We start from the raw sequence: 56,047 nt of genomic DNA on the forward strand, positions 1-56,047 counted from the left end.
TTGATGAACGAGCCGCCAAAGGCCGCATGAAAGAAGTTATCTGAGATCACATATGAGGGCGCGCCGGCCTCATGCAGATATCTGTAGAGAGGCGATTGCCGCGTGTCGTAATAGCCCATGACGAGCCCGGCCGCGTCGCTTCCCATCACATAGCGATTCTGCCCGCCGTCGTTGATCTGAAATTGCTCATTGTAGAAGCTGTGCGTGAGGTCGCGCGTGCAGCCGCCGGGCGCGCCTTGGCCCTTGGCGTATCCATCGCGTTTGCCTTGCTTCGTGAAGGTTTCGCCATAAGGCTTCGGACAGGTCTCGTCCCGCGGCTTGATATAATCCTCGATGTCGAAAGGCGCGTTGGGGAAGGCGCAAGTCGCGTCGCCCGCTGGCTTCACATCCTTGAGATTGACGTCGTTTTGGAAGAGGCAGCCGAAGGGCTTGCCGTCGGCGCCAAGCTGCAAGCGGTGCGGGGCGTCCGCTTGCGCAATGCCGTTGACCGGCGCGCCGTCGACCTCGCCCCAAAATCCCCAGAGATTGTCGAAGCTATGATTTTCCTGGAGGATGACGACGATATGGTTGTAGTCGCGTAAGCTCCCAGCCTGCGCGTCGAGACTCGAGAGGCCCGCAAGCGCGAGCAAGGCGAAGCGGCTCAAATGAATTCTGAGGCTCATAGGAACAGGTCTCGCAAGAAATAAGAGTGCGGCAGTATAGCGGCCATGCCGCATTGATGGAAAGAGCGTGACGCAAGGGCGCGGCACGCGTCGATCCGAATGCGCGCTCACACGACATTCGCCGGGGCGAGGCGACATTCGCCTTCGCCCGTTTCGATTTGAATTGTCGCGTGTTGGATGCCGAAGCGGTGTTCCAGCTCTTGCGCAGCCATGGCCAGAAAGACGTCGTCGAGTTGCGAGCCAGGACGCACCAAATGCGCCGTCAAGGCGGTTTCCGTGGTGCTCATGCCCCAAATATGAAGATCATGGACCTCGGTGACGCCGTCGAGACTCGCAAGATAAGCCGCCACGGCGGCAGGATCGACGCCCGCCGGCACGGCGTCGAGCGCAAGATTGAGCCCATCGCGCAAAAGGCCCCAACTGCTCCAGAGAATGACGACGCCGATGGCGATGCTGGCCAGCGGATCGAGCCAGAACAAGCCGGTTTGACCGATCAAGAGCGCGACGACGACGACGCCCGCCGACACGGCGGCGTCTCCGGCCATATGGATGAAGGCGCCCCTGATGTTGAGATCCCGCTCGCGGCCGCGCAGGAAGAGCAGGGCGGTCGCCGTGTTGATGACGATGCCCGCGAGCGCCACCCAAAGCACCGTGCCGCTCGCAACCTCCGGGGGCGCATTGACGAGCCGCTGCGCCGCTTCGAGCAGAAGCCCGCCCGTCGCGACCAAGAGCAACGACGCATTGCCGAGCGCCGCCAAAATGGACGCTCTCCGGTAGCCGTAAGTGCGTGTGGCGGTCGGCCGCCGGGTCGCGAGCCACGAGCCGCCCCAAGCCAAAAGCAGGCCGAGCACATCCGAAAAATTATGCACGCCGTCCGAGATCAGCGCGAGCGAGTTTGAACGGAGCCCGTAGACCACTTGCGCGATCACGAGCCCGAGATTGAGCGATGCGCCAATGGCGAAGGCGGCGCTGAAGTCTTGCGGCGCGTGGCTGTGCTCGTGCGCGTGATGGCTGGGGTGGTGGGTGTGGGCCATTTTGGTGTCTTAGCGCGGTTCCCGCTCGAACGGAATCGTACGAGCGATAAGGAATCGCGCCAAATCAAAAGATTGGAGCATATCCTGACCGGAAAACCGCTTCGCACTTTTCTGGGACAAGCTCTAGAGCGAAACCCATGACGGTATACAGTTAAACACGATCAAAATTCGTTCCATTTTTGATTCATCGAGTCCGGAGGATTCCTCTGAGCCGCCTTGGGGGCCCTTCGCGCGAAGAGTCCGATTATCAGTTCAAAGCGAAAAGACCGATGTTTCCCGCGCTCGAGGGGGAAGCTCGGTCTTTTCGACCACTATCCGGGGAGACTACCTGTCGACGATGAGAACTTCATAATTCGACAAATGTGGTTCTCCGCCGCCCCACGGGATATTACATGCATGATCGACGATCTTTCCCGGGTGGACGCCATTATTATAGGGGCCGCGGCAAACATAAAGGGTCCGTTCTGGTTCGCGTCCCCCTTCAAAAGCGCCATTGGGGACTTCACCATTGCTTGCATGAACCCAATGCGCCGCCGCAACGTTAGTTAATACTCGGTACGAGCCATATTTTCTTTCTTTGCTATCGTAGCCGATATTACAGTATCCTTCAACGACCTTCCCTGGGTGAATGCCAATTGTATCTTCAATTTGGCAGATCCAAAGCTGACGCGTGCGATTTTCTCCGGTAACCTGTTCTGTGCCCCCAAGAAATGCTCCTGGGGGAGGGGTAGTTCCGTGCTCCAATCCCCAGGGAGTCCACTCCCAAGCTTCCGCTGCCGACCCCCCGGCCATGAAGAGCGAAACGGAAAGCGCGAATAAAGTCGAGTATTTCATTATTAGATCTCCCACTAAGCGATAGACTCTCAATCAACGCGCATCGCCCGCGCGCGTTCCCGCGCCGGCCTAACAAATGGCGTTCGCAAATCCGAGCCAGTGCTGGGCGGCGTGAGCTCGATACGCAGAGATGAAATTAGAGGTCAGTCTGGACGAGGGGACCGAGCTTGCATGGAAGGGGCGTACCCCCGCGCAGGCTTCGGCGCCGGTTCTTCGCCTCAGCGAGGACAGGGCGCTCGCCCGGGCATGTATCATATTCGCACGGCGCTATATCTTGCGTCCACCCGATCCCGGCCGTCGCTCGTTAAAGTATCATGCCTTCCGAGAATTCGTCATAGATGACCGCTTTGGATGACTGCTTTGCGTTCTCGTCAGTTTCGGGTCTCCGTCGCGGCGAAGTCTATTTCTATGCAAGCGCCGTTGGAATCCTGGAAGAAGAGCTGCCACACGCCTGCGGCGTGTCCGCCTTCCGGCAGCCTTCGAAGTTCATAGGCCAAGCCCCGCGCCTCCAGCTTTGCGAGCAGAGAAGGAGGTCTTCTCCCCAAAAGGCGACGTGATCGAGGACGCCGCAACCGTCAGGAATCGCGGAGCGTTCGATGACATGCAGGACGCAGGACCGCCTCGCCATTGTTATAGAGCCACGCGCCCGGGAATGCGAAAGCCTGCCGCGGGCCCGGCTCGAAGCCGAGCAGCTCCCGATAGAAGGCGACCGTTTGTCCCGTATCCGTGGCGAGCACGGTGAAGTGATCCATACGCAGTATGGGCATATTCGGCGCTCCCAGCGAAGCGGCGCCTCTAAGCTATGGCATTGTCCTGCGCTCGCTCCTGCATACGACCCGCTCCCGCTGCTAAATAGAAAAGCCAATCTGGCCGGCAGGGTGATCTTCTTCCTCCGCGCCGCTTGCATCCCGCGCCGCTCTCCCCTATACACCCGGCCCATCCCACAGGCGAAAGTCTACGCGTCCCCTGAATCAAGGCGGCGCTCCGGTGTCGGTTTTCCGGCTCAAAGACGCTTTCGCCGAGGCTCGAACCGGAGAAAGAATAACATGTCGCTGCCCGACTTCTCGATGCGTGGCCTCCTCGAGGCCGGCGCCCATTTCGGCCATCAGTCGCATCGCTGGAACCCGAAAATGGCGCCCTATATCTTCGGCGCCCGCAACAACATCCACATCATCGACCTTGCGCAGACGGTGCCGCTGATGCATCAGGCGCTGAAGGCCGTTTCCGATACGGTGGCCAAGGGCGGCCGCGTGCTGCTCGTCGGCACGAAGCGCCAGGCGCAGGATCAGATCGCCGACGCCGCGAAGCGCAGCGCGCAATATTACATTAATTCGCGCTGGCTCGGCGGCACGCTGACCAATTGGAAGACGATCTCGGGGTCGATCCAACGCCTGCGCAAGCTCGAGGAGCAGCTTTCGGTCGGCGCCGGCGGCGTGACGAAGAAGGAGCGCCTGCTGCTCACGCGCGAGCGCGACAAGCTCGAGAAGGCGCTGGGCGGCATCAAGGACATGGGCGGCACGCCCGACCTCATCTTCGTCATCGACACGAACAAAGAGGCGCTGGCGATCAAGGAGGCGAACCGCCTCAAGATCCCGGTCGTCGCCATCCTCGACACCAATTGCGATCCGGACGGCGTGACGTTTCCGGTTCCCGGCAATGACGACGCCGGCCGCGCCATCGCCCTTTACTGCGATCTGATCGCGCGCGCGGCGATCGACGGCATCGGGCGCAGCCAGGGCGCGATGGGCATGGACATCGGCGAGGCCGAGGCGCCGCCGGCCGAGCCGGCGCTGGAGACCGCGACGGCCGAGGTCGAAGGGCCGACGGAAGCCTTCGAGCTGCTCGCCGCGCCGCGCGGCGCGCCGGACGATCTCGCCAAGCTCCAGGGCGTCGGCCCGCAGATCGTCAAGAAGCTCAATGACGGCGGCGTCTTCCACTATTGGCAGATCGCCGCGCTCAACGCCGCAGAAGCCGAGAAGCTCGACAGCGATCTCAAGCTCGGCGGCCGCATCGTGCGCGACAATTGGATCGAAGCCGCCCGCGCGCTGACCGCCGGCTGACGCGCGCCCTTGTTCCTCGAACGTTTCCGTTCGAGGAACGCCGTTAGGCGTCCTGTCGCATAAACACCCTAGTCATCTCGCCGGCCCGCAAGGGCCGGCGTCCTTTTGGAAAGAGAGCGCCCGGTCGCAACGCGATGGGTCCGCGCACGCAATAGAGGATTTCGCTCATGGCCACGATCACCGCCGCCCTCGTCAAGGAGCTGCGTGAAAGCACCGGCGCCGGCATGATGGATTGCAAGACGGCGCTCACCGAGAACGACGGAAATTTTGAAGCTTCGGTCGATTGGCTGCGTAAGAAGGGCCTCTCCAAGGCGGCGAAGAAGGCCGGCCGCGTGGCCGCCGAAGGCCTCGTCGCGGCGCTGGTCGAGGGAACGAAGGGCGTCGTCGTCGAGGTGAACTCCGAGACCGATTTCGTCGCGCGCAACACCGATTTCCAGACGCTCGTGCGGAACATCTCCGAGACCGCGCTGAAGTCCGGCAAGACCGAGGTCGAGGAGTTGAACGCCCAAGCCTACCCGGGCGGCGCCACAGTCGCCGAGGCCATCACGACGGCCATCGCCAATATCGGCGAGAACCTCACGCTGCGCCGCGCCGCCGAGCTTTCGGTCACGGACGGCGTCGTCGGCCGCTACGTCCACACGCAGATTTCCGACGGTCTCGGCAAGATCGCGGTCATCGTCGCTCTCGAGTCGACGGGCGACAAGGAGGTCCTCGCGACGCTCGCGCGCCAGCTCGCGATGCATGTCGCCTCGGCTAATCCGGCCGCCATGACGGCTGATGAGATCGACGCGGCGACCATCGAGCGCGAGAAGAACCTGCTGCGCGAGAAGAACGCCGGCAAGCCCGACAAGGTGATGGAGAAGATCATCGAGTCGGGGCTCAAGACCTATTACAAGGAAGTGCTCTTGCCCGAGCAGGTCTCGAACCATCCCGACCACGGCGGCAAGACCGTCGCTCAGGCGGTCAAGGAGACCGAGGGCAAGGCCGGCGCCCCGATCGCGATCAAGGGCTTCAAGCGCTATGCGCTCGGCGAGGGCATCGAGAAGCAGACCGGCGACTTCGCCGCCGAGGTCGCGGCCGCCGCCAAGGGCTGAGGCGCGGGCTGCGAGCGACGTCGCGCGCAGACATATTCGCGCTTAAACTTTTAGAATCGATCACGTCTTTTCAGGCGATTCCGCCTGAACCCAGCGTGATCTAAGCAGCACATCGGAGACATGCGCAGTCCGACTCCCTCTCCCGCGATAGCGGGGAGGGCCGGGGAGAGGGCGCTTGAGCGGGCCGTCGAATGGCGTGATCGACAGCTGATCCGTTGAAAACGCCCATGCAGATCGCCCACAAGGGCGCGCCTATTTCGCGCGATCCGGGATGATCCACTGGAAGTCGGTCAGCGTCAGCGGCTTCAGACACTTGCTGTCGGGGTTGAGCGTTTCGAGCGGGTCCGGGCAGTCGGCGTTCTGATAGCTCGCGAAGGGGGGGAGCTTGTGGGCGGCTTGGCTATTGGGCCACCCGGCGCGGTTGTGGCAATTGTTGCAGTTCGTCGCCACCGGATGGATCGCCAGTTCGATGTAAGGGTTCATCGCCACCGGCTGCGCACCCCCTGGCCGCACGGGAACGCCATAGGAGTCAACCAGCAGATAATGGGCCCAGGGCCCCTGGGCGTCGGGCAGGGAAGGGCGGTTGGCGGCGTAAGGGCCTGCGTCGGCTCGATCCGACCACCAGACGCTCTGCAGGGCCCAGGTCGGCAGTTCCTTGGTGTTGACGTGCATGGCGACGGTCACGAGATAATCGCCGACCTCGAAGGGCTTATTGTAGGCCCAATAGCTCGCCGCGCTGAGGATCGCCTTGTCGGCTTCGTCGAAACTGTCCCACGCCGCTCGCGTGACCTTGTGGTGGTAGAACTGGTCGATCCCATAGAGGGTCGCCGTCGCCGTCACCGTTGGCCAGGGCGTCGTTTGATCCGGTTCAAACACGCCATAGAGGAAACTGACCTTGGCCTCGAGCTGCGCAGGCGATTTGCCGCTTGGATCGACTGCGACGAGATTTTTCCAAAGCTCATAGCCTGCGTATTTCGCGTAATTCGGGCCATAGTCGTCGCGCCACACGGGGATCGCCGACAGGCCGGCGGCCTTGACCGGCCAATACATATGCTTCGTCACGATGTGACGCGCCGGCGCCTCCAGGAGATGCACACCGTCCTTGTGCAACTTGTCGAGGCTCTCTACCTCATAGAGCTTCGGCGCGCTTGGTTTGGAGCCGCGGATCCAGTCGAAGGCCTCTTTGCTCAGCGACTCCGTCGGTATCATGATGTCGCCGTTGAATTGAAAATGCGCGCCGTCGCAGATGTTGTTGGCGCCGCATTTCGAGGTGGCGTTCGGATAGGCTTTGGCGACCGCCTCGGGAATTGGATAGTATGGCAATTCAGTGGATGGGATGTTCACATTGATCATATTGCGCTTGAGCAGTGATCTCCCAGAGCTCGCCGCCGCGAGCGCCCCAGGCGCCGGCTCGACGGCGAAAGCCGCGGTGGTGTTGGGCCAAGTGTACCAGACGGGCCAATCGAGCCCTTTCGCGGGCTGCATGATGCCCGCCCACATCCGCCAGCCATGGTCGCGCAGCACGGCGTGGTCGCCGTCTTTGACCGCGTTGACCAGCAGCGAGATTTCTGAGGGGTCCATATAGCCATAGCCGTCGGGGAACGGCTGGTACTCCGCCGCCCGGGCCGCTGTTGCCGATGGAAGCGCGAGGAGAAGCGAAGCGGCGAGCTGAAGGCAATGTTTCTTTAGCATCAGTCCCTCCCAATATTTTGTAAAGAACCCGTTTGCCTGGACGCGAAAACTGATCGGTCAGGCCCATCCTTATGTGCCGCGGAATTTTCGGGCGGCAACGTGGCAATGAAAAAAAATATGCGGTCGAGAGCTATCGTATGCTGATTGCGGCCTGCGACGTCGACGCGCCGTAAATACAGTCTGTTTAAAAGATTGGCCGACCATCCCGGGTTGGCGCCGTATTTAGAGACGTCTCGTCAGAGAGAACACAAGGATGGGGAAAAATATCGTCTATCCCCGAACCCGGAGGATCGCTATCTTCGTTTTTGATGGATTCGAGCCGATTTCCCGAAAGCAGTTTGGAGGAGCCGTTGATGTCCCAAGCGAAGACGATTGATGAAGTCATAGAGCGGCTGACGCTGATTGTAGAAGACGCGAAAGCAAAGCCATCAAGGCTTGGCTATTTCGCGGTCCTTTACCGTGAAGTCACGATCGCCGTTAAACAGCGCATCGACCAAGGCGACTACTTCGATGACAATGTGCGCATGGAAAAATTCGATGTGAATTTTGCGAACCGCTATCTCGCGGCCTACGATAAAATGCAAAGCGGATTCAAGCCGACACGCTGTTGGGACTACGCCTTTCAGGTTACGCCGCAATGGTGGCCGATCACGTTGCAGCACCTGCTGCTGGGCATCAATGCTCACATCAATCTCGACCTCGGAATCGCGGCTGTCGAGACCGTCGGCTCGCAGGGGTTGCAGGCGCTGCACCCGGATTTCAACCGCATCAACGATCTCTTGGCCGACCTGGTTGGCGACGTGAAGGAGAAGCTGGCCTCAGTTTGGCCTCCGCTGCGGTTCTTGAACCAATATCTGGGCGACGTCGAAACCGGGGTCATCAATTTCAGCATGGCCAAGGCTCGCGACGCCGCCTGGTCGCTCGCGCTAGAACTGGCGGCGCTCGATCAGAGCGGTCGTGAGCAAGCCATCGCCCGGCGCGACGACGAGACGCTCGCTCTTGGCCACGCCATCCGCAATCCGGGCTTTCTCCTCGGTCTCGTCACCAAGGCGGTGCGCCTCGGCGAACGCGGATCCGTCTCTCAAATTATCGCTGTCCTTGAAGGCGAAGCACGGCGTTGGAGTTTTGCGGTCTCACGCGGCAAGCCGCTTCGCACCCTGCAGCCTCAATCAGACCGTCAATTACAAGGTTGAGGCCTGGATCTGTTGTGGCGCGGGTTTCCTGGGGGCCCTTCACTCGCCCAGGCAACGGCGTCTCTGGACGTCCGATGTGATCTTCTCGCAGATGCTGGCGATGCTCTTGTGCTGCGCGGCGACAGCCTGCTCGAATTCTTTTTGGCTGTCCGCCTCCCGGTCTCGGGTCATCTGACAGGCGGAAAGCAGAAGGAAAACAGCGGCTGCGACGAAGACTCTCAGCACCTGCGGCTCCTTACCGGCCGACGAAAAGCTGGATCCCGCTGCGTTCGGGCGATGGCGCTCTAGCCGCCTGCGGCTCCGCTTCGAGCATGCCCGCAAACGCCGCCCGGAACAAGATCGCGCGGGCGAGGGCCGGCGCGGCCGGAGAGCGGCCCAAAACCCAACTTTTCCTTCGCTTTCCACCGCTGCGATAAGCGTATATCTTCGCGCCCGCGCGCGCTCAGTGTCGGGGAAGACCGCTGTCGCATGTGGCAGGAACGTTTAGACGCCTTCTGGGATGGAAAACGTGGTCTCGCGCTAGGCTTCTTCGACGAGGAGACGGTCGCGGCCGAAGGCGTGCGCCCTGAGATCGCCGTCTTCGCTTCCGCCACCGAAGCAATGGACGACGCCGAGCTCGTCGATCTCGTCGAACCGGCGCGCTGGCGCTGCGGCTGTCAAATGTTCGACGTGCCGCGCGGGCGCCGTTTCTTGGCTCTACACGCTGTGGGCGGCGCCGAGCTGCGGATCGAGCTCTGTGACGACAAGCTCGGGCTGACCGGCGGCGAATGGCGCGTTCTCTTCATCGAGCTTCCCGACGGCTCAGCGCTGGCGCAGCCGGCCTTTAACGCCGCGTCGCTCTCGGCGCATGGCGATCTCGCGCGTTACGCTCAGGAGCGTATCCTCCGCAGCGGCCCAAAGCTCGTCTGGGCGCTCGGACAAAAGCGGAGCGTTGAGCGGCCTGCCGACGCGATCGTCATCCAGCGCCTGGAGCCCACGCAAAGGCTGTTTCCGGCTCAGCAGAGCCATCTCGCCATAGAGGCGCGCGAATTGCGCGTAGAGCGCGAGGAAGCCCCGCCGCCAGCTCCCTTCGCGATTTTGGATCATTGGCTGCGCGAAGGCGGCGCGCCCTGCGCCACCTTGCGGCTCCGCTTCGCGAGCTTTGCGCAAGGCGACGCTTTTCTCAAACGCTCCTCGACGTTCCTCGTCATGCATCAGCGACGCGCCTTTCGCGATTGGGCGCGCGAGCAGAGGCGCATAGGCGGAGCGATCGCGGACCCGCTGACCTGCGACGACGTCCGCATCGCCACCGGGCGGGCGCAGGAGCGTTTCGATGCGGTAGAGCGGAGCGGCGCGATCGTCGTGCAGAATCTCGCCAAGCTCTTCGGCGCGAAGAACGCCTTGCCCGACGGCGTCTCGGCGCGGCGCACGACAGATGAGGCTGGCTCCGGCGCGGTCGTGGATTTGGCCTTCCATGGAGCCGCGCTCGGAGACGACCTCGGCCTCGTCAGCGCTTGCCCCGATGGAGGCGACTTCGAGGTGCTTCCCGTCGATCCGGGCGGCGTGCGCCACGCCCGCGTTTTTCGCCTTGGCTTCGACGGCTTGAGCGCACGCGCCCTTCAGGAGAACGACCCGCTGCTAGAGGAGATTCTGCGCCTCGCCGCGGACGCCGAACGCGGCGCGGAACTGGGGGCGCCGGAATCGAAGCGCGCCGCCCCCCTGCAGGAGCGCCGCGAGAGGCTCGTCTCCTCACTCAATAGGACGCTTGCCGCGGCGGGCTTTGGCGAGCGCTTCGATCCGACGCGGAAATGGGACGCGCTCGAACCTCTGCGGTTCTGGAGCTTTTGCGCGCTCGTCGTCGACTGCCCCGCCGCGGCGCGCGGCGATCTCGCGGCGCGCGGCGGGTTCGAGGCGTTTCGCGCCGATCCCGCGTTGATCGAGGCGCTCGCGGGGCAACCGGATCTGCGCCTGCTGGATGGGAGCCCGCGTCGGGCGAATGAAGAACAGCGATCCTTCGTCCACCGATACGCAGCGGCGCTCGGACTGGGGGGCTTGGTTGCGCCGCGGGCCGACGCGGCGACGCAGCTCGAGGCTTATCGCCTGTTGCGTCAGACTCCGCTGGCGCGTGAGCTCGCGGCGGCGCGTCTGGCGCTCGACGAGCCTTCGTTTGAAGCGGCGACGCTCGCGGATGCGGCTGCGAAGCTCTCGAACGAGGCCATGGTGGAGCGCGCCGTGATCTATTGCGACGACTGGGGTTTCCCGGAGAAAGGCGAGGCGTTGCGCGCTTATCTCCAACGTCGCCGACAAGGCGAATGGACCTCCGTAGAGGAGGGAACGCATCTCGCCGTCATCGTCGCCGAAGCTGACACCTATTGGCGCGAGCTTGGCGCCGCGCGCGCCAGCACCCCTGACGAAGCCGAGCCCGTGAAGCCCGCGGGCCTGCTCGCGACCGTTCGCGGCTTCTTTTTTCGCGGCGCGTCAAAGGCCGCGCAGTCGTGACAGATGTGGCTCAACCGGCGTCCGACGAGCGGGACGCTCACCGCGTTCTGCCGCAGCGCCTGACGATCACGCTCGTCGGTCCGCGCAGCGCGGGCAAGTCTACATTGATCGCGGCGCTTCCCGATTGTTTCGCGCAGGGCGCGCATGGCTATCCGTCGGCGCTGCGCCTGACCCTTCAGCCGATCGGACGCGGCGAGTTTGAAGGCGGCTATCCGGCGGCGTCGAAATATGAATTGCTGGAAAGCTTCGTTTCTCCTTACGAACGCCTGAGAGAAACGGTCGAAAGCGGCGGCGAGCCGACGCCGCCCGAGACATTGCAGGAGTATTTCTTCCGCCTGAACGCAGAGGCGTCGCAAGACCTGTCGGACGCGACCCGCCTGCTCGAAATCGTCGATGTCGGCGGCGGTCTCGCGGCGCCGGAGGAGGGCCAGCCACAATCGGCGTCGGTCGCGTCTCGCGTGCAGTTCGCGACCAAACTCCTTGCGAGCGACGCGATCGTATTCGTGCTGCCGCTCGTGCGATTAGAAGAATGCCGGTGGGTCGGTTCGATGTCGCGGCTTATCGAACGCCTGGCGCTCGCCCCAGATCGTAAGGCCAAGCGCTTCGTCGTCGCCTGGTCTTTCTACGAACGGCTCTTCGTGAATCTCGGCCCCGCAGCCTTCACCTACGCCTGCGACCCGCTCGTTGCGGCGCACGTGCTGCGTCGGGCGCTGGCGCAAGCGCCCTGGCTCGACGCGCTGCGCGAGCTCGAGCGCGAGGGCGCATCCCTACGTTTTTGCGTGTTCTCGTCCTACGGATTCGTCAAGACTTTCCAAAACCCCAATCTCGATCCACTTCAATCGGGCGAGCGACGCTTCAGCCGGGTGAATGGCCCGGGACGGCCCTCCCTCACGGAATTCTGGCGGCCGTTTCTCGCAGCCGATCCCATCGTGAACGCCGCGCTGGGCTTGGACAGCGCATTTTGCTTTTCCTATGAACGTCTTGCGGCGCCGCAGGGGCTGGTGGCGGAGTAGGGTGGCGCAGGGGAAACGAGCACAGCCTAGGATGGGCATTAAAATGAGCGGATCGAGGTTGACCAGATTTCACGCTGCGTTCAGGCAGAATCGCCTAAACGCAGAAAACGTGATCGATTCTTGAAGTTTAGAACGCGATGCGAAAAGCCGGCCTCTACTATTTCGCACCGGGCTCTAGCCATAAATGGCGTCGTTCAGCGCGTCGCGCCGCCGCGACTTGCATTGCATGTCTTACCGTTTCCGGCGCTTTTGCTTTCGCGCAAATCGCGAGTCGTGATGTGGACGATGTATCAATCGCGCCGGGGCCCAATTACGATAAAGCGAAGTTCAGCCTTTGGCATCCGGAGGACGCCGGACCATTACATGCCGTTGTCGTCCTCATGCCGGGTTCGAACCAGGACGGGCGGCCCGACGTGCGCGATCCCTTTTGGCAAGACTTCGCTCGCCGCAACAACGTCGCTCTGATGGGTTGTTATTTTACCGACGCGCCGCATGACCTGGCCTTCATCGAGAATTATGCGAACGCCGCGCAGGGGAGCGGCCAAGCCTTGCTCGACGCCCTTCAGGCTCTTTCGAACCGCGCCCAGCATCCAGAATTGGCAAATGCGCCGCTCTTGCTATGGGGCGTCTCGGCGGGAGGCGAATTCAACTACGAGTTCACGGCGTGGAAAGCGGAGCGCGTCATCGGCTTCATTGTGAACAAGGGCGGAATCTATTTCTCGGCGCTTTTGCCAAGCGCGGCGCGGCGCGTGCCAGGGCTGTTTTATTCCGGGGAACTGGACTTGGACTCGCGGAAGCGGGTCATATCCGGGCTCTTCGCGCTGAACCGCAGAGCCGGCGCGCTCTGGGCTTTTGCCGAGGAGCCAAATGTCTCGCACGATGACAAGCGGTCGAGGGAATTGGCCGCGATCTTTTTCGAGTCGGTTCTGCCTTTGCGTCTGGACGCTTCGTCGAGCGAGGGCGCCTTGCAGCCGCTCGACGAAGGATCCGGTTTTCTGGGTGATCCCGTTCGGATGACTTTTCGGCCTGCAACGGAAGAGGCGACCGAAACCGAATTGACAGCGTGGTTGCCCAGTGAACGCGTCGCGCGCGCGTGGCAGGCCGTCGTGCGTGGCGAGCCCATCGACCGCTGAAGCTGGGAGGCGCTTTTGCGCTCACTTTATATATAAAAGTATTTTTACGTAAGCACTTAGTCTATCATTTCTCAGATATTGGATAAGATGATGCGGCCGGCGACGGGCGCGTGGGGCGTGTTTCCTCCTCGCAAGAAGGAGGGGAAGTGTGGGCATGGCTGCCGACGAAGAGGGAGATTGAAATGAACAAATTCTTTGTGTCGCTGACGCTCTGCGGGCTTTTGGTTTCTCCGGCGTTCGCCGCGCCGGTGCGTCTGAAGGGCGCCAAGGCCGACGCTTTCATCGCCAAATATTTTCCCAATGCCGATATCCCCGGGCCCGTGGAGGGGAGCTTCACCTACAAGAAGGGGGCCCGCACGGCGGTCGGCCACGCGAGCTGCAACGTGCCCGCGATGGGCGCGAGGTCGGAGGGCGAGGTTTCGACTTGCACGGTCAAATACTGACGTCGGAACGGCGCGGCGTCGACAACCGTCCTCCCCGGGCGCTGAGGCCGCGAGCCTCCGGCGCGCAGGAAGCCGTCATCCGGACTAAAGACTGTTTTGCTTTTGGATGGCCCTCGTCCGAGCCAAGGGGAGATTTAGTCGTCGCTCTCCATCGCCGCGATGGCGGGGGCCGGCGGGGAGGGGAGGATATATCGCGCCAGCGCGCCGCGACCGCGCCGCCAGACTCCGTCGCCGTCCTCGGCAAATCCCGAGAGAGCCGAGAAGCGTCCAGGCGCGCCGACCGTGGCCGCAAGCAGCCGCTGACGTTTGAGCGCCGCTTCCAGCCGCGCCTCAGCTTCGATCAGCGTCCGGTCGTCGAGGATGTATTCGCCTTTGCGATCGACATAGGCGTGGCCCGCGCGCACGAGCCGGTTGAGCAATCCCGAGAGATTGTCGCGCACCTCATCGGGCAGCGCCTCGATCTCGGGCACATGAACGTCGAGCAGACTCATCGCCCCGTGATAGGGCCTCGCGCGCCGTAGCAGCGCCTTGAGCACGCGGGTGTCCCAATCCTCTCCGTCATTGTCGGTCAGGTCCATCGAGGATGGCAGCGGCGCGCGCTCGCGCGCCTTCGTCTCCCGCTTCAAGATCTCGGACAGAAGCTTCATGACGAACATGAAGGCGTCCTGAGCGATCGCGACGCCGAGCGCCATCGTGGCGTCGGGCGTCAGCTTGAGAAAGGCTTCGCGCGCAAGCTCGAAACGGTTGCGCTCCAAGCTGCGCGTCTGAAGGAAACGGTCGCTGCGCTTGAGCAACTCCTGCACTTGCGCTTCGGTGAGTCCGGCGGCCTTGCCCGAGACGACGCAGGCGTCGACGCGCTGCTTGGCTTCGTTGACGCCGGCCGACGCGCTCGCCGCGTCCCCGCCCGCGCGCATGCGCGTTACGATCGCTTGCATATCGTTGCGCAGCTCGCCGTCGAGCGCGCATTTTTGCGCGAAAGCCGCACGCGCGCCGATCACCTCGTCGCGCGCCGCGAGGAGATCCAATGTCTCGCGTCCCTGCGGCTCGCAGCTGAAATCCGAGGGGACTGCGGCGGGAAGCGAGCGGGTCTCGCGCGTTGCGCCGAGCAGCAGCAGACAGGCGGGCTTCGCCTCGCGTATGCGCTGCGTCGTCGGATTGACGCGAATATCGATGCTCGCCTGAGAGAGGGCCGCGATGGCCGCCGAGAGGTCGGGCGGCGGCTCGATCTTGGCGTCGATCGCGGCGGGGCGCTTGGCGCGCGCGCTTTCTTCCTGCTGGCGCAGCGTAACCAGAGCAGCCTCGAGAAGATCACGCTGCTTGATCGCATGGGCGCGCTCGCTCAAAGGCCCGCTGAGCGTCTGTCGTATCGTCGCGGCGCGCTTGCGCGCGGCTTCGGCCTTGCCCCGATGCGACAGGCAATTCGGCCCGCAGGCGGCGCCCATGTTGTCGAGGCCCTTCGAGGCGTCGAGCGCGAGTTGCTCCTCCTCGCGCTCTGTGGCCGAAAGCGCGGCGATCTGCTCCTCCTTGGCCTTGACGATGGGCTCCAACTCCGCGGTCGTGCGGTCGAGCGCGGCGATCTTCTCCTCGGACTCGGCAATCTGCCGGCGCGCCGCCTGCGCGTCGGCGAGGTCGGCCGCGGTCTTCTGGGCGGCGATCGCCGCGACGCGCTGCAACTCCTCTTGCGCCTTGCGGGCATTCTCGCGCAGCGCCGGCCCGGCGTTCGCCGCCGCGCGCGTCAGCGCGTCGATGCGCTCCAGATAGGCGCGCATCGCCGGCATCGAGACGATGCGCTGACTCTCGGCGTCGTAATTCTCCTCGATATATTTCTGCGCGGGCAGGAGCGATTCAGCGGCGATCTCCATCGGCTGCAGCTGCGCAGCGAGGCGCTTCGACGAGAGGCCGAAAATGTTGTTGTAATAATAGGTGAAGGAGAAGAACGCCGAGATCGAGAAGACGAAGACGTAAACGAGCCCCGTGATCGCCGTCTTGAGCGCGACCCTCTCGCCCAGAAACTGCTGACGCGCGATCAGGGCGCCGAGGTCTGCGCCGAGCGACCAGGAGGTGGCGGCGAGCATGGTCAGAAGGGCGGTCGTGCCGATCACCGTGCCGATGATGCCGACCCAGTCGCCCGGCTCGCGTCGCATCACGTCGATCATGCCGCTCGAGGTCGTGTAAAAGACCCAGCAGAGCACCGGGATCGTCACCAGAAACGCCAGTCGCGCGACATCGGCGCGCGAGAAGGCAAGACGCGCCTTGCCCTTGGACGCCTCGTCTTGCCTCCAAAACAGCGTGGTCAGGCGCGCCGCGAGAGAATTCGCCGCCGAGCGCCTCTCGTCGGTGGGCGGAGCGCTTTCCTGACCCGGGCGCGCCGACGTCGGGCTTGCGCCCTGCTGAGGGCCGCGGGTCGAGGGTAGGTCATGCATCGAGGCGCGCCCTCTTCAGTCGCCTGCGCTGTGGCGGAATCGCCTGAACGCAGGAAGCGTGATCTCAAAAATTCTGCTGCGCGCCCTACGGGAAAAGCTGACGCTCCGTTCGAGCGGGAGTCGCGTTAGCGCATTCGGTCCCCCGACCGCGCGATAGCCTGAAGGCGATTTGCACCCGTTTTTAAGCCATTTTGCAAGCAAGGCCGAACAAATGCTGTTGGGCTCAGCGCGCTTTTGCAAAAAGAGCAAGTTTTTCAATGATCTGGAGCATCATTCTTCCAGACCGCGCCGCGTTTCCATCTCGATGAGCTCGGCGATTTTTAGCGGGTCGTCGGGAAAACCCGCGCGAATCCAGTCATCCTGAAGCTGCTTCAACGCCGCTCCCAGCTTGCGGCCGGGCGGAAAGCCGCGATGCATGAGATCCGCGGCTTTCACGGGGAAGACCGGCGGCTCGGAAGCCTCGACGAAATCGAAAGCCGCGCGCCAGCTTGAGTCGTCTCCGCCTGCGCCGCTCTCGGCTTGCAGCAAAGCGAGACCATCCAGGGCGCCGCGCCGACCTTCATGGAACATGAGCTCCAGCAGCTCCTGGCGCGTGCGGGGGACTCCGAGTCCGTGGCGTTCCTCGCAGAGGCGCGCCATCCGCGTGAGCCGCGCATGCTCGGCGTTGGAGAGCCGCAGCGAGACGCGTACGCGTTCGGCGTCCTCACTGATCAAGACCGCCAGCGCGCCGAGACGCAGAACGGCGTCCGGCGCCTTTTCTCGCGCCGCTTCGATCGCGGCGACCCGCTCGAGCCGCCCCGGCAAGCCCAAGCCGAGCAGCGCTTCGAGAATGCCGGTCTCGCACATGATCCGCAGCGTCGCCGGCGCGCCGCGCGCCGCGAGAAGTTTCAGGAGTTCCGCGCCGACGCGCTCACGCGAGAGAATCGTGAGCTTTCCGCGCGCGAGGACCGCCGCGTGGAGGCCCTCGCGATCGATGGATCCCTGGCCGATCGCTGCGTGAAAGCGGAAGAAGCGCAGAATGCGCAGATAATCCTCGGCGATTCGCGTCGCCGGATCGCCAATGAAGCGAATGCGCCGCGCGGCAAGATCCTCGCGACCGCCCGCATAATCATGCAGCACGCCATCGGGCGTCAGCGACAGGGCGTTGACGGTGAAATCTCGGCGCAGAGCGTCCTGCTCGAAATCGGCGCCGAAGCGCACCTTGGCGGCGCGGCCATAGGTCTCGACGTCCTCGCGCAGCGTCGTGACCTCGTAGGGCTCGCCGTCGACGACGATCGTGACCGTGCCGTGGTGGACGCCGATCGGCGCGACCTTGAAACCGGCGCGGCGCGCAGCGCTCATGACCTCTTCCGGATGAGCGGGCGTCGCGAGATCCACCTCCTGTGGCGTCATGCCGAGCAAGGCGTCGCGCACGGCGCCGCCCACGATCCGCGTCTCGCAGCCCGTCACGGCGAGCGCCGAAAACAGGCGCGCCAGTCGCGGATCGCGCAGCAGCGCGTCGAGCTCCTTCACTCGAAACGCCCGGGCGCGAGCCGACCGTTCTCGATGTGCGCCGGGACATAGGCGCCCCGTTCGCGGGGGCCGAGAACACCGAGCGCCAGCATTCCGATGACCGCGAGCGCGAGGCCGGCGATGGCGAGGCTCGAAATCCGGCCCGGCGTCCAAAGCGACGCGACGAAGGGCCAGCGCAGGAACAAGAGATGGAATGCGGCGTAGAGAATGAAGGGAAGCGCGAAGAGAAACGCGGTTTCTAGGAAGGCGCGCCACATCGGCGAAAGGCCTCGGCTGGCGCCATAGCTCGGCGCAGGGCGATCATGTCGCGTGATATATACACTTTTTCGAAACGCGTAAGCGCGTGGAGCGCGCGTCCCGCCGGACGCCCTTGTCAAAACAGGCTCTGGTCTCGGAAGGAGCCCTGCTGTCGTCGCCTCGCAAAAGGTTCGATGTTCTCTAGACTTCGGACTCAATGGGATAGAAGGCGACGACGGCCGCGATGCAGATTGCCGAGAAGAAGGTGTGGGAGCAGCGGTCGTAGCGGGTGGCGATGCGCCGCCAGTCCTTGAGCTTGGCGAAGAGGTTCTCGATCTTGTGGCGGGTCTTGTAGATCGCCCTGTCGTAGTCGAGCGGGTTCTTGCGGTTTTTTGTCAGGGGGATGCGGAGTTCTGTCCGGCGCTCTCCCGCTGACAACGCGGCGGTCGCCCACCCGAGGCACGCCGTGCGACAACGGGAAATGAGAGGTGATCCGCGCCATTTGCGCTTCGCTGAGCAAAAGCGAATCACCTATCAAAGCCTCCGTATCCAGAGACTTTGAAATCACGCCTCAAGCAAAATTAATCGCTTCGTAGGCCTAACCCCGGCCAACAGAGGCGGACTGGGATCCGGAGCTGAACTCAGACCTTGGTTGCGATGATCATGGCGGTATCGAGCTTGAAGCTGCCGTCCGCCTCAATGGAGAAATGTTCAATCAACTCCTCCGCCGCCCGCTGCTGCAAGGAACGGATGGCGGCGACGTGAGCCGCCGGCGGGTTCATGCGGGAGATCCAAGAGGCGAACTCCAAGCGAATGCGAAATTGCGCCACCTCGTCCACGATAAAGCCCGCTCTCGCTAGCATACCCCGCCAGCCCTCCAGCGAGGGATTGCGCACATGCGAAGGGTCGCGGAGCAATTCCAGGCTTTGCAGCCAAGTATCGAACAGTGGGTCTGCGGGCGAGACCGTGTCCATGAAGATCGCCATGCCGCCGCTTTTTAGGACACGATGCATTTGCGCCAAGCCTGCTGGCAAATCGCGCCAATGGTGGGTGCTGAAGCGGGTCGCCACCACGTCGAAGGCTTCCGAAGGGCAGGGCAAGCCTTCCGCTGCGCCCTGTTTGGTCACCACATTCTGGAAGCCGCGCCGTAACGCTTCTTCCTTCACGGTCGCCAGCATGTCGGGTGAGAGATCGTACGCCACCACCTTTTTGGTTCGCGGGGCCAGCCGAAATGTTACATGCCCGCCGCCGCATCCCATATCGAGGGCGATTGCTTCCGGGCGATGCCCGACGCGTTCTTCCATCATATCGAGATCTTGGCCCAGAGCGTGAACAGCGCTGTTCAGGTACGCATGCGCACGCGGTCCGAACTGGCGAGCGACGACATTGGCGTGGGTCTGGGATGTCATGAGCGGCTCCGTTGGAAAGGGTGGGAGCCCCGATAATGACCTGTTTTTTTACCAGTAAAAGACGAGCAAATATCCTAGTATAAATCCTGCCATGAACGAGATAGATCGGTGGCGTTTGCTCGGCGCCTTCCTTCGAGTCCATCGCGAGCGCATGCCCCGCCCTGACGGAGCGGCGTCGCGCCGTCGTACCCCCGGCATGCGACGCGAAGAGTTGGCCGAAGCGGCGGGGATCAGCGTAACTTGGATCACGTGGCTCGAACAAGGACGGGAAGTGAGTGCGTCTGTCCCGGCCCTGTCGCGAATAGCCGAGGCGTTACGCCTCACTCCGGCGGAGCGAGCCTCACTTTTTGATCTGGCTGGCAAACGCGATCTACGTATCCCAGCAACCTTCGAGCCTGATCTTCCTGTTGAGTTGCTGGCCCTGTCCTCACAGTTCGCCGGCCCCTGCTATCTTCTCGATGCTACTTGGACTGCGCGTGCGTGGAACGCCGCTGCCGCCGATCTCTTCATCGGCTGGCTGGACGATACGTCGGCGGAGCGCAACCTTCTCGCCTTCGTGTTCCTTTCACTCGTCGCCCCGAGCTTAATAGGCGACTGGGCTGACCGAGCCCGGCGTCTCGTGGCGGAATTCCGCGCCGACTTCAACCGCCACCCGAGCGACCCGGCGATGGGCGCGCTGGTTGATCGTCTCGTTGAGGAAAGCTCCCTCTTCGCCTCCCATTGGCGCGATCAGGATGTCCTCGGTCGCGAAGGAGGCGAACGGCGCTTCACCCACCCTCAGCGCGGTGAACTGCATTTCCACCAAGCCACCCTCCTGGCGGCGTCGCGGCCAGAGATCAAGCTTGTCTGCCTCACGGCGTTGTAACATGAGGATATCTGAGAATCTGCTCTGATCACGCACCGGGCTGTCGACGCCGACAATTTAGCTGGCCAGATCACCCGATTTTAATAGGTCCTAGAGTGCGATGCGACAAAGTGGAAACCGGTTTTTCGCATAAGTCGCGCTCTTAGCTTTTAGACTCGATCACGCTCCGTTCAGGCGGTTCCGCCCGAATGCAGCGTGATCTATCGCGCACAGGTCACGTCCATGAGTTCGGAGCACGGCAGTTTTGTTTGGTATGAGCTTGCGACGAGGGACATGGCCGAGGCCAAGGCGTTTTACGCTGAAGTCCTCGGCTGGACCGCGCGGGAGGTCTCCCAGGCCGGCAGGCCCTATAGCCTGTTTGCCGCCGCCGACGCGCCGGTCGCGGGCTGTCTGCCGCTGCCCGAATTGGCCGGCGCCTCGCCGCATTGGTTGGGATATGTCGGCGTCGACGACGTCGGCGCCGCCGTCGCAACGACGAGGGAGCTCGGCGGCGCCGTTTATGTTCCGCCGACGGAAGTCCCAGGGTCCAGCCGCTTTTCAATCATCGCGGACCCGCAGGGGACGACGCTGGGGTTGATCGAGAGACTTCAACAGTCGCCGCAAGAGCTGGGCAAAGACCTGAGCCTACAGGGACGCGTGGGCTGGCACGAGCTGCTCGCCGCGGATTATGCGTCCGCCTTCGACTTCTACTCTGCGCTGCTCGGCTGGCGTAAGCGAGACAGGCTGGATGGCTACATGGGCGCTTATCAGAACTTCGCCGTGCGCGCGCAGACGATCGGCGGCATGTTCTCCAAGCCGCCGACCCTGGCGCACCCGTTTTGGCTCTATTATTTCAACGTCGCCGACATCGACGCCGCGGCGCGGCGCGTCGAAGCCGCTAGGGGCGCGATCTATTACGGCCCGATAGAGGCGCCGGGCGGCGCTTGCGTCCTGCATTGCGCGGACTCGCAGGGCGCAACTTTTGCGCTGCTCGAGCGGCGCGCGCTCAAGCCGGTTGGCTATTTCACGCCGCGGCCGAGCGCGAACTGACCGACCGCGCCCTCGACGTGAAGGGCCAATCCCGTCAGGCGCGCGAAAAGGTCGATGTTCGATATGCCAATGGCGCAGCCGCCGAGCTGCATGTCCGTCGCCGTCAGGTAAAAATTCTGCGACAAGGCGCCGACGTCTTTCAAGATCAACGAATAGGCGATCGCACTATATTTCCAGGAGATTCGTCCGAACCGGGAGGCGACGACGATGAGGATCTGGGGAGCGACGGCGACGCCCATGGCCTGCGCCGCTTGCGCGAGCGAGGCTTCGAAATCGCTCTCTTGGGCAGGTAGGGCCGCCAGCGCGTGGGCGCCCGCGTCATAATGGTAAAAGCCGCGCTCGAGGCCCTCGCATCGGGCGACGCCGAGATAGAGCTCCAGCTCATAGGCGGCGCCCGCGGTCGGATAGGGCCTCGACGTATGGCCACCGTCGTCGGTGGAGGGATCGCTCCAGCGCGAGAGCACGCGCGCGCTGCGGTCGAGAAAGGTCGAAAGCTCCTGGAGCGTGATCGGATGGTCGTCGTCGAAGCTGCGCGCCGAGCGGCGCCGGCGCAGTAGCTCCGCGAAGCTCGATAGCGCCTGCGGCTCCGGCAGCTCGACTGTCTTGCCGCTCCAGCCCGGCCTCACGGCCGGCAAGGGCGCAATCGCGCCGGCATGCGGATAGGCGCCGCCGAGCGGATTGGCGTGGCGGCCCTCGGTGCTGCGGGCGTGAAATAACAGATCGTGAAAGTCCCAAAGCACCAATTGCTCGTCGCCTTCGCGCCGACGCAGCGCCGCGCCGTCCGCAACCTCGGCCTTCATGAGCAGCTGGCTGTGCAGCAGCAGGCCGAGCAGCGTCGCGTCGAAAAAATGCTTGCTGCGGCGCAGCTCCTTGAGCGAATGCGGCGTGGCGAGCAGCGCCAATATGGCGGCAATGTTCGGATCGCGGAGCCGGAACAAGGCGTCGGCGCGCGGCGATTCCAAGACGAAGTCGGTTCCGCGCCGGCGCAGATAGGCGAATCGCGACAGAACGAGCCGATCCGAATCGTGAAGCGTCGCCGTTTGCGGCCAGTAATCCGCGACCTGCGGCTCGATCACGGCGAGCTCCTCCCCTGAGGACGCGGTGAGCCCGAATTCCAGCAGGCCGCGGGCCGCGAGGCGCGCCACCAGCAATTTCGAGACCTTTTCGCCGGCGGCGACCGTCGTGGCGGGGAGGCCTGCGCCGAGCTTCTTCATCCAGCTCGCGGCGTCTTCGCCGAAGACGCCGAGGCTCGCGGCATAGCCCTGCGCGTGGGCGACGATCTCGCCCGTGGCGTGCGCTTCGAGAGTGGCGCGGCCGTTCAGCCTCACGACCAGCGCGCTGGCGCTCCGCCGCGCTTTCTTGGGGTCGGACGCGCGCAAAGCCATTCCGCGCTCAGCTATGCGGATGGATGGGATTGAGCTCGGCTTCCTCGCGCGGCGACTGGAGCCATCCGGACCTCACCGGAACGTCATAAAGACGTCCAGGGCCGAAACGGCGGTAGAAATGCCGCAAGCCCGGCGCGACGACTCGCACGACGGGAACGCCGATATCCGGTCGGGTCTGGTCGAGCACGAGGAAATCATGGCCAGCCTGCTTGGAGAGCGCGACACAGGCCGCGACTTGCTCATGCGTGTGTAGCGCGCCGAACTTCACGTCGAGATCCGGCTGCGCGGGCCGGTCTCCGCTCGGCGTCAGATAGGGGTAGTCCTGCATTCGCAACGGCGTCACGCCATCTAGGCTCGACTTGTCGCCGGTTCCGCCGCCCATGAGCCCGAGCGAGAGGAATTGGTTGAGCTCGGTCAGCGCCCGCAGCAGCGCGATGCGCGCGTCGAAATGCGCGCCGGAGCCAAACTCGACGTTCTCCCGCCCGTCCTTCATCCAGTGCGTGATCGCGACATAGGTCGGGATGCCGAGGTCGCTCGTGATGTCGAGCACCCACAGCTTTCGTCCCCTATCGGCGAGCTCCTTGCTGAACTCCCGAACATAGGTATCCTCGAACCGGCTCAAGTCGAGCTCGGGTCGCTGCAGACGATTATACCACCAGATCGCATAAGCGTCGCGCTCGACGAGCTCCAAGAACCCTTGCACGATCGCCTCCGCGACCGTGTTGCCGGCCGCGCAGCCGTTGGAATCTGCGCCGAAGGCGGCAGGGCCGCGATAGAAAAAATAGAGAAGGCTCGTCGGCAGGTGCTTGAAGCGCTCGTCGCGCAAGGACCAGACCGGAGACCAGTCGATCTTCGCCGTCTCGTCGAAGAATTCGGGGTTCGCATCGACGTCGTCCTGCGCGCCCGGCTCGGCGGCGCGCCGCAATTGAGCCTGGGAATACAGCAGCACGTCGTTCGGCGCGATGGCGTCGCCAGGCGCGAAATCCACAAAGCGGCGCTTCGCCCTGATCTCGTCGCCCTGAAAAATGCCGGAATAGCGCTCGATCGCCTCCATGAGCGCGCTGGCTTCGCCCTGTTCTGCCGTGCTGCCCTTGCCGAAGCTGCCGCTCTGCATGCCGTTGCGCAGCTCGCCGACCGTCTCGGCCAACCCGCTGAAATTGTGCTGGGCGTAAAAATTGGTGTTGAGAGGCAGGTCGGCCTCGATGCGTTCCAGCTTCGAAACCACGCCGGTCAACGGACTCACATGCTTGCGAAAGCGCGCGACGGTCGCCGAGGGCGAGACGCTGCGGTAGCCGCCGCTCGTCATCACCAAAGGGTCGTTCCCGCCGAATTCGATCGGCGCTGGCGATCGTCGCGGATCGCGAAGCTTCTTCGCGCCACAGGCCGGGCATTGCGGACGGCGGCCGACATAGTGCTTCACGATGTCCGAGCCGAGCAGGTCGAGACTCACGATGTGATCGCTCAACGTCGTCTTGAAATCGGTGGCGATCGCTTTCGCGAGCTCGATGGCGGCGAGGTCGACGCCGCTGCGGCCGAGCGGGTTTCGCGCCAGCGGCGACAAGACCAGGCGACGGGCCCCCTTGCGATCGAGCAGATCGCGTACCTCGCGGTTTCGCCGCATGCGATCGGCGAGGCACATCCAGCATGCGCCCTCTCCGGGCCGAAACACCGGCCCGACGAGCGGAAAGACGCCCGAGGGCTGAAGCAGCGTCCAGGTCGTCTTCTCGGCTAGAAATTCCTCGTTCAGCGCCTCCAGGCGCGGGTCCAGATAGTCGTTGACCAGCACGAGCGTGAGAGCGGGCTTGCGCTTGGCGATGCGAACGCCAAGTTCTTCAAGGGAGTCCTCGAGCTCCGCAGCGCCTTTCACGTCGAGCGAGCGGAGGCGCACGCCGCAGCTTTTGAGGTTATTTGCCGCGGTCTCCGGCGAAAAGCCGAGGCTCGTCCAATAGGCGGCGGTGAGCCCGTCCGACCCGCCGGAGGGCAGGATGTAGCGCCGCTCCAGCATCCGTTTGAAGGCGGCGGAAACTCTCTCAGGGGGATAAGATTTCTCCAGCTCGCGTGCGAGCTTCTGAAAGCTTTTCCCGCCCTTGGCGATCGCAGTAGCGATCACGCCGTAGATTTCTCCGTGGAGTAGAAACTTCCGATCTTCGGAATAGAGGCAAACGAGATCGGGCTGCAAAAGATAGACGCTGAAATTGGGCGCAAACTGCGGGACCTCGCGGCCAAGGCGCGAGAGCAAGTCTTCATTATCACTCATGGAGTCGATTCCGGATGCGCAAAAATCAAGCCGCGCCTGTCTTCCAAGGCGCGGCTTCGAGCCCTTCATTTAAGCTATATTGGCCTGCCGTTCAGCAAAGGGCGCATCCGCCCCACGACAGGCAGCAGCCGCCGGCGCAACCGGACCAGCAGCCGCCCCATCCGCAGCCGCGGCATCCGCCACCACAGCCTCGGCAACCGCGGCAGCCTCGTCCGCCACAGCCTCGGCAACCGCCACAGCCGTGTCCGCAGCCGCAACCGCGGGCGAGCTGCACGTTATTGGAGCCCAGCGACTTCACCGAGTCTTGGTCGAAAAGATGAAAAGTCGCCAGCGTGACGCCGGAGATTTCCTCATCCCCGAGCATCAGGCTCATGTCGTCGCCCTGCGACGAGAAGTCCAGCATGGGCATGCCCGCCGCTGCGCCGCCAGCGGCGCCGGCCAAAGACACGCCCGCAATACCTAGCACAGAGGCAGCCTTATTCAGACGCCCCCCCTTTGTACTCCGTTTCGCCCGCGCCATTGAAAGTCTCCCTCTCCGACCCGTCCCCGATCTCCCAGATTGGGATTATCTCGCGCGATCGCTTCGTACGTCAACCTTCGACGCGACTCAATGAGCGCTGAGGAAGGGGGCGACTAGGTCGCCGCCTTCTTTTAGAAATTTAGCGACGCCGATATGACGGTGCTTTGGAGAGAGGGGCTCTATAGGGCGTGCAGCGCATAGCGAAGCCAGATTTCCCAAAGCGCAAGTGAACTTAAGGCGAAGCTCGCGAAGCGCGCCAAGAGATGATTGGAGCCGATATAGATCGCCGCATGAACCGCGCGCAGCGCGACGAAGATCCAGGCTAGCGTTACTTGCACGCTGTCGGCCCAGGCGGTGACGATCATCAGAATCGAGATCACGTAGAGAAGAATCGGCGCCTGCATCAGATTGTCATAGGTCCGCGCCGGCCGCTCGATCCACTCGGGCGGCGGCTCGCTTCGAAAGTCCTGATAATAGCGGGCCGAGGCGCGGCGCGTCAGAACGGCCCAATTGCGCATCATCGGCAGCACAAGCCAAACCACCACCGTCAGCGCGAACATTGCGAGCATCGGCTTCAGCAGCGCGCGCGGATCGACGGCGGCCGTCGGCCCGAAGGCGAGCGCTGTGAGCGCGAGGCCTCCCGCTGCGAGGAAACCATAGGTCAGCCCCAGGGAGATTCCCCGTGGGCTCGTCGCGGGCGATCTCGTCGTGGCGGTCATCTCGTTTCCTCCCAGCTCTTTCGCTTGCAATTTGCAATTGATAGGAGAACTCGCTGGCCTATTGCAAGCGAAATTCTTATTCTCTCGAGATGAGCAAGGTTTTTGAGGGTGCGAGCGCGCCTCCTTGTCCCCTGCGGCGATTCGTGGAGCTCTTCGGCGACCGTTGGACGCTGCTGATCCTGCGCGACCTGATGTTCGGCGAGAAAAGCGAGTTCGGGGAATTTCTCTCGGCGCGCGAGGGCATCGCGACCAATATGCTGGCGGATCGCCTGCGCCGGCTCGAGCGGCGCGGGATCGTCACGCGCAGCCCACATCCGACCGACGCGCGAAAACGAGTCTATCGTCTCTCCAGAAAGGGCGTCGAGCTCGCGCCGGTCCTCATCGAGGCGGCGCTATGGGTCGAAAAGCACGAGGGCGTGGAGATCCCGGCGGCGCTGCGTCTCGACCTGAAACAAGACCGAGCCACGCTGATGGCCGAGTTGCGCTCGCGCGCCTTAGGGGCCGAACCCAAAACGGCTCCGGCGGGTTGCGTGGGCGCCCGAGACCCGTCTAATGAGACGGGAAAGAATTGACTGCGCTTTCGACAGAACGGGAGATCATTGATGCCTGAGGCGACGACGCCGAAAAGATTCAAGCGCGTCGTCGTCAAGCTTTCGGGGGAGGCGTTGACGGGGCCTGGGACACACGGGCTCGACGGCGCGACGCTCGCGCGCATAGCCAAGGATCTAGCGGCTTCGGCGGGCGAGGGGACCGAGATCGCGGTGGTCGTCGGCGGCGGCAATTTCTTCCGAGGCGTGCAGGGGGCCGGCAAGGGGCTTGAACGCGCGCGGGCCGATGCGATCGGCATGCTCGCGACTGTGATGAACGGTCTCGCGCTCGAGCAAGCCATTGAGGCCGAGGGACGTCCGGCGCGTGCGCTCTCGGCGATCGCCATGCCAACGCTCTGCGAGACTTATATGCGCGCTTCTGCGCTGCGGCATCTTTCCGAAGGTCGTGTGGTCATTTGCTCGGGCGGCACGGGCAACCCCTTCTTCACCACCGACACCGGGGCTGCGTTGCGCGCCGCCGAGCTCGAAGCCGACGCGATCCTCAAGGCCACGCAGGTCGACGGCGTTTACACGGCCGATCCCAAGCGCGACCCCGACGCCAAGCGCTACGACCGGCTGACGCATGACGAGGCGATCGTCAAGAATCTCGGCGTGATGGACACAGCCGCTTTCGCGCTGGCGAGAGAGAATCGAATACCGATCTTCGTATTCTCGATCGCGGAGGAGGGGGCCATTGCCGCCGCGTTGCGTGGCGAAGGGCGCGGGACCCTCGTTGTCCCCTAAAGGCCTGCTCCCTCTTGCGGCGCCTTCAACCTATGGACCTCCGAGGCTCTTTCACCTGATTTCCTCTGGCGGCTGCCAGACGAGGTCAGAGGAAGCCTTCTTCGCGTTCGCGTTCCTCGCGCCCAATCCGTTCCTATGGTCGGCGACCGCTTTCTCAGCAATTCGCCAATCTTCGGAGTTCCAACGCATCGACTCATTTTGCGTCGAATTCGACGCCAGGGAAGGCAGCATCGCCTTGATCTGATTCTTTAATCGTTGGCTGGTCGATTCTTCCGCCGCCCGCGTCGGTTCGACGTTCGGAGACTGAGCCGGCGCCTGTTGCGCGATTGGGGGATTTTCGTGCGAAAGGCTTGCAACACGGCGAACCGTAGCTGTGTTCGCGGTGTAGGCGAGCACAAACAGAACCGCCGACAGCGCGGCGAGCCCAATGATATGCGGCTTCATTGCTGACAGGTTCATCATCCTCGCTCCTTTATGGAAAGCGCGCGGAAGAGGCGCTCAGCCCCCTGCGTGCGCCCTTAGCTAGGGGCGCAGGGCGGATTTCCAGCGTCGCCGTTTGCGAGCGAAGGGGCGCGGCCCTGATGAACAGTGCGAAGGCCGCAGCTTAAGGCGGGACCGACCGGCTCCTGACGAAAATCTTGGCGAGACGGACACCGCTTTAAAGGCGGCCGTCTCCGATCAGCGCGCCGCGTTTGCGCAGCCGCGTCACGACCAGAAACCCGAGGCTCAGCAGGCCGGATCCGGCGGCGGGAGAGGGCGCCGCGAAGACCCCGTTCAGATTGACCGCAAGATTTTGCGCGCCGATGAAGGCTCCGACATTGCCTCCAGGACCAGTCATGGCCGCGTCGGTCAGAGCCTGGCCCTCAGCGCTATATCCGCCTGTGTAGCTGTAGAACTCGTATCGACGCAGCACGGATTCCTTGCCGGCGCCGGCCTGCTGATCGAGGCTCTCGAGCAGGCCCGAGCCGGGGACCCCCAACTCCGTTTGCAGGAGTTGCCACTCGATTTCGGTCTCCGAGGGATTGTTCGGGGCGAGGCCCTTTCCGCCGGCGACGAGGTCTTCCAGGGCGACCGGGTGGTCATATTGCGTGGTGTAAACTTTGACCCATTCGGCCACCCCGAACTGATTGCCGGCGTCCGGCGCGGGCGCTTGCACCTCGCCCTGAACCTTGGGTTGCGCGGGAGGCTGTCCCGGCGCCGGCGGAGCCGGCGGCGTAACCACCTGCACCGCCGCCGGCAGCTGCGCTGCGACGGTGTTCAACACCGGTGAAGTTGGGGTGGTCTGGGTCAGCCAATGATAGCTGGTGAGGGTTGGCGTCTTCGACGTTCCTACGCCGAAGTGGTCGCACGGCGTGCTGGGCCCGTAACCGATACCCCCGCCCGTCCAGCAGCTTTCTCCGGGCGTTGAGTAGACGCCGCTTGGCGTGCCGACGTTCCAGGATTGGGTCGCTGAGTCGAACGCGCCCTGATAGACGATCGCGACGCCCGACGCGCCGTCCGCGAAAGTCGTGGAGGTGATGGTCGGCCCGCCGTAGCGCTCGACCGAAGGCGGAAAGGACCGACCGACGCCGCCGAAGACGTCGGTCACGTCGCTCTTACTAATTCCCTCCAAATCGATCTCGAAGCCATGGGCGGTCGAGCCCGTGTCGTTGACCGCGTCGAAATTCCCGAGACTGCCGTAGGTCTGCGTCGCTGCCGCGGGGGAGGTGAGGCCAATCACGAGCGCCGTGGCGCCGACGACCCACCCGAGAGAGGACGATTTCCGCGCGCTCCGATGAATAAGGAGCCGACTGCCCGCGCTTAGATTTTCCGCAGCTTGGGGTTTAACTTCGGGCTGAACTTGTCGACCGACAATATGAAATGAATGCAGAATAGACATTCTATGGCCTCCAGGCGGCTCAAAGCGCCGGATTTCGAACGGGTCCGCCTGCCGCTTCGATACGCTTCAGTCACCGAGCTTATGCGCAAGGCCGTGGGACGAAATTGATCACCATCAATTTGAGAGACAATTGGGACAAATAATTTCTAACTGTTGCGCGCAGGCAACACCTGCCTCCATGCCTTTCGACCGAGGCCTATGAATCCTCCGCCCGGCGCACTATTGTTGCCTCAATGGGCGTGGCGGGGCGTCGCGCGCGGGAAAAATCTCAGCAGAACGGCCTGAAGCTGTTATGCTTGCCCGGAATTCGATTCTGGGAAGAAAGACGGATAATACCCAATATGAGTCAAGCATTTGATCTCGCGGATGTGAAGCGTCGCATGCAGGGCGCGATGGCGACGCTGAAACATGAATTCGGTGGGCTGCGCACAGGCCGCGCTTCGGCTTCTCTGGTCGAGCCCGTCCATGTCGACGCCTATGGCCAGTCGACGCCGCTCAATCAAGTCGCGACGATCAGCATTCCGGAATCGCGCATGATCTCGGTGCAAGTATGGGATAAGGCGCTCGTCGGCGCGGTTGACCGCGCGATCCGCGACGCCAATCTGGGCCTCAGCCCGGTTATTGAAGGGCAGACGCTGCGTATCCGCACGCCGGAGCTCAACGAGCAAAGGCGGAAAGAACTCGTGAAAGTCGCTCACAAATATGCGGAGGAGGCGCGCGTCGCCGTCCGTCACGTGCGTCGCGACGGACTCGACGTCTTGAAGAGACTTCTGAAGGATCATGCCATCCCGGAAGACGACGAGAAGCGTCACGAGCAAGAGGTACAGAAGGCGACTGACGACACGATTCGCGAGATCGACGCCTTGCTGGGGGGCAAGGAAAAGGAGATCATGCAGGTTTAAGAACGAGTGGCCGGGGAAAAGCGGAAGCGTCGAGGTGGAAAAGAGATCCATGTCGGATAGAGACTTCGCCGGATTGAAAGATGCTGCGCGTGAGGGGAGCGCGGCGGCGTTTCAGCCCATGCCGCGTCACGTCGCGGTTATCATGGATGGCAACGGACGCTGGGCGGCGCGGCGCGGCTTGCCGCGCATCGAGGGCCATCGGCGCGGCGTCGACGCGCTGCGGCGCGCCGTGCGAGCCGCGATCGAGCTCGGCATCGGCTATCTCACCGTTTATTCATTTTCCGTCGAGAACTGGTCGCGGCCAAAGGAAGAAGTGCAGGGTCTCATGGGGCTGCTGCACCGATTTATTCACAATGATCTCGCCGAGTTGAACGCCAACAATGTGCGCGTGCGCGTGATCGGCGCGCGTGCGGGCCTTAGCGGGGACGTCCTCGCCCTCTTGCGCCAGGCGGAGGAGATCACGCGCAGCAATACCGGGCTCACCTTGGTCGTCGCCTTCAATTACGGCGCGCGACAGGAGATCGTCTCCGCGGCGCGCGCCCTGGCGGAGGCCGTGGCGGCGGGCGAGCTCTCTCCCGCCGAAGTCGACGCCGACGCCATCGCGGCGCGGCTGTACACGTCCGACATTCCGGATCCGGACCTGATCATTCGCACTTCGGGCGAGCAGCGGCTCTCGAATTTCCTGCTGTGGCAGTCGGCTTATGCTGAGTTTGTCTTCCTGCCGATCCACTGGCCGGAATTCGACAAGGCTGCGCTAGAGGCGGCTATCGCCGAGTTCGCTCATCGCGACCGTCGCTTCGGCGGGCTTGAGTCCGGGATGTGCAACGCAAAGACCGCTTCATGAGCGCCACAGCGCAGGAGGGAGCGGCGCCTCCCAAATCCGGCGGTTTTGGCGATCTCGGTCCACGCGTCGCCTCTGCTGTGGTTCTGGTGACGATGGCGGCGGGGACCGCCTTTTGCGGCGGGTCGGTTTTCGCGCTCTTCTGGCTCGTTGTCGCTTGCGCGGTCGTATGGGAGTGGCAGGGCCTGATCGGCGGAGAACGCCAACTGGCCCGCGTCGGTCTAGGGTGGCTCGCGCTTGCCGCCGCCGCCCTTCTCATCCAGGGCGAAACGCCCTTCGTCTGTTCGGTCGCCATCGGCTTCCTTTGCGCGGCGGTGGGCCTTCTTACATGCCGCGGTCGAAGGATCTGGGCCTCGTCGGGGGTGCTCTACGCAGCGGCGCTCGTGCTCTCGGTCGATCTGCTTCGGCAGTCGGGCGACAAGGGCGCGATAGCGATCGCCTGGCTCTTCGCCATCGTCTGGGGAGCGGACGTCTTCGCCTATTTCGGTGGGAGACTGATCGGCGGGCCAAAGCTTTGGCCGCGGGTTTCCGCGGGCAAGACCTGGTCGGGCGCCGTGGTCGGCGCCTTGAGCGGAGCGGCGCTGGGCGCCTTTGTCGCTCGCGTTTTCGCTGGCGCGTCGGTCGCGCCGATGTTCCTCGTCAGCCTCGCCGCGGTGATCTTGTCGCAACTCGGCGATCTCTTCGAATCCGCGGTGAAGCGGCGTTTCGACGTGAAGGATTCCAGCCGGCTCATTCCCGGCCACGGCGGCGTGATGGACAGAGTGGACGGCTTCATCTTCGCTGCAATCTTTGCGGCTGCGCTCGGAGTGTTGCGCGACCCTTCGTCGGCCGCCTCCGGCCTCTTCTCCTGGTGAGCAAACCGATGGCTTCCAATGGCGAGACAACCGCAGGCAAGCGGGCCCCGCAGCGCGTCGCGCTGATCGGCGCGACAGGCTCGATCGGCAAATCGACGGTCGATCTCTTGGTGCGTAACCCCGATCGCTTCAGCGTCGTGTCGCTCGCCGCAGGGCGCGACCACGCGGAGCTCGCGCGTCTCGCCATCCTGCTGCGCCCCGAATTCGTGGCGATCCGAGACGAATCGGGCTTCGAACCGCTCAAAGAGGCGCTCGTCGGAACCAATATTCAGATCGGAGCAGGGCGCGAGGCCGTCATAGAGGCCGCGACATGGGACGCCGATCTCCTCGTAAGCGCCATCGTTGGAGCGGCCGGGGTCGAGCCGACGCATGCAGCGCTGCAGCTTGGCCGCGACGTGGCGCTTGCAAACAAGGAGTGCCTCGTCTGCGCCGGTGCGCCGTTCATGCGGGCCGCCCGCGAGGCCGGAGCGCGATTGCTCCCTATGGACAGCGAGCATAATGCGATCGCCCAGGCGCTCGGCGGCGCCGATCCCGCCACGATCGAGCGAATGATCATCACCGCCTCGGGGGGGCCCTTTCGAACTTGGAGCCGCGAGGCGATCGAAAAGGCGACGGTCGCCGAGGCGCTCAACCACCCGAACTGGTCGATGGGACCCAAGATCACGGTCGATTCCGCCACGATGATGAACAAGGGGCTCGAGCTCATCGAGGCCCATCATCTCTTCGGCGTCCCGGCCGAGAAGCTCGACGTCGTGGTTCATCCGCAATCCATTGTCCACGGGCTCGTGGCCTTCGCCGACGGCGCCGTCACCGCGGGAATGGCGGTCCCCGACATGCGCGTCCCGATCGCACACTGTCTCGGATTTCCGGAGCGCCTCGACGCGCCGACGCCGCGGCTCGATCTCGCGCAGATCGCCACGCTCACTTTCGAACGGCCGGATCATGAGCGATTTCCCGCGCTGGCGCTCGCGCTGGGGGCGCTTGCTGCGGGGGGAGGGTTGCCGACGGTGCTGAACGCCGCAAATGAGATTGCGGTGGAGGCGTTCTTGGCCGGGCGCATCGCTTTTGGCGATATCGCGCGGCATGCAGCAGAAGCAATTGATATTGCTGAGAAAAATGGTGAGGCGAAAGAGCCGGCGAGCGTCGCTGAAGCCCTAGCCATTGACCACAATGTAAGAGATCGATCGCGTCGAGTCTTGGCGACGAGCCGGCTTTAGGGCATTTAGGAAGTTTGTAATCACCCGCCAGCGGCGTGGCCGGCGTTCAAGGGAGCTCGAGGCGATGGACTATATTTGGACGACGGCCAGCTACATTGTGCCTTTCGTCGTCGTGCTCGGCGTCGTTGTCTTCGTCCACGAATACGGACACTTCATTGTCGGGCGGCTTTGCGGAGTCAAGGTGGACGCCTTTTCCCTAGGCTTCGGCCCGGAACTCTTCGCCTTCGAGGATCGGCACGCGACCCGCTGGAGGATTTCGGCGATTCCGCTTGGCGGCTATGTGAAGTTTCATGGCGACGCCAATGCTGTGACCGCGGGGGTGTCCGACGAGTTCCAACAGATGTCGTCCGAGGAGCGGGCCGTGACTTTCGCGGGTCAGCCGGTCTGGAAGCGGGCGGCAGTGGTCTTCGCCGGACCCTTTTTCAACTTCCTGCTGGCGATCGCGCTATACTGGGGGATGTTCGCGCTGGTGGGTCGGCCGGTCGTGGTCGACGGCCAGCTTGTGATCGCTCCGCGCATCTCGGCGGTCCAAGCGGACGGCGCCGGCGCGAAGGCCGGCTTTCGCCCGGGCGACCTCGTTAAGTCCGTGGACGGAGCGCCGATCGAAAGCTTCGCGCTGTTCCAGAAGCGAATCGCGGCCTCGCCAGGGAGAGCGCTGCACATCGTCGTAGAGCGCGGCTCGGCCTCCGCCGAGCTCGAAGCGACACCGGCGGCTGTGAGCGGGAAGGACGGGCAGACGATCGGACGACTGGGGCTTAACTCCAGTGAGGACATCCGCGACATGCGGATGCGAAAATGCGGGCCGATCGAGTCTCTCGGGCTCGCCTTCGAGGAAACCGGAAGCATCGTCGAGCAGACAGGCAAGTTTATCGAGGGGATATTCGCCGGACGCGAGAGCGCGAGTCAGCTTTCGGGACCGATTGGGATTGCGGAAGCCTCGGGCAAAATGGCTCAGAAGATCAGCTCACTGGGAATCTGGCCGTTAATAAACCTGATTGCGCTGCTCTCGGTGTCGGTCGGCCTCCTCAATCTCATGCCCGTGCCGCTTCTGGACGGCGGGCATCTGATGTTTTTCGTGATAGAGGCGGTTCGCGGCCGTGCGCTGAACGAGCGACTGCAGGAATACGCCTTCAAGATCGGCTTTGTGATGGTGTCGTCGCTCATGCTTCTCGCGACCTACAACGACCTTGCCCGACACTTGAAGCTCTAGATGTGACCGCGATGCGAAAAAGTGGAAAACCGGTTTTTCGTACAAATCGCAGTCTAAGCTTCAAGAATCGATCACGTTTTCTGCGTTCAGGCGGCTCCGCCTGAACGCATCGTGATCTGGGGGCGCTGATCTCCGCCGCGATTCTTCCACTCGCCGCTCCGTTCGACTTGCGCGCGTGGCCGCGTTGGAATTCGTCGCGGGCCGACACAGGCGGCGGAAAAACGCCGCACCATATGCCACGTAGAGCAGAAAACCAATCTTAACCAATCCTTTATCATGATATGTGGCTTTTGCGCCACGCCTTGGACAAATTGATCTTCGAAGGTGCTCGCGGCATTTCCAGCCACACCCAAAGCGAGTAGAACGTTAAGGGTTCCGAGCGGACGGTAATCCGTCCAATCGAGGCAAGAAGCTCCGCTCCGGGCTTCGCGACGAGGACGAGGACCAAGACTGCATGCGATCGACCCGACTCTTTTGCAGGAACGCCGCTCTGGCTGTCGCGGCCTTCCTCGCGTTGGCGGGCTTCGTCTGCCCTGCGGCGGCGGATATCGTCGTTGAGGGCGTGCCGCCCGCCCAAGCACAGGCCGTCCGCGACTACTTCCCGGGCGCGAGCGAGGAGGAGGTCCAGGCTGGCCTCGAGGCGCTGCGCGCCAGCGGGCGTTTCGGGGACGCCTATGTGACGAGGAGCGGCGGCAATGTGATCGTGCATGTCGCAGCCGGCACGGTCATCAATCGCATCGCCTTCGAAGGCAACAGCAAGATCAAGACCGAAAATCTCGAGAAAATCGTGCGCCTCGCCGCGCACAAGTCCTTCAATGCGCGTGTCGCGGACGAGGACTCGGCGCATATCACCGAGGCCTATCGAGTGAACGGTCGCGCCGCCGCCAGGGTCAGCTACCGCGTAGTGCCTCTGCCGAACGGCACGATCGACGTGGTCTTCAAGATCGACGAAGGCGATAAGACGGGCATCAAGGAAATCCGCTTCGTCGGCAATACTGTATTCTCCTCCAGTCGTCTCAAGAGCATGATGGAGACGACGGAGATGAATTTCTACTCCTTCCTCAAGACGAGCGACGTCTACGATCCCGAGCGCGTCGCCGGCGACCTCGAGCTCATCCGCCGGTTCTACCTCAAGAACGGCTATGCCGACTTCCACATCGTGAGCTCGGACGCGCGCTATGAGCCAGAGCTAGGCGGCTATGTCCTGGAGGTCGTCATCGAAGAAGGCCCGCAATATCGCGTCTCTTCGGTCGACATCGAATCGCATTTGCCCGACATCGACGCGGGCGCCTTGCGACCGCTGCTGCGGCTCGCGCCGGGCGACGTTTACAATGGCGTCGCGGTCGAGCAGACTGTCGACGCTCTGACCCGGGAGATCGCGCATAAGGGCTATGCTTTCACGCAGGCCCGGCCGCGCGGCCAACGCAATCCCGCCGACCGCACCGTCGCCGTCAATTTCGTCCTCGACGAAGGGCCTCGCGTCTTCATCGAGCGCATCAACATTCGCGGCAACGCGAAGACCCGCGAATATGTCATTCGCCGCGAATTCGAGGTCGGCGAAGGCGACCCCTACAACCGCGTGCTGATCGATCGCGCGGAGCGCCACCTCAACGGGCTCGGCTACTTCAAGAAGGTGAAGATAACCAATGAGCCGGGGTCCGCGCCGGATCGCGTGGTCATCAATGTCGATGTCGAGGAGCAGTCGACGGGCAGCTTCAACGTCTCGGGGGGCTATTCGACGACCCAAGGCTTCATTGGCGAGGTGTCGGTCTCGGACAGCAATTTCATGGGCCGAGGCGAGGCCGTTCGTCTCTCGCTCGAGGAAGGGCAACGCGCACGCGGCGTGACTTTCAGCTTTACCGAGCCCTATTTCCTCGATCAGCGCATGTCGGGCGGCTTCGACGTGTATGCCCGCAAGAGCGACGCCTGGACCTACTCGTACTACAGCCAGACGTCCTATGGAGCCACGCTGCGGCTCGGACTGCCGATCACCGAGGAAATCACCTTCCAGCCGCATTACTCGATCTACGAGACTCAGATCTCTATCCCGAACGACTCGCAAAAGCCCTACAACGACTGTCAGCAGCCGATCCCCGGCTACACACCCGGATTCGGTTATTGGCTTGCGCCAAACACCAGCAATCTCAGTGTGTTTTATAACTGTATGACCAACGGCGAAGCCTCGCTCGCGATCAAGGACTCAGTGGGCGCGCGTCTGACCTCGGCTCTCGGTTACACGTTGGGCTTCAGCAATCTCGACAATCCGCGTAATCCGAGGAACGGCTCGACGGTCACTTTCACGCAGGACGTGGCTGGGCTCGGCGGCTTCTCGCGCTTTGTGCGGACGAGCGGCGAGGCGCGCTACTATCACGATCTGGACTTCCTCAACTATGGGGGCTGGAACTTCCTCTCCGACATGGTCGGCATTGGCCGCGTCCAGGCCGGCAATCTGACGCCGCTCTTTGGCTATCAACCCCGCGTCTTCGACAACTTCAATCTGGGTTCCAATCTGGTGCGCGGCTTCGCGCCCGGCGGCATCGGCCCGCGCGACCTGTCAAACTGGACCAGCTACCAGGGCAACGCGCTCGGGGGCACCAATTACTTCGGTGTGACTACCGAGGTGCAGTTCCCGATCTGGGGCCTGCCGAAGGACATCGGTCTGCGCGGCGCGGTCTTCAATGACGTGGGCTCGCTGTGGGACTTCCGCGGTAAGACCTACTATCCGAAGGCCTATGCTGCCGGCTTGGCATTCGGCCAGACAAACTGCCTACCTTACACGGCGCCGACCTACGGCCAGGGCGCCTGCTTGCTGACGCACCCGCTGGGAGGCGGAGCCGACACCTCGGCCTTCCAGATCCGCGACTCCGTCGGCGTCTCGCTCTTGTGGCAGTCGCCGCTCGGTCCGATCCGCTTCGACTACTCTTTCCCGATCGTCAAAGGGCCCTATGACGTGACGAAGCGGTTCAACTTCTCCGGTGGCACGACCTTCTGATCCTTGCTGGGCGGGGGAGGGGATCTTCGCGAAAGTTGACAGGCTTTTGCGATCTGAATCCCTCTCCCGTTTCGTATCGGCTCTCCGCCGCTGTTCTTTTGAAAAAGTTTCCGCTGGATTTGAAATCCGCTGGTCGCCGCAGCCTCTTTTATGAAAAATCCGCTTCACGCTTCTTGAGAAGATGCTCTAGAGATTCTTTGCAAAATCCGGCTCCCCGAGCTGGCGGGACAGAATCTCCATGCGTTGGGACGGACGGGTGAGCGACTACCGCTTTTTTGCAAAGCCTCAGCCTATGCCGCTCGCCGAGATCGCCGCGAGGACCAATGCGCGCCTCGCCGGTCGGGAGGGCGCTGGCGATATAGCGATCTCCGGCGTGGCGACACTGGAGGACGCGCGACCCGGCGAGATCGTCTTTTATGATTCCACGCGTTACGCGCCGGCTCTCGCGCTTTGCCGCGCTTCCGCCTGTTTCCTGCGGGAAGGCGCTTCCGCGCAGCCCCCGGAGGGAGTCGCGCGGCTGTTCGTCGCCGATCCGCATCGAGCGATGGCGCTCGCCGGGGCGCTGCTCTTTCCCGAGGCCTTGGCGCCGGGATCGCTCTTTCTCGCTGCCGGGGCGTCGCCCGGCGCCATCGTGCATCCGACAGCACGACTGGAGTCTGGCGTCACCCTCGATCCGGGCGTCGTGGTTGGCCCCTTTGCAGAGATCGGCGCCGGAAGCGTGCTCGGCGCGCAGGCTTCGATCGGCCCTGGGGTAAAGATCGGGCGGAACTGCCGGATCGGACCGCATGCGTCGCTCATGCACGCCTTCATCGGCGATCGGGTGATCATACATGCGGGCGTGCGGCTCGGTCAGGACGGATTCGGTTTCGCGCTCGGCGCGCAAGGGCATTTAAAAGCGCCGCAGCTCAAGCGCGTCGTCGTTCAGGATGACGTCGAAATCGGCGCCAATACGACGATCGATCGCGGCGCGCTGAGGGATACGATCGTCGGCGAAGGCGCGAAGATCGACAATCTCGTGCAGATCGGTCACAACGTGGTCATCGGCAGGGGGTGCGTGATCTGCGCGCAGACCGGCGTGGCGGGATCGACCGAGATCGGCGATTTCGTGGTCATCGGCGGGCAGGCGGCGATCGGCGGCCATCTCATGATCGGCGCCGGCGCCCAGATCGCCGCGCGCGCCGGCGTCGTGAGAGACGTCGCGCCCGGCGCGCGGATGGGCGGCGCTCCGGCCCGGCCGATACGCGAGTTTCTGCGCGCAGAGGCGCTGCTTTCGCGCATGAGCCGGCGTTCGGCCGCGCCGTCTCGTGAGGGATAATGCGGGAACGCATCGATCTCTTCGGCTTCCGAGCGGGAAATGCGCTAGAGAAGCGACCCGCGCCATGGGGAGGAACAACATGAATCAGGCCGCCACGGGCGCGAAGCTCGATTCCGTCGATATTTTGGGGATTCTCGAGCTGTTGCCGCATCGCTATCCCTTTCTCTTGATTGATCGCGTTGTCGATATCCGCGGCGACGAATACGGCGTCGGGATCAAGAACGTCACGATGAACGAGCCGCAGTTCCAGGGCCATTTCCCTGAACGGCCGGTCATGCCGGGCGTTCTGATGATCGAGGCGATGGCGCAGACAGCGGGCGTCATCGCGATCCATGCCCATAAGGGCAATGGGTCGCGTCCGAAGAGTGTCTATTTCGTGACGATCGACAAGGCGAAGTTCAGAAAGCCCGTTGGGCCCGGCGATCGGCTCGAGCTGCGCATGACCAAGACCGCGCACAAGCGAAACATCTTCTGGTATCGCGGCGAGGGCGTCGTCGACGGCGCGCTCGTCTGCGAGGCCGAGATCAGCGCCATGCTCGGGACCTGAGGAGCTTTTTCGGCAAGGGGACATAGAAGGTGGCGGAGACGCGGGCGCACCCTTCAGCGATCATCGAAGCGGGCGCACGCCTCGGAGAGGGCCTCTCGATCGGGCCTTATTGTCACATTGGGCCGGAGGTCGAGATTGGCGACGGCTCCGTGCTCCATTCCCATGTCGTTGTCATGGGCGCGACGCGCCTGGGGCCGCGCGCGAAAGTCTTTCCCTTCGCCGCCATCGGCGCACGCTCTCAAGATCTGATTTCGGGCGATGGGGAAGGGCGGCTCGTCATCGGCGCCGACTGCATTATTCGCGAGGGCGTCACGATCAACGCCGGCACGCGCGAGGGCGGCGTCGAAACCCGCATCGGCGACGGCTGCGCGCTGCTCGCCAATTCGCATTTGGCGCATGACTGCCGGCTCGGCGACCGGGTCGTTCTCTCGAACGGCGTGCTGATCGGGGGGCATGTGCAGATCGGCGACGACGTCATGATCGGCGGTGGCGCGGCGGTGCATCAGCACGCCCGGATCGGCGCGCAGGTCTTTGTCGCGGGACTGGCGGGGATTGAGGGCGACATCATCCCTTTCGCGCGCGCGGGCGGACATCGCGCGCATCTCTTCGGCCTCAATCTCGTGGGGTTGCGCCGGCGCGGCTATTCCAGCGCGCGCATCGCGCGATTGCGCGAAGCCTACCGACGGCTTTTTCCCGGCAAGCCGGCTCCCCGCGAGGAGCGGATCGCGGCTTTGCGCGCCTTTGCGGGCGACGACCCCGACATCAATCTCCTGATCGAGTTCCTTTCCGAGCCGTCGTCGCGTCAGCTCGCGACGCCGCGCCCCGGCGGCTTCGCGCGCGACGCCGAGAACGCTTCGTGACGAAGATTTTTCTCGTCGCTGGCGAAGCCTCCGGCGACATGCTGGGCGCAGCCCTCATGCGCGCGCTGCGACGCGCGAGTTCTGACGTCGACTTCGCCGGCGTGGGAGGAGGGGAAATGACGGCGGAAGGCTTGAGGAGCCTGTTTCCGCTCGGTGACGTCGCCGTGATGGGATTGACGCCGGTATTGGCGCGGCTGCCTTTGCTCGCGCGTCGTCTCCAGGAGACCGTTCGAGCGATTCTCGACGAGCCCCCGAACTGTCTCGTGCTCATCGACGCGCCCGACTTCACGCATCGCGTCGCGCGTCGCGTGCGAGCGGCAAATCCGGACATTCGGATCGTCGATTACGTCTGTCCGAGCGTCTGGGCCTGGCGGCAGGGGCGGGCGCGCAAGATGCGCAGCTATGTCGATCACGTGCTGGCGATCCTGCCTTTCGAGCCAGCCGCGCTCGTAAGGCTTGGCGGTCCACCCTGCGATTATGTCGGCCATCCGCTCATCGAGCGCATCGATGAATTCGCGCGCGGTGACGAGGACACGCCGCGCGACCGCCTCCTTGTCGTGCTCCCGGGATCGCGCGAGGCCGAGGTCCGCCGCATGACGCCTCTTTACGGAGTCGTCGCGGCTTTGCTGCAACGCGAGTTTCCCTTGCTTGAGGTCGCCGTGCCGCCGACGGAGGCGCTCGAAGCCTTGGTGAAGACTGAGATCGCGCGTTGGGCGAAGCCTCCGCGTCTCTTGCGCCAATCGGAGAAATTCGCCGCCTTTCGTCACGCGGGCGCGGCGCTGGCGACTTCAGGAGTGGTGACGCTGGAGCTCGCGCTCGCGATGACCCCGATGGCGGTCGCCTACAAAGTCTCGACGCCGGAGAGTTTCCTGCGGCCGCTCGTCAAATTGGAGAATTTCGCTCTGCCCAATCTGATTCTCGCCCGCTCGGCCGCGGACCGCGCGGTTCCAGAGTTTTTCCAGGGAGAAGCCAGTCCCGAGGCGCTGGCGGCGACGCTGGCGGCTCTCTTGCGCGGGGGCGCGGAACGCGAGGCGCAGCTTTCGGCCTTCTCGACGCTGCGCGCCAAAATGCTCGGCTCGGGCTCGAGCCCGAGCGCCGCCGAGATCGTGCTGTCTTACGCACGCGGCGGCGAAAAGTCGCGCTGATAAACGAGGGCGGGGGCTTGTGTCGGCCGTTTTTTGAATTATTCTAAGTTGTGCGCCCAAACAGCGGCGCGAGCGGCGCGCCCTGGGCGGCGCTTGGATTTCCTCGAGGGAGCAAGACACGATGGCTACGCTGAAAGGCAGCAAGACTGAATCCAATCTGAAGGCCGCATTTGCGGGCGAGTCGCAGGCGAATCGCCGTTATCTCTATTTCGCTCAAAAGGCGGACGTGGAAGGCTATAACGACGTGGCGGCCGTGTTCCGCTCCACCGCTGAGGGCGAGACGGGCCATGCGCATGGCCATCTCGAGTTCCTCGAGGCTGTGGGCGACCCGGCCACCGGCCTGCCGATCGGTGCCACGGGAGACAATCTCAAGGCCGCCGTCGCGGGCGAGACCCACGAGTACACGGACATGTATCCGGGGATGGCGCGTTCGGCTCGCGAAGAGGGCTTCGAGGAGATCGCCGAGTGGTTCGAGACGCTGGCCAAGGCCGAGCGTTCGCACGCGGGTCGCTTCCAGCGCGCTCTCGACGACCTGAAGTAAGCGCAGGTAGTCGGCAATCGTCAGTCGGCAGTCGGCGCCAACCGACTGCCGAATGCCTACCTACGACTGCCGCTAGAAAGAGAAGGACGAAGATGCGGGAAGGCAGCCTCGAGGCTCCGACACGGCACGCGCTGGATTGGCGCAGTGAGGATTTTTACGACGAGGCGAAGCTCGACGCCGAGATTCGGCGCGTCTTCGACATTTGTCACACGTGCCGGCGATGCTTCAACCTGTGCGACAGCTTCCCAAGACTCTTCGACCTTGTCGACGAGTCTAAGAGCGGCGAGCTCGACACCGTCGCGAGCGCGGACTTCAAGCCCGTCGTCGACGCCTGCACGCTCTGCGACATGTGCTTCATGACGAAGTGCCCCTATGTGCCGCCCCACGAGTTCAACATCGACTTCCCGCATCTGATGCTGCGCTATCGCGCGGTCGAGGCGAAGAAGAACGGCGTCTCCATCGCCGATCGCACGCTCGCCGAAACCGACCGCAACGGCCGGATCGGGACGAAGCTCTCGGGGATCGCCAACTGGGCGACGGCGCTCGGCAACAAGCTGACGCGCAGCCTCGCCTCGCGGCTTTTTGACCTCAATCCGCAAGCCGCGCTGCCGCCTTTCGCGAGTGAAACGCTCGAAGCCTTCGCGGAGAAAGCTCCGCCACCGGCCTCGCTGACCCAGGCCAAAGGCCGCAAGGCCGTGCTCTACGCGACCTGTTACGGCGATTACAACGAGACCTCGATCGGCAAGGCGGCGCTCGCCGTGCTCGCCAAGAACGGCGTCGAAATCAAGGTCTTGCATCCCGGCTGCTGCGGCATGCCCAAGCTCGAACAGGGGCTCATCGGCGAAGTCGCCGAGAGCGCGAAGACGGTCGCCAAGGCCTTCGCGCCGCTGATCGCGGAAGGTTATTCGATCGTGGCGCCGGTTCCCTCCTGCGCGCTGATGCTAAAGTTCGAATGGCCGCTTATCCTGCCCGATGACGAGGATGTGAAGCGGCTCGCCGCGGCGACACGCGATCTCTCCGAATACATCGTGGACATTGCGCAGAATGAGGGGCTCGCCGAAGGCCTGAAGCCGCTCGAGGGCGGCGTCGCCTTCCATGTCTCCTGCCATTCGCGCGCGCAAAACATCGGTCAAAAGGGCGCTGAGCTTCTGCGGCTCGTGCCGGCGATGGATCTCACCGTCATCGAGCGCTGCTCGGGTCACGGCGGCGCCTGGGGGTGCAAGGGCGAGCACTTTGACATCGCGCTCAAGGTGGGCAAGCCCGTCGCGCGGCAGGTCGCGGGCTCCGGCAAGAAATATATGGTTTCGGAATGCCCGCTTGCTGGGACGCATATCGAGCAGGGCGTCGAGCGCGTGGCGGGCGAGGGCGAGCCGAGACCCGAACGTCTCGCGCATCCGATCGAGCTCTTGGCGCGCGCTTATGGCGTAGCGGGGTAGGGGCCAAAACCCAGGCGCCTGCGCGCCCAATCGTCCGGCCAAAGTCAGCTTTCTAAGGGACTGCGGTCGATGTCCTGAGCCCGGGCATCGGCAACCCGCCACTCGGAGCCCCCCCGGTCCAACGACCGGCGCGGGTCTTGCCAGCCCCGCCTTCCTCGTCTTCGCGGGCCTGTGGATAAAGGCGCGCGGCTTTCTGGCACGCAACAAATCGACGCGATCGTGAAAGCGGTCACGGGGCCCGGACAAGGGAATTCTGCCCCTGATAGCGGGCGCGCCTGCCCGCATTTCATCGACGCAAACGCGTTCATCCTTCCAACCCCTCTCCCAACCATCTGATATGTTTATGCCCCTTTCGATCCGCACAAGCGTGGCCCCGCTGGCCTCGATCTTGCGGTTTCTTAGTGTCCGTCAATCTCTGCTTCGGCTTTCAGACGAAAGCTTGACCTCTTCACTGGGGGACGCGCTCGCGCCGAAACGGGGACTCGACGGGGGCTCGCCGGTGACTGATCGCGTCGTGAGTCAGTTGTTGACCGAGCTCGATGGCGTCGAAGCGCTTAGGGACGTCTGGGTGATTGCCGCCACAAATCGACTGGACATGATCGACGAGGCGCTTCCGCGCGCAGGTCCACTCGATTTTCACCTCGAGGTGACGCGACCCGATCGGGTCGCGCGCGTGGCGATTCTGGCGGCCCATCTATGCAAGAAGCCCGTTGATGAAGCCGTCGATCTCACAGCCTTGGCGGAATTGACGGAGGGATTGTCTGCGGCTCGGGACCGACGCAGCAACTGTGGGCGAGTCTTCGGAAACGCGTGCGACTTTGGCGGCTCAACCAAAGTCTTAACGAGGGGAGAGTGTCATGGCGTCATACGGCATCCATTGGCGAGAGCGACAAACGAATGCCATTCACCGGAGCCTCGATCACCTGTTGGCCATGGCGCATCGGTACCGCAAGGAAAGCAATCTGCGGCAGGCGATGGAGATGTACTGGATGTTGTTGGAAGACCACTCCGGGACAGAGCAATCGCTGGAAGCGCAAGAGAGTCTGCTGGAACTGGCCGAGAGCTACGAACGTGACGAGTGGCGACATACGGCGCGCGCCGTCTACGAGCGTATAGTAAGCACGGCGCTACAATCCGATGTCCTGTCACAAGAGATCGGTGCGGCCGCATGACAACGCAATGATTGCGCTCGGTTTTCGCGCGCAAGGGCTTTCCGCGTCCGATTGAGCGCGGGTTCTGCGCCGGGTAGAGGCGTTCTGGCCTTAGCTGTGCTGCTCCTCGCGGGCGCGATGAGGCGCTTGCGCGGCTTGTTGGGGAGAGGATCGCGCGGCGCCGGACCTAAGGGGCTTCAGAAAAGGCGCCCGCCCCGGGCCTCCGAAGGGCGTCGCTTCTGGCGCGCCTCATTCGCCGGCCCTCACGCCGCGTCGCCCGCTTCTCGAACGCGACATGCGGGCGCATCCACGTCCCTCGCCACGGCGACGGCGTTTCGGTTAGCGCGCCAAGCCCGATGCCCGATGCCCGATGCTCCCGCCAGTCCGGCCGCACGTCAACGGGGCGCGCGCCGCAGGAGGCGCAGCGCAAGCGCCGCGCCAGGATGGGAGCGGAGCCTTCGACGTTGCGCAAGCTCACGCTCGGCTGCCTCGGGCTCGCCGCGAGCTATCTGATTCTGGCCTTCGCCGCCGCGATCGTCGAAGCCGCGCAGGCGCCGTTGCGGAGGATGCTCTCCGTCTGAGGCTCGGCGAGCTTCGCGACGACGGCGTTCGCTGGGGGCAACACGTCGCCCTTGCAGGAATCGAAGGAATCGAAGATGAGCGAGCTAAAAAAGCTAGCGCCATTCCCGCGAGCAGCTCTGGAGGTTGAGCACGCAAGCCAGGAGTGACGCAAGGAGGGCGTGCTCCCTTGCAAGACTTGGTCGGCCATCCGATCGCGTCTGCTCTCCTCTCCGGAACGCGGAAAGGCTGAGCCGGGCGAAAGAGGCGTCAAGACGGACCGCTGTCGCAGGAGCCGGCGCACCGCGAGAAGGCGGCTCGCGCGGCAGAATGCGCGTCCCCGTCAATTCGGCGCATCCTTCAACTCTAAGCTGGAGCAGACAGGCTTCGTTCGGCGCAGCGAGCCCAGGAGCTCCTGCAGGACTTTGAACTCCACGGGCTTCCTCAGATGCTCGTCGAAGCCCGCCTCCAGCGTGCTGAGGCGGTGTTTCGCCTGACCAAAGCCCGTCAGAGCGATCAGCAGGAGGTCTCGCCCGCCGGGGAGCTGACGCAGCCGGCTGGCGGTCTCGTAGCCGTCCATATCGGGCATCATGAGGTCGAGAAACACCACCTCGGGCTTGAACGCCGCCGCTATCTGCAGCGCCGATTGCCCGCCATAGGCTGCGCGAGCGTTAGCGTCCAAGGTTTCCAGCAGTAGGGTGAGGCTGTCGGCGACGTCCCGATTGTCGTCCACCACCAGGACGCGCGGCGCGGCAAATAAATTCGCCGTCGGTTTTGCGGTTTCGGCGTCCGGCAAGGGAAGGCGGACGATGAACTCGCTGCCCAGCCCGGAACCTTCGCTGCGGGCCTCCACTTGGCCGCCATGCAATTCGACGAGCTTGCGCACCAGCGCCAAGCCAACGCCCAGTCCACGCTTGGAATGCCCAAAGCTGTTGTCGATTTGACTGAAGAGGTCGAACACGCGGGTCAATTGGCTTTTGGGGACGCCGATGCCGTTGTCGCGAACGCGAATGACGGCGTAGCCATCCTCAACGCGAGCCGAGATCTCGATGCGCCCGCCGGGCTCGGTGAATTTGCAGGCGTTGCTGAGCAGATTGGTCACCACCTGGACGAGGCGCGTAGGATCTGCGTCAAGCAACAAGGACTCGGATGGAAGCGAAATCGTTAAGCGATGTCCGAACTCGGCGAAGAACGACTGACTCGCCGCCACTCCGTCGTTGACGGCCTGGGCCAGGTCGATGCGCTCCGTGCGCAGCTCGATCAACCCCTGGTTCACGCGGGAGACTTCCAGCAGATCATCCACCAGCCGCACCAGATGACTGGCTTGACGCGCCATCATCTCATACACCCGCAGCGTTTTAGAGGCGTCCGCGCCGCCCGCTTGCAATATCTGCAATCCGTTCACGATAGGCGCCAAGGGATTGCGCAGCTCGTGGGCGAGCATCGCCAGGAATTCGTCCTTGCGGCGGTCCACCAGCCGGAGAGCGTCCTCGACGGCTTTGCGGTCCGTGATGTCGGTGACGCACGCTACCCAGCCGACGACCCGGCCTTCGGCGTCGCAGTCCGGCGTGTAGCTGATGCGCAGGTATCGCTGACCTGTGTCGCTAAATGGAACTTCGGCTTCGTAGACGACATTCTCGCCGCGTAGCGCGCGCTCGACATACGGCCGAATCCTCTCGCAGGTTTCGGCGCCCACGACCTCGACGAGAGGCCGACCAATGATTTGAGCGAGCGGTTTGCCGGTGATCTTGGCGTAGGCCGGGTTGGCGGACAGATAGACCCAGTCGCGGCTACATCGGATGAGGCCGACATCGGCGTTGTTCGAGACGCGCCGCAAGCGCTCCTCGCTCTCGCGCAGCGCGTTCTCGGTCCGCTTGCGGTCGGTGATATCGAGGCCTTCGCAGAGAAAGAACTCGACCTGCCCCTCATCGTCCCGAAGCGCCGTCACGGCGTTGAGGGCGTAGCGTACCGCGCCATCGCTTGTTTGATATTCGACTTCGTCGCGGGACGCGCCGGGACGCTCCAGCGCCTCCTCGAACTGTCGCCGCCAGCGTGCGCGCACTTCCGGCAGATCCCGCAACCAGGGGCTGTCGAGGAAGAACTCGCCGATGACATCCTCGGCCGCCACCCCGGTCCCGCGAAGAACGGAATCGCTAATTTCAACGATGCGTCCCTCCGGGCTCAACAACGTTGTATACAGGAACTGATAATCGAAGATTGCGCGGCGGCGCCGTTCGCTCGCACGCAAGGCCCTCATCGCTTGCTTGGATTCGGTGATGTCGATGCAGATGCCGAACCACTCGACGATCTCGCCCTCGGCATCGCGAATCGGCGCGGCCCGCACGCTCATCCAACGCCACTCGCCGTCGTGACGACGGATGCGCTGCTCGTTTTGATATGACTCGCCCTGCGCCACCGCCGCCCGCCACGCCGAGGCCGTAGCGACGCGGTCCTCTGGATGAACGGCGTGCAACCAGCCGTCTCCCATCATTTCCTCGCCCGTCTGTCCCGTGAAGGCCATCCAATCCGCTTGCGGCTCGTCGACGCGGCCGGAGGGCGGGCAGGTCCAGCTCACCGCGCCAACTGCGTTGACCAGGGCGCGCAGGCGCAGCTCGCTACTTCGCGCCTCGGTCTCGGCCTGATTCTGCATCAAAGACCCATTCCCCATACCCATTCTGCCAATTTCTTGATCGCTAAATTTCGCCTGATAATCCGCTTTGATTGAAGCGTCTTGGCGATTTACTCGGCAATTGTAAACCGATCCTGCGTCGATCGCACGCGGAGATTGAGGCTGACGCGTCGCTTGCGGCGCAGACGCCCATCGCGACACCTTTTCAGCGATCGTTCACCCTTCATTCAGCAATGTCGGCGAGAATGGTGGCGTGTAGGCGCAAAGCGCGTTGTCGTCAAAGGAAAAGCCGATGAAAATAGCCGTGGTCGCCACCTCTCTGGCGCTCGCTCTTTGCTACGCTTCCCCAATGGGCGTGACGCCGGCTCGGGCCGATTCCGCGGGCGCGGCTGTGGCGGCCGGAATCGGCGGCTTCGCGCTCGGAGCCATCGCTGGCGGCGCGCTCGCGCGCCCAGCGCCTCCCGCTTATTATCCCGCGCCCACGCCGGTCTATGTCGCTCCGCCGCCGCCGCGCTGCTGGACTGAAAGTCGTCCGCTTTTCGACGAATACGGCTATGTGGTCGGCTATCGCCCGCGTCGCGTTTGCGAGTAGCGGCGCGATCGGGAACGCTCGTCAGGGTATTGCGGGCGAGGGGACTTGCAATACGTGACCCGGTTGAAGCCGTCGGAAGTCAAATCCCGGATTGGCGGCGACGATCTCTCGCCAGCGGGTTCCGTCGCGATAAAGCTTGAAGGCGATTCTCCAGGGCGAGTCGCCGCTGACGACTATGTAGCGCGCAAGCGACCTTGCCTTGCCTGAGGAGGCTTCCCTCGGCGGCGCGCCGGAGGCTTGCTGCTCCGCCGCATCGGCTCTGGGAGGCGAGGGCGCAGCAACTGCCTGCGGAGGCGCCTCTTCCACGACGTCAAAGTCGCCGTGCAGCATCCCCATCCAGCAGCTCCAGGGAATATGGCCCAGCTTGTCGGGCGTGAATTCAATGGTTTGGAGCCCTGGCTTCACGTCGAATTCGAGATCGTAGCTCGGGACGACGATGCGACGATTGCAGGCGGTGACCTGCTTTCCGCGGATGATCCATTTGACCCGCGCGCCCCGGACGAGCACGAAGTGGCTCGGCGCATAGCCGGACTCGTTCACCTCCATCTCTATGATCTGGTCGGCCGGCGGAGGCCGAGCGACGGCGGACTCTGACGGACCAGCCGCCATGCTCTTCGACGACTCGTGCACGAGCGCCGCGTGCGGCTCGGTGGGATGAAAGGCGCCGGCGTTTTTTAACGCCGTGATCATGGAGCGCAGATCGGCGCCCGAACCGGTCAAAATCAAGCCGCGGTTGATCATCACCGCGCCGAGCACGATGACGATGGCGCCGGACAGCCGCAACAGCCGGTGCGTCACGCTGCTCGAGATCAGCGTCGCCAGAACGCCGAAGCTCATCAGCACGGGCAAAGTCCCGACGCCGAAGGCGAACAGCATCTTCGCGCCTTCGACGGCGCTCCCTGTTCCCGCCGCCATCACATACATTGCTTGCAGCGGCCCGCAGGCGATCATCAGCCCGTTCAACATGCCGATGACGAAAGGCCGATGTCGGGAGCGTGCCTCCTCCGCATAGATGAAATTCTGCAACGGGCGGGGAAGCCCAAGACGCAACCGACGCAGCGGGGCGAATAGCCCCAGCATGTTCAAACCGAAGACGATCAGGAACGCGCCAGCGAGCGCCCCGGCAACGCCCCGCACCATGGGGGTGAAGGCGATGAAGCCGCCGAGCAGGCCGAAGCTCGCGCCGATCAGCGTGTAGGAGACTGTTTTACCGGCGCCGTAAAGCGCATGCGAGAGATAGGAGCTGCGTCCTGCGCTCGCGTCATCGGCCGTATAGCTCAAGACGAAGCCGCCGCACATGCCGACGCAGTGGAATCCCGTCAGAAGCCCGAGCATGAAAATCAAGTCGAGGCTCAGGTGCTGGGTGATGTCGGGCTCGCCGCCTTTGCTGATCCATTCCGTATCGAAGAAAATAATCAGCAGGACGCCCATCAGGCCGATCAGCAAACCGGCAAATCTCTCCAGGGGACCGCGCCGCCGCTTAGGATTGTGCTGCTCATAGGTGCGATAGCCGGCGCGTTCGATCCTCTCGCGTATCGCGCCGAGATCCGTCAGAGTCGAATCGAAGGCGACGCTCACCGTTTCCGTCGGATAATCGGCTTTGACGCTTCGCACCCCCTCGAGCTTGCCGAGCCCGACCTCGATGACGCGCTCGCAACCGTGGCAATGCATGCCATGCGCATGCAAGACGACGTCGGTGTCGCTCATTGCGGCGGTCTCAGGTCGAGTTCAGACGCCAAATCGGTTTCTCGCTCGGTCACAGAGTGGGCGCTTTTCGCGGATCTCGACGCAACGCGTCAGCCCGGCCGAACCGCTGCTCAAATATTCGCCGAGCTCGGGGCGCGGAGCAATCCCCGCCGCGCGCGCCTCCTTGGTCCGTATTTGTACGAGAACGCAGAGAGCGCAAAGACGCTATCTGGCAAAGGAGGTTGAAACACCGGAACGCGAAGTCACGCAGGCAGCGGTTGAGCAAGTGGGCGACGGGAAAACGCGATGACTTCGAACCATGTGCAATATCTGCCGGTCAACCCCATTCTCTTCACGATTCTGCTCAGCGTCGCCGCGGCCCTTTTTCTGTTGGTGCAATTCGGCATTCTCAATTACGCCTACCGGCGCCTCGGGCTTTCGCCGAACTCCGCCTTCATGCTGCTCTTGGCGTCATTGGTGGGAAGCTATGTCAATATTCCTCTGGCGCAGCTGCCCAGCGAGCATCTCGAAGCGCAACATGCTGTGGACCTCTTCGGCATGCGCTATTCTTTGCCGATCGAGGTTGACTGGCCTGGCACCGTCGTCGCTGTGAACGTTGGGGGAGCGGTTGTTCCCCTTTTTCTGTCGCTCTACCTGCTTGTGCACAACCGCATCTGGATCAAAGGGCTTATCGGCGCCGCGATCGTCACGGCGGCCGTGCATGCGATGGCGCGGCCGGTATCGGGCGTTGGCGTGACCGTGCCGATGTTCGTGCCGCCCATCGTCACAGCGATCGTCGCCGTGGTGCTCTCGCGAGACCATGCGGCGCCCGTCGCCTATGTTTCTGGCAGCCTCGGCACGCTGATCGGCGCCGACATCATGAACCTGGGCGCCATTAACGGTCTCGGGGCGCCGATCGCCTCGATTGGCGGCGCCGGGACATTCGATGGGGTTTTTGTCGTCGGCGTCGTCGCCGTCTTGCTCGCAGGACTGCGGCGAAGCCGGCCGCGGACGACCGCTTCGTCGCCCTGGACCTAACTTGAAGACAGCGAGAGCGAGTCCAGTTCGATCGTGTGATTCGCGATCGAGACGCCCTTTACATGTAAGAGGGGTCGATCCGTTTCGCCGCCTCGATGAGCCCGCGGACGGAAGCGACCGATTTCTCAAACATGGCGCGTTCCTCTGCGTCGAGCTCGATCTCGAGCACGCGCTCCACGCCTTTCTCGCCGATCACAACGGGCACGCCGGCATAGACTCCGTCCACGCCATATTGGTTCGAGAGATAGGCGGCGCAAGGAAGAACGCGACGCTTGTCCTTCAAATGGCTCTCCGCCATCTCTATCGCCGCCGTCGCGGGCGCATAGAAGGCCGAGCCCGTCTTCAGCAGGGAGACGATCTCGCCGCCGCCCTTCCGCGTGCGGTCGACGATCGCGTCGATCCGCTCCTTCGTCGTCCAGCCGAGCCTGATCGCCTCGGGCAGGGGGACGCCGGCGACGCTGGAATAGCGGATGGAGGGGACCATGTCGTCGCCGTGGCCGCCGAGAACGAAGGCGGCGACGTCCTGGACCGAAACCTTGAACTCCTCGGCGAGAAAGAGCCGAAAGCGCGCGGTGTCGAGCACGCCGGCCATGCCGACCACACGGTGCGTCGGCAGGCCGGATCGCTTCTGCAGCGCCCAAACCATCGCGTCGAGGGGATTGGTGATGCAGATCACGAAGGCGTTTGGCGCATATTGGCCGATGCCGTCGGCGACCTTCGAGGTGATGCCGAGATTGACCGAGAGGAGATCGTCGCGGCTCATGCCCGGCTGACGGGGCACGCCGGCCGTGACAATCACAACGTCGGCGCCCTCGATCGCGGAATATTCCTGCGTGCCGCAAAGCCGCGAATCGGAGCCCGAGATCGGTCCCGCTTGGGCGAGGTCGAGAGCTTTGCCCTGAGGAACGCCGGCGACGATGTCGAAAAGGACGACGTCGCCCAATTCCTTCAAGCTTGCGAGATGCGCGAGCGCGCCGCCGATATTACCCGCTCCGATGAGTGCAATCTTCTTGCGCGACATTTCCCTTCCCCTCAATTTTTTATCTAAAACTGCTAGCCTGCTTTGAGTGCTGAGGGAAGCAGCAATCCGCGCTTGCCCCCGCGGCGCGGCGACTGGGCCGGCGGATGTGAGCGCGTTGCGAAACGCTATGGACAGGGCCATTCGCATTTGTTATCTCGCCCCTCTGTTCCGAGAGGGCGCGCCTAGCGTCTGCGCGGACGGGCGCATAGCTCAGTTGGTAGAGCAGCTGACTCTTAATCAGCGGGTCCAAGGTTCGAGCCCTTGTGCGCCCACCATCGCGCGGCGGCTCGCGAATAGCGGAACGCCAAGGCGCCGCCATAGCTCAGTTGGTTAGAGCACCAGATTGTGGATCTGGGGGTCCCCCGTTCGAGCCGGGGTGGCGGTACCACCGAAATCCAAAAGACAAAATCTCTCAGGGATTTCCCCATGATCGGCTTCGAGAGGCCTAGCCGCGCCGGCCACAGAGAAAGCTCACGGCTCATTGTCTTCATCTTGGCTGTCGTGTGCGCGCCAATGACTGCGTTCTCCGCGTCGGCGTCGGACGATCCCGCTTCCTCCTGCGCATCCGTTGGAACCGACGATCGCGTGAGGCCGATTACGGCCGGCCTCGTCGCCCCGGCGATTCGACTGTTCGGAATGCAAGGGCAGAGCGACGAAGCGCGCTCGATGCAGGAGAGCACGGTCTATCGCTGCATGCGCAGCGCGGTCTGGCTCTGCAATCACGGCGCAAACTTGACCTGCGCCAAGGCGGACACGCGTCTTTCGATCCCGAGCGTCACAGCCTTCTGCCAGCAAAATCCGAACGAAGCCTTCGTGCCCATGGTTGTCACGGGTCACGACGTCAACCATTCTTGGGGTTGCGTACGCGGGCAGGCGCGGGTCAAAGAGACAGAAGAACTCGATGAGCGCGGCTTTATCGCCGATCAATGGAAGCGCCTTGCTCCTTGAGCAGAACAAGGCGCTTTTCGCCTGTGGGTTTAAGCGACGCCTTGGGCGTTGAGGAAGGGGCCGTAGCGCTTGTCGATGTTGGGAATGTGGCTCGTCAGCCAGTCGACGACGAAAGCCGCTGTCTCGCCGGTGACCTCAGCCTGGCCGGCATGGAATTTCTTTTGCAGATCGAGGCAGGTTGCGACGAGCTTGTCGTGCTCCTGCTTGTGGGACGCCGTGTCCGGGTAGCCGAATTTGGAAAAATTCGCTTCCTCGGAAGCGAAATGCTCGGCGACTGTCGCGATCAACGCGTCCAGCGCCTTTCCGACCGCGGCGCGGTCCCCCGAACCCACCGCGTCGCCGAGCGCATTGACTTCGCGAAAGATTTCCTGATGTTCGGCGTCATGCGCCGAAACATTCGTCGCAAACTTTTCCTTGCTCCATTCGATCAAAGACATGTACGCCCTCCCTCGAGCACGGTTGTGACCGCCAACGAGTCGCGCAATTAAGTATAATCTGCCACGCGCAGCGGCAAATTACTATGCTCCCGATTTTTCTATCGGCGTTGATTTCGATCAACTTCGAGGGGAGACCAATTGACGCAGCCATTTATTTCTGCGTCTGGAGCGCGACCCGAGCCTCAGCGCCCGCAGCGCGGCGAGTTAGGGCAGGGGCTTCGGCAGAGGAAAGCCGACGCTTGGGCTGGCACCCATGACTGGCGCGTCTCCTGCTCGAAAGGAACCGCTCGAGCGATGAGCCATCGCGCCGAACCAAAAGGTCGAGGCGAATTTCGCAAAAGCCTGTCAACTTTTGCAAAATTCCGTCTACGCCGGCAGGATGAGCACCTTCGACTTGATCGGCGTCCGCGCATAGAGGTGGATCATGTCCTGGCTGAGGAGGCCGGTGCAGCCGCTCGTCACGCCGGTCCCGATCGTATCGGGGTCGCTGGTGCTGTAGATCGTGCAGACCGTGTAGCGCCCGTTCTGATAGAGATAGAGCACGCGGGCGCCGAGCGGATTCTCCAGGCCTCCAGGCATTCCGCGGGCATATTTGCGCGCCTCCGGCTGGCGCGCGATCATCTCCTTGGGCGGCGTCCAGGTAGGCCACTCGGCCTTGCGCCCCACATAAGCTTCACCGCTCCACAGGAACCCGGGACGACTGACATTGGCCCCGTAGCGTGTGGCGTTTCCGTCGCCGTCGATGCGGTAAACATAGTAATTGGCGGGATCGATGATGATCGTGCCAGGCGCTTCCTTGCTCTCGTAGCGCACCGTCCGGCGAAAATATCTGGGATCGACCTTCTTGAGATCGACCGCCGGGATCGGGAATTTTTCGTTGGGCACCGGCCCGTAAAGCGCCGCGATCTCGGGCGGGATCATGGCGTCAGTCGTCGCGCAGCCGGTAAGCCCCAGCGCGCCGAGACCAGCGGCGGAGCCGAGCAGAAAGGACCGGCGGTCTATATGCCCTGAGCAGAGCCCAAGCCGCGCCTGTTCGTTTTGTTCGTCGGCGTCGGCAATCCTAGCGTCCATGATCATGATTTTGAAGCTTCCCATGTCCTGTGGCCCGGCCAGAGAATATTCCGGCAAAAACCCTAACGCTTTTGTTGAGCTGCTATCGCTGTCACGCGGCTCGCTTTGCGCGCTCGGGTCGCGCGGCGCGGAACTCATTAAAGTCCAGGCGGCCTCGCATGCTCGCTTCAAGAATAATATGTAGATCGCGGCATTTTTCGGGTCATCGGCGGGGCTTTCTGTGGCTGCGATTGAACCCGTGCGCGTTCGGGAATGAGCGTCGGCTTTGACGCCGATCGTTCCGAGCGATTGATCACCAACGGCGAGCTATCCTGCGATTTTGCCTGCATCCAGGAAATCACAATAGTCGCCGGCGCAAAGCTTGACCTTGCGAGGGGCGCACCCATTTGAGCGGGCAGCGTCGCTTTCGCGCGCCCGGGAGATTTCCGGTGAAGGGGGGTTGCCAATGACTGCATTGCAATGGCTCGCCGCGACGGCGCTTCTGACAGCGCTGCTCACTCTGCCTTATGTGCTCGGTCGCATCGGGGCCGTCGGTCTGATGGGCGCGATGGCGAACCCGACTCCGGAACTCGAGGCTGGGGAGCCGTCTTGGGTGAGGCGCGGTAAGGCGGCGCATTATAATGCGGTGGAGAATCTCGTCGTTTTTGCAACGCTCGTTCTCGTTGCGCAGGCTTCGGGCGTCGCCGGGCGCCCGATCGTGGTCTACGCCGCGGCGATCTACTTCTTTGCGCGGCTCGCCCACTACCTGGTGTATGCGCTCGGGATTCCCGGCCTGCGAACGCTGACCTGGGCCGCTGGCTTCGTCGCGACGCTCATGGTGGCCTGGGCGATATTCGCTGGGTAGCCCGTCCGCAATTTCCCGTCCGGCTCGCCTAATAGGGCCGGGTCGGGTGGTAGTCGGCGTCTGTGCGCCTCACCTCATAAGCGAAGGGAATCATTGCCACCACGAACATCAAGACCCCCAGGATTATGATCGCCAATCGATAGTTCATGGCTCTTCCCCTTTTCTCTCGAATTGTGAAGCGAGCGCCTGCCGGCATTCTAGCGCGTCTCGTTGTTAGCTGCATTCCGGCAAGCGGCCCGACGCCTGCGCCGGCGGACCTCCAAAAGCTGGGGGGCGATGCGGATCGATCGCCTCCCGACGCCGCTCTCGGCGATCGAAAAGCGCTCGATCCAAATCCAAAGCTTAGAGCCTGTTCTGACCGGAAAACCGCTTCGCGCCTTCCGGGACATGCTCTAAGTCGCCCTCACTCGAACACGACCTGCGCCAGAGTGACCGCGCGGCTGAAGGGTTCGTCGGGGAGATAGCAGAGCGGGTTCATCGAGACCGGCGCCTCCTGGCAATGCCGGTGCGCGAGCGTCCAATGATAGCCGGCGGCCTTCATGCATCCCACAATGTGGTCCTGGATCACATGGGTCGTATCGCGTCCGCGCGCTTGCGGGTGAGCGCTTTCGCCCTCGAGCTCGCAAGCCGAAGTCTGGATCTGCTGCGCCTTGTAGAAGGAGGAGCTGGAGCCCGCGAGCATGGCCTCGCCGCCGGCGCCGAGGAGGAGGCCAATGATGATGGCGAGGCTCGCTTGCAGGCTGTTCGAGAAAACGAGTTTTGCGCCGAGGAAGTAGAGTCCTCCGAAGGCGGTCAGAAGGCAGGCGACGAAGACGAAGATGAGGATCATGGGACTCTCCCTTGGCGGGCCGACTCCCTGTCGGCTCTGCTGGGAGCCATCTGGTCATGCACTTAAATATGCGTCTGCGATTTAGTCCCTATCGGCGAGCAACGCCTTGAGCGCGGTAGCGTCGACGATCTCCACAGCGCCACGCGATAGGCTGACCCAGCCCGCGCGCTCGAAATTGCGC

General features: G+C 63.4%; 52 protein-coding genes, 2 tRNA genes and 1 pseudogene (2 of these 55 running past the window's edge). 31 read left to right on the top strand and 24 right to left on the bottom strand.

All coding sequences use genetic code 11. The annotated features are described in order from the left end of the window. From QMG80_RS12910 to QMG80_RS12925, 4 genes are all read right to left on the bottom strand, one after another. On the bottom strand, window positions 1–662 hold the 5' portion of the coding sequence (locus tag QMG80_RS12910; RefSeq protein WP_085773180.1) for an alkaline phosphatase family protein. Its footprint begins 1,084 nt before the window's first position; only the first 662 of its 1,746 coding nucleotides appear in the window; the start codon lies at window positions 660–662; its stop codon lies off the left edge, out of view. A 107-nt stretch (window positions 663–769) separates the two neighbouring features. Further along, the gene (locus QMG80_RS12915; RefSeq protein ID WP_085773181.1) at window positions 770–1,696 is read right to left on the bottom strand and encodes a cation diffusion facilitator family transporter; all 927 of its coding nucleotides are present in this window, start codon (window positions 1,694–1,696) and stop codon (window positions 770–772) included. A 324-nt stretch (window positions 1,697–2,020) separates the two neighbouring features. Beyond that, window positions 2,021–2,530 (bottom strand): DM9 repeat-containing protein, encoded by a 510-nt coding sequence (locus tag QMG80_RS12920; RefSeq protein ID WP_085773182.1) that lies wholly within the window; start codon window positions 2,528–2,530, stop codon window positions 2,021–2,023. 575 nt (window positions 2,531–3,105) lie between these two features. Further along, window positions 3,106–3,297 (bottom strand): VOC family protein, encoded by a 192-nt coding sequence (locus QMG80_RS12925; RefSeq protein ID WP_158658886.1) that lies wholly within the window; start codon window positions 3,295–3,297, stop codon window positions 3,106–3,108. A 279-nt stretch (window positions 3,298–3,576) separates the two neighbouring features. On the opposite strand from QMG80_RS12925, the gene QMG80_RS12930 reads away from it, so the two are divergent. Together QMG80_RS12930 and tsf are read left to right on the top strand one after the other, a co-directional pair. Continuing rightward, window positions 3,577–4,590: a 30S ribosomal protein S2 gene (locus QMG80_RS12930; protein ID WP_085773183.1), complete on the top strand. Its 1,014-nt coding sequence runs from the start codon at window positions 3,577–3,579 to the stop codon at window positions 4,588–4,590. 167 nt (window positions 4,591–4,757) lie between these two features. Then, a complete protein-coding gene (tsf, locus tag QMG80_RS12935; RefSeq protein WP_085773184.1) occupies window positions 4,758–5,684 on the top strand; it encodes a translation elongation factor Ts in 927 nt (308 codons plus the stop codon). Window positions 5,685–5,936: 252 nt separating this feature from the next. On the opposite strand, the gene QMG80_RS12940 is transcribed toward tsf, so the two are convergent. Beyond that, a complete protein-coding gene (locus tag QMG80_RS12940) occupies window positions 5,937–7,376 on the bottom strand; it encodes a hypothetical protein (protein WP_085773185.1) in 1,440 nt (479 codons plus the stop codon). A gap of 353 nt (window positions 7,377–7,729) precedes the next feature. Between QMG80_RS12940 and QMG80_RS12945 the strand changes: the two genes are divergently transcribed. Beyond that, the gene (locus QMG80_RS12945) at window positions 7,730–8,569 is read left to right on the top strand and encodes a DUF5995 family protein (RefSeq protein WP_199769000.1); all 840 of its coding nucleotides are present in this window, start codon (window positions 7,730–7,732) and stop codon (window positions 8,567–8,569) included. A gap of 39 nt (window positions 8,570–8,608) precedes the next feature. Here QMG80_RS12945 and QMG80_RS12950 read toward each other — a convergent pair whose 3' ends face one another. Next, on the bottom strand, window positions 8,609–8,794 hold the full coding sequence (locus tag QMG80_RS12950) for a hypothetical protein (RefSeq protein WP_085773186.1): 186 nt from the start codon (window positions 8,792–8,794) through the stop codon (window positions 8,609–8,611). 243 nt (window positions 8,795–9,037) lie between these two features. Between QMG80_RS12950 and QMG80_RS12955 the strand changes: the two genes are divergently transcribed. The 4 genes from QMG80_RS12955 to QMG80_RS12970 all read left to right on the top strand — a co-directional run bounded on the left by QMG80_RS12955 (window position 9,038) and on the right by QMG80_RS12970 (window position 13,636). Continuing rightward, window positions 9,038–11,047: a hypothetical protein gene (locus QMG80_RS12955; RefSeq protein WP_085773187.1), complete on the top strand. Its 2,010-nt coding sequence runs from the start codon at window positions 9,038–9,040 to the stop codon at window positions 11,045–11,047. Continuing rightward, window positions 11,044–12,060: an OLD family protein gene (locus QMG80_RS12960; protein ID WP_245299998.1), complete on the top strand. Its 1,017-nt coding sequence runs from the start codon at window positions 11,044–11,046 to the stop codon at window positions 12,058–12,060. The genes QMG80_RS12955 and QMG80_RS12960 overlap by 4 nt, the downstream gene beginning before the upstream one ends. A 278-nt stretch (window positions 12,061–12,338) precedes the next feature. Continuing rightward, window positions 12,339–13,193, top strand: coding sequence for a hypothetical protein (locus QMG80_RS12965; protein ID WP_158658887.1), 855 nt, complete (start codon window positions 12,339–12,341; stop codon window positions 13,191–13,193). A gap of 182 nt (window positions 13,194–13,375) precedes the next feature. Further along, complete coding sequence (locus QMG80_RS12970; protein WP_085773189.1) at window positions 13,376–13,636, top strand: hypothetical protein; 261 nt, start codon at window positions 13,376–13,378, stop codon at window positions 13,634–13,636. A gap of 134 nt (window positions 13,637–13,770) precedes the next feature. Here QMG80_RS12970 and QMG80_RS12975 read toward each other — a convergent pair whose 3' ends face one another. The 5 genes and pseudogenes from QMG80_RS12975 to QMG80_RS12995 form a co-directional block, all read right to left on the bottom strand. Further along, the gene (locus tag QMG80_RS12975; RefSeq protein WP_085773190.1) at window positions 13,771–16,059 is read right to left on the bottom strand and encodes a hypothetical protein; all 2,289 of its coding nucleotides are present in this window, start codon (window positions 16,057–16,059) and stop codon (window positions 13,771–13,773) included. A gap of 270 nt (window positions 16,060–16,329) precedes the next feature. After that, entirely contained in the window at window positions 16,330–17,571 is a 1,242-nt protein-coding gene (locus tag QMG80_RS12980; protein WP_085773191.1) for a CCA tRNA nucleotidyltransferase, read from the bottom strand. Further along, complete coding sequence (locus QMG80_RS12985; RefSeq protein WP_085773192.1) at window positions 17,568–17,828, bottom strand: DUF6111 family protein; 261 nt, start codon at window positions 17,826–17,828, stop codon at window positions 17,568–17,570. The genes QMG80_RS12980 and QMG80_RS12985 overlap by 4 nt, the downstream gene beginning before the upstream one ends. Before the next feature lie 181 nt (window positions 17,829–18,009). Then, window positions 18,010–18,213: pseudogene (locus QMG80_RS12990) on the bottom strand (transposase); the annotation flags it as partial. A gap of 236 nt (window positions 18,214–18,449) precedes the next feature. After that, complete coding sequence (locus QMG80_RS12995; protein ID WP_085773194.1) at window positions 18,450–19,217, bottom strand: class I SAM-dependent methyltransferase; 768 nt, start codon at window positions 19,215–19,217, stop codon at window positions 18,450–18,452. A 91-nt stretch (window positions 19,218–19,308) separates the two neighbouring features. Here QMG80_RS12995 and QMG80_RS13000 point away from each other — a divergent pair, with 91 nt between their 5' ends. Next, complete coding sequence (locus QMG80_RS13000) at window positions 19,309–20,082, top strand: helix-turn-helix transcriptional regulator (protein ID WP_085773195.1); 774 nt, start codon at window positions 19,309–19,311, stop codon at window positions 20,080–20,082. A 222-nt stretch (window positions 20,083–20,304) separates the two neighbouring features. Beyond that, window positions 20,305–21,111 (top strand): VOC family protein, encoded by an 807-nt coding sequence (locus tag QMG80_RS13005; protein WP_085773872.1) that lies wholly within the window; start codon window positions 20,305–20,307, stop codon window positions 21,109–21,111. Here the strand turns inward: QMG80_RS13005 and QMG80_RS13010 are convergent. From QMG80_RS13010 to QMG80_RS13025, 4 genes are all read right to left on the bottom strand, one after another. Next, the gene (locus QMG80_RS13010) at window positions 21,081–22,496 is read right to left on the bottom strand and encodes a SagB/ThcOx family dehydrogenase (protein ID WP_085773196.1); all 1,416 of its coding nucleotides are present in this window, start codon (window positions 22,494–22,496) and stop codon (window positions 21,081–21,083) included. The genes QMG80_RS13005 and QMG80_RS13010 overlap by 31 nt on opposite strands. Before the next feature lie 7 nt (window positions 22,497–22,503). Then, entirely contained in the window at window positions 22,504–24,753 is a 2,250-nt protein-coding gene (locus QMG80_RS13015) for a TOMM precursor leader peptide-binding protein (RefSeq protein ID WP_085773873.1), read from the bottom strand. A 91-nt stretch (window positions 24,754–24,844) separates the two neighbouring features. Next, on the bottom strand, window positions 24,845–25,219 hold the full coding sequence (locus tag QMG80_RS13020; RefSeq protein ID WP_158658888.1) for a hypothetical protein: 375 nt from the start codon (window positions 25,217–25,219) through the stop codon (window positions 24,845–24,847). A 233-nt stretch (window positions 25,220–25,452) separates the two neighbouring features. Continuing rightward, window positions 25,453–25,992 carry an MAPEG family protein gene (locus QMG80_RS13025; protein ID WP_085773198.1) on the bottom strand — a complete coding sequence of 180 codons (540 nt, stop codon included), beginning with the start codon at window positions 25,990–25,992 and terminating at the stop codon, window positions 25,453–25,455. A gap of 89 nt (window positions 25,993–26,081) precedes the next feature. On the opposite strand from QMG80_RS13025, the gene QMG80_RS13030 reads away from it, so the two are divergent. Together QMG80_RS13030 and pyrH are read left to right on the top strand one after the other, a co-directional pair. Beyond that, window positions 26,082–26,564: a winged helix-turn-helix transcriptional regulator gene (locus tag QMG80_RS13030; protein ID WP_085773199.1), complete on the top strand. Its 483-nt coding sequence runs from the start codon at window positions 26,082–26,084 to the stop codon at window positions 26,562–26,564. A gap of 30 nt (window positions 26,565–26,594) precedes the next feature. Continuing rightward, window positions 26,595–27,323, top strand: a complete 729-nt coding sequence (gene pyrH, locus QMG80_RS13035; protein WP_085773200.1) for a UMP kinase — start codon at window positions 26,595–26,597, stop codon at window positions 27,321–27,323. Window positions 27,324–27,374: 51 nt separating this feature from the next. Here the strand turns inward: pyrH and QMG80_RS13040 are convergent, their stop codons facing one another. Together QMG80_RS13040 and QMG80_RS13045 are read right to left on the bottom strand one after the other, a co-directional pair. Continuing rightward, complete coding sequence (locus tag QMG80_RS13040; protein WP_158658889.1) at window positions 27,375–27,782, bottom strand: hypothetical protein; 408 nt, start codon at window positions 27,780–27,782, stop codon at window positions 27,375–27,377. Window positions 27,783–27,981: 199 nt separating this feature from the next. Further along, complete coding sequence (locus tag QMG80_RS13045; RefSeq protein WP_085773874.1) at window positions 27,982–29,043, bottom strand: hypothetical protein; 1,062 nt, start codon at window positions 29,041–29,043, stop codon at window positions 27,982–27,984. A gap of 500 nt (window positions 29,044–29,543) precedes the next feature. On the opposite strand from QMG80_RS13045, the gene frr reads away from it, so the two are divergent. The 14 genes from frr to QMG80_RS13120 all read left to right on the top strand — a co-directional run bounded on the left by frr (window position 29,544) and on the right by QMG80_RS13120 (window position 44,794). After that, window positions 29,544–30,104, top strand: a complete 561-nt coding sequence (frr, locus tag QMG80_RS13050; protein WP_085773202.1) for a ribosome recycling factor — start codon at window positions 29,544–29,546, stop codon at window positions 30,102–30,104. 49 nt (window positions 30,105–30,153) lie between these two features. After that, entirely contained in the window at window positions 30,154–30,948 is a 795-nt protein-coding gene (locus QMG80_RS13055) for an isoprenyl transferase (RefSeq protein WP_085773203.1), read from the top strand. Continuing rightward, complete coding sequence (locus tag QMG80_RS13060; protein ID WP_085773204.1) at window positions 30,945–31,799, top strand: phosphatidate cytidylyltransferase; 855 nt, start codon at window positions 30,945–30,947, stop codon at window positions 31,797–31,799. The genes QMG80_RS13055 and QMG80_RS13060 overlap by 4 nt, the downstream gene beginning before the upstream one ends. Before the next feature lie 8 nt (window positions 31,800–31,807). After that, window positions 31,808–33,016 carry a 1-deoxy-D-xylulose-5-phosphate reductoisomerase gene (dxr, locus tag QMG80_RS13065; protein ID WP_085773205.1) on the top strand — a complete coding sequence of 403 codons (1,209 nt, stop codon included), beginning with the start codon at window positions 31,808–31,810 and terminating at the stop codon, window positions 33,014–33,016. A gap of 64 nt (window positions 33,017–33,080) precedes the next feature. Further along, complete coding sequence (locus QMG80_RS13070) at window positions 33,081–34,226, top strand: M50 family metallopeptidase (protein WP_085773206.1); 1,146 nt, start codon at window positions 33,081–33,083, stop codon at window positions 34,224–34,226. Between the two features lie 454 nt (window positions 34,227–34,680). Then, window positions 34,681–37,218 carry an outer membrane protein assembly factor BamA gene (bamA, locus tag QMG80_RS13075; RefSeq protein ID WP_085773207.1) on the top strand — a complete coding sequence of 846 codons (2,538 nt, stop codon included), beginning with the start codon at window positions 34,681–34,683 and terminating at the stop codon, window positions 37,216–37,218. A 256-nt stretch (window positions 37,219–37,474) separates the two neighbouring features. Beyond that, window positions 37,475–38,533 carry a UDP-3-O-(3-hydroxymyristoyl)glucosamine N-acyltransferase gene (lpxD, locus tag QMG80_RS13080; protein ID WP_085773875.1) on the top strand — a complete coding sequence of 353 codons (1,059 nt, stop codon included), beginning with the start codon at window positions 37,475–37,477 and terminating at the stop codon, window positions 38,531–38,533. A 79-nt stretch (window positions 38,534–38,612) separates the two neighbouring features. Then, the gene (fabZ, locus tag QMG80_RS13085; RefSeq protein ID WP_085773208.1) at window positions 38,613–39,080 is read left to right on the top strand and encodes a 3-hydroxyacyl-ACP dehydratase FabZ; all 468 of its coding nucleotides are present in this window, start codon (window positions 38,613–38,615) and stop codon (window positions 39,078–39,080) included. Between the two features lie 29 nt (window positions 39,081–39,109). Beyond that, entirely contained in the window at window positions 39,110–39,940 is an 831-nt protein-coding gene (gene lpxA / locus QMG80_RS13090; RefSeq protein WP_085773209.1) for an acyl-ACP--UDP-N-acetylglucosamine O-acyltransferase, read from the top strand. Beyond that, window positions 39,937–41,085 carry a lipid-A-disaccharide synthase gene (gene lpxB / locus QMG80_RS13095; protein WP_085773210.1) on the top strand — a complete coding sequence of 383 codons (1,149 nt, stop codon included), beginning with the start codon at window positions 39,937–39,939 and terminating at the stop codon, window positions 41,083–41,085. Before lpxA ends, lpxB begins: the two co-directional genes overlap by 4 nt. Window positions 41,086–41,206: 121 nt before the next feature. After that, entirely contained in the window at window positions 41,207–41,626 is a 420-nt protein-coding gene (locus QMG80_RS13100) for a rubrerythrin family protein (protein WP_085773211.1), read from the top strand. Between the two features lie 92 nt (window positions 41,627–41,718). Next, window positions 41,719–43,062, top strand: coding sequence for a (Fe-S)-binding protein (locus QMG80_RS13105; protein ID WP_085773212.1), 1,344 nt, complete (start codon window positions 41,719–41,721; stop codon window positions 43,060–43,062). A 343-nt stretch (window positions 43,063–43,405) separates the two neighbouring features. Then, on the top strand, window positions 43,406–44,137 hold the full coding sequence (locus QMG80_RS21735; protein ID WP_425351445.1) for an AAA family ATPase: 732 nt from the start codon (window positions 43,406–43,408) through the stop codon (window positions 44,135–44,137). 432 nt (window positions 44,138–44,569) lie between these two features. Further along, window positions 44,570–44,794, top strand: a complete 225-nt coding sequence (locus tag QMG80_RS13120) for a hypothetical protein (RefSeq protein WP_085773214.1) — start codon at window positions 44,570–44,572, stop codon at window positions 44,792–44,794. A 320-nt stretch (window positions 44,795–45,114) separates the two neighbouring features. On the opposite strand, the gene QMG80_RS13125 is transcribed toward QMG80_RS13120, so the two are convergent. Continuing rightward, window positions 45,115–47,421, bottom strand: a complete 2,307-nt coding sequence (locus tag QMG80_RS13125) for a hybrid sensor histidine kinase/response regulator (RefSeq protein ID WP_158658890.1) — start codon at window positions 47,419–47,421, stop codon at window positions 45,115–45,117. Window positions 47,422–47,692: 271 nt separating this feature from the next. On the opposite strand from QMG80_RS13125, the gene QMG80_RS13130 reads away from it, so the two are divergent. Then, a complete protein-coding gene (locus QMG80_RS13130) occupies window positions 47,693–47,992 on the top strand; it encodes a hypothetical protein (protein WP_085773216.1) in 300 nt (99 codons plus the stop codon). Window positions 47,993–48,013: 21 nt separating this feature from the next. Here the strand turns inward: QMG80_RS13130 and QMG80_RS13135 are convergent, their stop codons facing one another. After that, complete coding sequence (locus QMG80_RS13135; RefSeq protein ID WP_085773217.1) at window positions 48,014–49,699, bottom strand: urease accessory protein UreH domain-containing protein; 1,686 nt, start codon at window positions 49,697–49,699, stop codon at window positions 48,014–48,016. A gap of 285 nt (window positions 49,700–49,984) precedes the next feature. On the opposite strand from QMG80_RS13135, the gene QMG80_RS13140 reads away from it, so the two are divergent. Continuing rightward, complete coding sequence (locus tag QMG80_RS13140) at window positions 49,985–50,716, top strand: DUF1614 domain-containing protein (protein WP_085773218.1); 732 nt, start codon at window positions 49,985–49,987, stop codon at window positions 50,714–50,716. A 58-nt stretch (window positions 50,717–50,774) separates the two neighbouring features. Here QMG80_RS13140 and mdh read toward each other — a convergent pair whose 3' ends face one another. After that, window positions 50,775–51,737, bottom strand: coding sequence for a malate dehydrogenase (gene mdh / locus QMG80_RS13145; RefSeq protein ID WP_085773219.1), 963 nt, complete (start codon window positions 51,735–51,737; stop codon window positions 50,775–50,777). A 199-nt stretch (window positions 51,738–51,936) separates the two neighbouring features. On the opposite strand from mdh, the gene QMG80_RS13150 reads away from it, so the two are divergent. The 3 genes from QMG80_RS13150 to QMG80_RS13160 all read left to right on the top strand — a co-directional run bounded on the left by QMG80_RS13150 (window position 51,937) and on the right by QMG80_RS13160 (window position 52,685). Then, window positions 51,937–52,012 (top strand) — tRNA-Lys (locus QMG80_RS13150). A 36-nt stretch (window positions 52,013–52,048) separates the two neighbouring features. Beyond that, window positions 52,049–52,125: transfer RNA gene (locus QMG80_RS13155), tRNA-His, on the top strand. Between the two features lie 38 nt (window positions 52,126–52,163). Then, window positions 52,164–52,685 (top strand): hypothetical protein, encoded by a 522-nt coding sequence (locus QMG80_RS13160; protein ID WP_085773220.1) that lies wholly within the window; start codon window positions 52,164–52,166, stop codon window positions 52,683–52,685. A 29-nt stretch (window positions 52,686–52,714) separates the two neighbouring features. Here QMG80_RS13160 and QMG80_RS13165 read toward each other — a convergent pair whose 3' ends face one another. Further along, a complete protein-coding gene (locus tag QMG80_RS13165; RefSeq protein WP_085773221.1) occupies window positions 52,715–53,122 on the bottom strand; it encodes a bacteriohemerythrin in 408 nt (135 codons plus the stop codon). Window positions 53,123–53,488: 366 nt separating this feature from the next. Continuing rightward, window positions 53,489–54,199 carry a L,D-transpeptidase family protein gene (locus QMG80_RS13170; protein ID WP_085773876.1) on the bottom strand — a complete coding sequence of 237 codons (711 nt, stop codon included), beginning with the start codon at window positions 54,197–54,199 and terminating at the stop codon, window positions 53,489–53,491. 439 nt (window positions 54,200–54,638) lie between these two features. Here QMG80_RS13170 and QMG80_RS13175 point away from each other — a divergent pair, with 439 nt between their 5' ends. After that, window positions 54,639–55,037 (top strand): MAPEG family protein, encoded by a 399-nt coding sequence (locus QMG80_RS13175; protein WP_085773222.1) that lies wholly within the window; start codon window positions 54,639–54,641, stop codon window positions 55,035–55,037. Between the two features lie 403 nt (window positions 55,038–55,440). Here the strand turns inward: QMG80_RS13175 and QMG80_RS13180 are convergent, their stop codons facing one another. Then, window positions 55,441–55,866 carry a hypothetical protein gene (locus QMG80_RS13180; protein WP_085773223.1) on the bottom strand — a complete coding sequence of 142 codons (426 nt, stop codon included), beginning with the start codon at window positions 55,864–55,866 and terminating at the stop codon, window positions 55,441–55,443. Between the two features lie 81 nt (window positions 55,867–55,947). Further along, window positions 55,948–56,047, bottom strand: partial view of a Crp/Fnr family transcriptional regulator gene (locus QMG80_RS13185; RefSeq protein ID WP_085773224.1) — the end only. Its footprint extends 575 nt past the window's final position; only the last 100 of its 675 coding nucleotides appear in the window; the start codon falls outside the window, past its right edge; its stop codon occupies window positions 55,948–55,950.

This window comes from Methylocystis bryophila (assembly GCF_027925445.1).
GTDB lineage: Bacteria > Pseudomonadota > Alphaproteobacteria > Rhizobiales > Beijerinckiaceae > Methylocystis > Methylocystis bryophila.

Coding starts and splice junctions, on each gene's coding strand:
- QMG80_RS12915 (WP_085773181.1), bottom strand. CDS start 1,696: ATGGCCCACACCCACCACCCCAGCCATCACGCGCACGAGCACAGCCAC.
- QMG80_RS12920 (WP_085773182.1), bottom strand. CDS start 2,530: ATGAAATACTCGACTTTATTCGCGCTTTCCGTTTCGCTCTTCATGGCC.
- QMG80_RS12925 (WP_158658886.1), bottom strand. CDS start 3,297: ATGCCCATACTGCGTATGGATCACTTCACCGTGCTCGCCACGGATACG.
- QMG80_RS12930 (WP_085773183.1), top strand. CDS start 3,577: ATGTCGCTGCCCGACTTCTCGATGCGTGGCCTCCTCGAGGCCGGCGCC.
- tsf (WP_085773184.1), top strand. CDS start 4,758: ATGGCCACGATCACCGCCGCCCTCGTCAAGGAGCTGCGTGAAAGCACC.
- QMG80_RS12940 (WP_085773185.1), bottom strand. CDS start 7,376: ATGCTAAAGAAACATTGCCTTCAGCTCGCCGCTTCGCTTCTCCTCGCG.
- QMG80_RS12945 (WP_199769000.1), top strand. CDS start 7,730: ATGTCCCAAGCGAAGACGATTGATGAAGTCATAGAGCGGCTGACGCTG.
- QMG80_RS12955 (WP_085773187.1), top strand. CDS start 9,038: ATGTGGCAGGAACGTTTAGACGCCTTCTGGGATGGAAAACGTGGTCTC.
- QMG80_RS12970 (WP_085773189.1), top strand. CDS start 13,376: ATGAACAAATTCTTTGTGTCGCTGACGCTCTGCGGGCTTTTGGTTTCT.
- QMG80_RS12975 (WP_085773190.1), bottom strand. CDS start 16,059: ATGCATGACCTACCCTCGACCCGCGGCCCTCAGCAGGGCGCAAGCCCG.
- QMG80_RS12985 (WP_085773192.1), bottom strand. CDS start 17,828: ATGTGGCGCGCCTTCCTAGAAACCGCGTTTCTCTTCGCGCTTCCCTTC.
- QMG80_RS12995 (WP_085773194.1), bottom strand. CDS start 19,217: ATGACATCCCAGACCCACGCCAATGTCGTCGCTCGCCAGTTCGGACCG.
- QMG80_RS13000 (WP_085773195.1), top strand. CDS start 19,309: ATGAACGAGATAGATCGGTGGCGTTTGCTCGGCGCCTTCCTTCGAGTC.
- QMG80_RS13005 (WP_085773872.1), top strand. CDS start 20,305: ATGAGTTCGGAGCACGGCAGTTTTGTTTGGTATGAGCTTGCGACGAGG.
- QMG80_RS13010 (WP_085773196.1), bottom strand. CDS start 22,496: ATGGCTTTGCGCGCGTCCGACCCCAAGAAAGCGCGGCGGAGCGCCAGC.
- QMG80_RS13015 (WP_085773873.1), bottom strand. CDS start 24,753: ATGAGTGATAATGAAGACTTGCTCTCGCGCCTTGGCCGCGAGGTCCCG.
- QMG80_RS13025 (WP_085773198.1), bottom strand. CDS start 25,992: ATGACCGCCACGACGAGATCGCCCGCGACGAGCCCACGGGGAATCTCC.
- QMG80_RS13030 (WP_085773199.1), top strand. CDS start 26,082: ATGAGCAAGGTTTTTGAGGGTGCGAGCGCGCCTCCTTGTCCCCTGCGG.
- pyrH (WP_085773200.1), top strand. CDS start 26,595: ATGCCTGAGGCGACGACGCCGAAAAGATTCAAGCGCGTCGTCGTCAAG.
- QMG80_RS13040 (WP_158658889.1), bottom strand. CDS start 27,782: ATGAACCTGTCAGCAATGAAGCCGCATATCATTGGGCTCGCCGCGCTG.
- frr (WP_085773202.1), top strand. CDS start 29,544: ATGAGTCAAGCATTTGATCTCGCGGATGTGAAGCGTCGCATGCAGGGC.
- QMG80_RS13055 (WP_085773203.1), top strand. CDS start 30,154: ATGTCGGATAGAGACTTCGCCGGATTGAAAGATGCTGCGCGTGAGGGG.
- QMG80_RS13060 (WP_085773204.1), top strand. CDS start 30,945: ATGAGCGCCACAGCGCAGGAGGGAGCGGCGCCTCCCAAATCCGGCGGT.
- dxr (WP_085773205.1), top strand. CDS start 31,808: ATGGCTTCCAATGGCGAGACAACCGCAGGCAAGCGGGCCCCGCAGCGC.
- QMG80_RS13070 (WP_085773206.1), top strand. CDS start 33,081: ATGGACTATATTTGGACGACGGCCAGCTACATTGTGCCTTTCGTCGTC.
- bamA (WP_085773207.1), top strand. CDS start 34,681: ATGCGATCGACCCGACTCTTTTGCAGGAACGCCGCTCTGGCTGTCGCG.
- fabZ (WP_085773208.1), top strand. CDS start 38,613: ATGAATCAGGCCGCCACGGGCGCGAAGCTCGATTCCGTCGATATTTTG.
- QMG80_RS13100 (WP_085773211.1), top strand. CDS start 41,207: ATGGCTACGCTGAAAGGCAGCAAGACTGAATCCAATCTGAAGGCCGCA.
- QMG80_RS13105 (WP_085773212.1), top strand. CDS start 41,719: ATGCGGGAAGGCAGCCTCGAGGCTCCGACACGGCACGCGCTGGATTGG.
- QMG80_RS21735 (WP_425351445.1), top strand. CDS start 43,406: ATGCCCCTTTCGATCCGCACAAGCGTGGCCCCGCTGGCCTCGATCTTG.
- QMG80_RS13120 (WP_085773214.1), top strand. CDS start 44,570: ATGCCCGATGCCCGATGCTCCCGCCAGTCCGGCCGCACGTCAACGGGG.
- QMG80_RS13125 (WP_158658890.1), bottom strand. CDS start 47,421: ATGCAGAATCAGGCCGAGACCGAGGCGCGAAGTAGCGAGCTGCGCCTG.
- QMG80_RS13130 (WP_085773216.1), top strand. CDS start 47,693: ATGAAAATAGCCGTGGTCGCCACCTCTCTGGCGCTCGCTCTTTGCTAC.
- QMG80_RS13135 (WP_085773217.1), bottom strand. CDS start 49,699: ATGAGCGACACCGACGTCGTCTTGCATGCGCATGGCATGCATTGCCAC.
- QMG80_RS13140 (WP_085773218.1), top strand. CDS start 49,985: ATGACTTCGAACCATGTGCAATATCTGCCGGTCAACCCCATTCTCTTC.
- mdh (WP_085773219.1), bottom strand. CDS start 51,737: ATGTCGCGCAAGAAGATTGCACTCATCGGAGCGGGTAATATCGGCGGC.
- QMG80_RS13160 (WP_085773220.1), top strand. CDS start 52,164: ATGATCGGCTTCGAGAGGCCTAGCCGCGCCGGCCACAGAGAAAGCTCA.
- QMG80_RS13165 (WP_085773221.1), bottom strand. CDS start 53,122: ATGTCTTTGATCGAATGGAGCAAGGAAAAGTTTGCGACGAATGTTTCG.
- QMG80_RS13170 (WP_085773876.1), bottom strand. CDS start 54,199: ATGATCATGGACGCTAGGATTGCCGACGCCGACGAACAAAACGAACAG.
- QMG80_RS13175 (WP_085773222.1), top strand. CDS start 54,639: ATGACTGCATTGCAATGGCTCGCCGCGACGGCGCTTCTGACAGCGCTG.
- QMG80_RS13180 (WP_085773223.1), bottom strand. CDS start 55,866: ATGATCCTCATCTTCGTCTTCGTCGCCTGCCTTCTGACCGCCTTCGGA.